Annotated in this window: 55 protein-coding genes and 2 pseudogenes (2 of these 57 running past the window's edge); 32 read left to right on the plus strand and 25 right to left on the minus strand. The window is 62.8% G+C overall.

What is annotated here, in order from left to right; genetic code table 11:
* The 4 genes from thiE to CLU92_RS23640 form a co-directional block, all read left to right on the plus strand.
* Positions 1-120: the final stretch of a thiamine phosphate synthase gene (gene thiE / locus CLU92_RS23625; RefSeq protein ID WP_101483839.1), read on the plus strand. The gene continues 504 nt to the left of window position 1, outside the view; only the last 120 of its 624 coding nucleotides appear in the window; its start codon lies beyond the left edge, outside the window; the stop codon is at positions 118-120.
* Between the two features lie 77 nt (positions 121-197).
* The gene (locus CLU92_RS23630) at positions 198-830 is read left to right on the plus strand and encodes an ANTAR domain-containing response regulator (protein WP_096233822.1); all 633 of its coding nucleotides are present in this window, start codon (positions 198-200) and stop codon (positions 828-830) included.
* Between the two features lie 100 nt (positions 831-930).
* Positions 931-2,037 carry an S-(hydroxymethyl)glutathione dehydrogenase/class III alcohol dehydrogenase gene (locus CLU92_RS23635; protein ID WP_101483840.1) on the plus strand — a complete coding sequence of 369 codons (1,107 nt, stop codon included), beginning with the start codon at positions 931-933 and terminating at the stop codon, positions 2,035-2,037.
* Between the two features lie 187 nt (positions 2,038-2,224).
* A complete protein-coding gene (locus tag CLU92_RS23640) occupies positions 2,225-3,079 on the plus strand; it encodes a hypothetical protein (protein WP_101483841.1) in 855 nt (284 codons plus the stop codon).
* Positions 3,080-3,092: 13 nt separating this feature from the next.
* Here CLU92_RS23640 and CLU92_RS23645 read toward each other — a convergent pair whose 3' ends face one another.
* On the minus strand, positions 3,093-3,617 hold the full coding sequence (locus tag CLU92_RS23645) for a GNAT family N-acetyltransferase (protein ID WP_101483842.1): 525 nt from the start codon (positions 3,615-3,617) through the stop codon (positions 3,093-3,095).
* Positions 3,614-3,892: a hypothetical protein gene (locus CLU92_RS23650; protein WP_101483843.1), complete on the minus strand. Its 279-nt coding sequence runs from the start codon at positions 3,890-3,892 to the stop codon at positions 3,614-3,616. The genes CLU92_RS23645 and CLU92_RS23650 overlap by 4 nt, the downstream gene beginning before the upstream one ends.
* A gap of 109 nt (positions 3,893-4,001) precedes the next feature.
* Here CLU92_RS23650 and CLU92_RS23655 point away from each other — a divergent pair, with 109 nt between their 5' ends.
* Entirely contained in the window at positions 4,002-6,311 is a 2,310-nt protein-coding gene (locus CLU92_RS23655) for a UvrD-helicase domain-containing protein (RefSeq protein WP_101483844.1), read from the plus strand.
* A gap of 114 nt (positions 6,312-6,425) precedes the next feature.
* Here CLU92_RS23655 and CLU92_RS23660 read toward each other — a convergent pair whose 3' ends face one another.
* The 3 genes from CLU92_RS23660 to CLU92_RS23670 form a co-directional block, all read right to left on the minus strand.
* Positions 6,426-7,217, minus strand: coding sequence for a BPSS1780 family membrane protein (locus CLU92_RS23660; protein WP_101483845.1), 792 nt, complete (start codon positions 7,215-7,217; stop codon positions 6,426-6,428).
* A gap of 2 nt (positions 7,218-7,219) precedes the next feature.
* Entirely contained in the window at positions 7,220-8,176 is a 957-nt protein-coding gene (locus tag CLU92_RS23665) for a homoserine kinase (RefSeq protein ID WP_101483846.1), read from the minus strand.
* An 83-nt stretch (positions 8,177-8,259) separates the two neighbouring features.
* Positions 8,260-8,655: a hypothetical protein gene (locus CLU92_RS23670; RefSeq protein ID WP_101483847.1), complete on the minus strand. Its 396-nt coding sequence runs from the start codon at positions 8,653-8,655 to the stop codon at positions 8,260-8,262.
* A 300-nt stretch (positions 8,656-8,955) separates the two neighbouring features.
* Between CLU92_RS23670 and polA the strand changes: the two genes are divergently transcribed.
* Positions 8,956-11,715, plus strand: a complete 2,760-nt coding sequence (polA, locus tag CLU92_RS23675) for a DNA polymerase I (protein ID WP_101483848.1) — start codon at positions 8,956-8,958, stop codon at positions 11,713-11,715.
* 134 nt (positions 11,716-11,849) lie between these two features.
* Positions 11,850-12,734 carry a dienelactone hydrolase family protein gene (locus CLU92_RS23680; protein WP_101483849.1) on the plus strand — a complete coding sequence of 295 codons (885 nt, stop codon included), beginning with the start codon at positions 11,850-11,852 and terminating at the stop codon, positions 12,732-12,734.
* Positions 12,735-12,888: 154 nt separating this feature from the next.
* Here CLU92_RS23680 and CLU92_RS27900 read toward each other — a convergent pair whose 3' ends face one another.
* Positions 12,889-13,089 (minus strand): hypothetical protein, encoded by a 201-nt coding sequence (locus tag CLU92_RS27900; protein ID WP_166674637.1) that lies wholly within the window; start codon positions 13,087-13,089, stop codon positions 12,889-12,891.
* Between CLU92_RS27900 and CLU92_RS23685 the strand changes: the two genes are divergently transcribed.
* Both CLU92_RS23685 and CLU92_RS23690 read left to right on the plus strand, forming a co-directional pair.
* On the plus strand, positions 13,001-13,759 hold the full coding sequence (locus tag CLU92_RS23685) for a ZIP family metal transporter (RefSeq protein ID WP_101483850.1): 759 nt from the start codon (positions 13,001-13,003) through the stop codon (positions 13,757-13,759). The genes CLU92_RS27900 and CLU92_RS23685 overlap by 89 nt on opposite strands.
* Positions 13,760-14,035: 276 nt before the next feature.
* Positions 14,036-15,772 (plus strand): ABC-F family ATP-binding cassette domain-containing protein, encoded by a 1,737-nt coding sequence (locus tag CLU92_RS23690; protein ID WP_101483851.1) that lies wholly within the window; start codon positions 14,036-14,038, stop codon positions 15,770-15,772.
* 43 nt (positions 15,773-15,815) lie between these two features.
* On the opposite strand, the gene CLU92_RS23695 is transcribed toward CLU92_RS23690, so the two are convergent.
* Positions 15,816-16,667 (minus strand): sulfurtransferase, encoded by an 852-nt coding sequence (locus CLU92_RS23695; RefSeq protein ID WP_101483852.1) that lies wholly within the window; start codon positions 16,665-16,667, stop codon positions 15,816-15,818.
* A 494-nt stretch (positions 16,668-17,161) separates the two neighbouring features.
* Between CLU92_RS23695 and CLU92_RS28510 the strand changes: the two are divergent.
* Positions 17,162-17,257, plus strand: a pseudogene (locus tag CLU92_RS28510) (hypothetical protein); the annotation flags it as partial.
* Here the strand turns inward: CLU92_RS28510 and CLU92_RS28515 are convergent.
* Positions 17,212-17,604: pseudogene (locus CLU92_RS28515) on the minus strand (EamA family transporter); the annotation flags it as partial. The pseudogenes CLU92_RS28510 and CLU92_RS28515 overlap by 46 nt on opposite strands.
* A 55-nt stretch (positions 17,605-17,659) precedes the next feature.
* Positions 17,660-18,760, minus strand: coding sequence for an aromatic ring-hydroxylating dioxygenase subunit alpha (locus CLU92_RS23705; protein WP_101483854.1), 1,101 nt, complete (start codon positions 18,758-18,760; stop codon positions 17,660-17,662).
* A 405-nt stretch (positions 18,761-19,165) separates the two neighbouring features.
* On the opposite strand from CLU92_RS23705, the gene CLU92_RS23710 reads away from it, so the two are divergent.
* From CLU92_RS23710 to CLU92_RS23745, 8 genes are all read left to right on the plus strand, one after another.
* On the plus strand, positions 19,166-19,417 hold the full coding sequence (locus CLU92_RS23710; RefSeq protein WP_010394784.1) for an exodeoxyribonuclease VII small subunit: 252 nt from the start codon (positions 19,166-19,168) through the stop codon (positions 19,415-19,417).
* Entirely contained in the window at positions 19,414-20,325 is a 912-nt protein-coding gene (locus tag CLU92_RS23715; RefSeq protein ID WP_243857858.1) for a polyprenyl synthetase family protein, read from the plus strand. The genes CLU92_RS23710 and CLU92_RS23715 overlap by 4 nt, the downstream gene beginning before the upstream one ends.
* Positions 20,326-22,194 (plus strand): 1-deoxy-D-xylulose-5-phosphate synthase, encoded by a 1,869-nt coding sequence (gene dxs, locus CLU92_RS23720; RefSeq protein WP_101483855.1) that lies wholly within the window; start codon positions 20,326-20,328, stop codon positions 22,192-22,194.
* A 191-nt stretch (positions 22,195-22,385) separates the two neighbouring features.
* Positions 22,386-24,467, plus strand: a complete 2,082-nt coding sequence (locus tag CLU92_RS23725; protein WP_101484858.1) for an FUSC family protein — start codon at positions 22,386-22,388, stop codon at positions 24,465-24,467.
* Positions 24,468-24,554: 87 nt separating this feature from the next.
* Entirely contained in the window at positions 24,555-25,694 is a 1,140-nt protein-coding gene (locus tag CLU92_RS23730) for a cytochrome-c peroxidase (protein ID WP_218973473.1), read from the plus strand.
* Between the two features lie 309 nt (positions 25,695-26,003).
* The gene (locus tag CLU92_RS23735; RefSeq protein WP_101483856.1) at positions 26,004-26,381 is read left to right on the plus strand and encodes a glutaredoxin family protein; all 378 of its coding nucleotides are present in this window, start codon (positions 26,004-26,006) and stop codon (positions 26,379-26,381) included.
* A gap of 31 nt (positions 26,382-26,412) precedes the next feature.
* Entirely contained in the window at positions 26,413-26,604 is a 192-nt protein-coding gene (locus CLU92_RS23740) for a hypothetical protein (RefSeq protein ID WP_101483857.1), read from the plus strand.
* 91 nt (positions 26,605-26,695) lie between these two features.
* Positions 26,696-26,896 carry a hypothetical protein gene (locus tag CLU92_RS23745; protein ID WP_101483858.1) on the plus strand — a complete coding sequence of 67 codons (201 nt, stop codon included), beginning with the start codon at positions 26,696-26,698 and terminating at the stop codon, positions 26,894-26,896.
* A 53-nt stretch (positions 26,897-26,949) separates the two neighbouring features.
* Here the strand turns inward: CLU92_RS23745 and CLU92_RS23750 are convergent, their stop codons facing one another.
* Positions 26,950-27,504 carry a cob(I)yrinic acid a,c-diamide adenosyltransferase gene (locus CLU92_RS23750; RefSeq protein ID WP_101484860.1) on the minus strand — a complete coding sequence of 185 codons (555 nt, stop codon included), beginning with the start codon at positions 27,502-27,504 and terminating at the stop codon, positions 26,950-26,952.
* A gap of 151 nt (positions 27,505-27,655) precedes the next feature.
* Between CLU92_RS23750 and CLU92_RS23755 the strand changes: the two genes are divergently transcribed.
* From CLU92_RS23755 to glcF, 3 genes are read left to right on the plus strand one after another with little or no spacing between them, the layout of a single operon-like run.
* A complete protein-coding gene (locus tag CLU92_RS23755) occupies positions 27,656-29,146 on the plus strand; it encodes an FAD-linked oxidase C-terminal domain-containing protein (protein ID WP_101483859.1) in 1,491 nt (496 codons plus the stop codon).
* Positions 29,147-29,161: 15 nt separating this feature from the next.
* Complete coding sequence (gene glcE, locus CLU92_RS23760; protein ID WP_101483860.1) at positions 29,162-30,232, plus strand: glycolate oxidase subunit GlcE; 1,071 nt, start codon at positions 29,162-29,164, stop codon at positions 30,230-30,232.
* 6 nt (positions 30,233-30,238) lie between these two features.
* A complete protein-coding gene (gene glcF / locus CLU92_RS23765; protein ID WP_101483861.1) occupies positions 30,239-31,462 on the plus strand; it encodes a glycolate oxidase subunit GlcF in 1,224 nt (407 codons plus the stop codon).
* Between the two features lie 57 nt (positions 31,463-31,519).
* Here glcF and CLU92_RS23770 read toward each other — a convergent pair whose 3' ends face one another.
* The 4 genes from CLU92_RS23770 to CLU92_RS23785 all read right to left on the minus strand — a co-directional run bounded on the left by CLU92_RS23770 (position 31,520) and on the right by CLU92_RS23785 (position 36,478).
* Positions 31,520-33,619 carry a bifunctional diguanylate cyclase/phosphodiesterase gene (locus tag CLU92_RS23770; RefSeq protein WP_101483862.1) on the minus strand — a complete coding sequence of 700 codons (2,100 nt, stop codon included), beginning with the start codon at positions 33,617-33,619 and terminating at the stop codon, positions 31,520-31,522.
* A 185-nt stretch (positions 33,620-33,804) separates the two neighbouring features.
* A complete protein-coding gene (locus tag CLU92_RS23775) occupies positions 33,805-34,290 on the minus strand; it encodes a glutathione peroxidase (protein ID WP_101483863.1) in 486 nt (161 codons plus the stop codon).
* Position 34,291: 1 nt separating this feature from the next.
* On the minus strand, positions 34,292-35,431 hold the full coding sequence (locus CLU92_RS23780) for a PilT/PilU family type 4a pilus ATPase (RefSeq protein ID WP_101483864.1): 1,140 nt from the start codon (positions 35,429-35,431) through the stop codon (positions 34,292-34,294).
* Between the two features lie 3 nt (positions 35,432-35,434).
* Positions 35,435-36,478 carry a type IV pilus twitching motility protein PilT gene (locus CLU92_RS23785; protein ID WP_101483865.1) on the minus strand — a complete coding sequence of 348 codons (1,044 nt, stop codon included), beginning with the start codon at positions 36,476-36,478 and terminating at the stop codon, positions 35,435-35,437.
* A gap of 70 nt (positions 36,479-36,548) precedes the next feature.
* Between CLU92_RS23785 and CLU92_RS23790 the strand changes: the two genes are divergently transcribed.
* Positions 36,549-37,253, plus strand: coding sequence for a YggS family pyridoxal phosphate-dependent enzyme (locus CLU92_RS23790; RefSeq protein WP_101483866.1), 705 nt, complete (start codon positions 36,549-36,551; stop codon positions 37,251-37,253).
* 18 nt (positions 37,254-37,271) lie between these two features.
* Complete coding sequence (gene proC / locus CLU92_RS23795; protein WP_101483867.1) at positions 37,272-38,102, plus strand: pyrroline-5-carboxylate reductase; 831 nt, start codon at positions 37,272-37,274, stop codon at positions 38,100-38,102.
* Between the two features lie 7 nt (positions 38,103-38,109).
* Here the strand turns inward: proC and CLU92_RS23800 are convergent, their stop codons facing one another.
* The 8 genes from CLU92_RS23800 to CLU92_RS23835 form a co-directional block, all read right to left on the minus strand.
* Positions 38,110-38,826 (minus strand): anti-sigma factor domain-containing protein, encoded by a 717-nt coding sequence (locus CLU92_RS23800; RefSeq protein ID WP_101483868.1) that lies wholly within the window; start codon positions 38,824-38,826, stop codon positions 38,110-38,112.
* Positions 38,823-39,398: a sigma-70 family RNA polymerase sigma factor gene (locus CLU92_RS23805; RefSeq protein ID WP_243857856.1), complete on the minus strand. Its 576-nt coding sequence runs from the start codon at positions 39,396-39,398 to the stop codon at positions 38,823-38,825. The genes CLU92_RS23800 and CLU92_RS23805 overlap by 4 nt, the downstream gene beginning before the upstream one ends.
* Before the next feature lie 74 nt (positions 39,399-39,472).
* On the minus strand, positions 39,473-40,030 hold the full coding sequence (locus CLU92_RS23810; RefSeq protein WP_101483869.1) for a DUF3455 domain-containing protein: 558 nt from the start codon (positions 40,028-40,030) through the stop codon (positions 39,473-39,475).
* Between the two features lie 91 nt (positions 40,031-40,121).
* Positions 40,122-40,472, minus strand: a complete 351-nt coding sequence (locus tag CLU92_RS23815; RefSeq protein WP_101483870.1) for a hypothetical protein — start codon at positions 40,470-40,472, stop codon at positions 40,122-40,124.
* Positions 40,469-40,855, minus strand: a complete 387-nt coding sequence (locus tag CLU92_RS23820; RefSeq protein ID WP_101483871.1) for a phage holin family protein — start codon at positions 40,853-40,855, stop codon at positions 40,469-40,471. Before CLU92_RS23820 ends, CLU92_RS23815 begins: the two co-directional genes overlap by 4 nt.
* A gap of 56 nt (positions 40,856-40,911) precedes the next feature.
* Positions 40,912-41,268 (minus strand): DUF883 family protein, encoded by a 357-nt coding sequence (locus CLU92_RS23825; RefSeq protein ID WP_046683402.1) that lies wholly within the window; start codon positions 41,266-41,268, stop codon positions 40,912-40,914.
* 107 nt (positions 41,269-41,375) lie between these two features.
* Positions 41,376-42,230 carry a 4-hydroxybenzoate octaprenyltransferase gene (gene ubiA / locus CLU92_RS23830; protein ID WP_101483872.1) on the minus strand — a complete coding sequence of 285 codons (855 nt, stop codon included), beginning with the start codon at positions 42,228-42,230 and terminating at the stop codon, positions 41,376-41,378.
* Positions 42,231-42,306: 76 nt separating this feature from the next.
* Positions 42,307-43,239, minus strand: coding sequence for a hydrogen peroxide-inducible genes activator (locus CLU92_RS23835; RefSeq protein ID WP_101483873.1), 933 nt, complete (start codon positions 43,237-43,239; stop codon positions 42,307-42,309).
* A 134-nt stretch (positions 43,240-43,373) separates the two neighbouring features.
* On the opposite strand from CLU92_RS23835, the gene CLU92_RS23840 reads away from it, so the two are divergent.
* The 8 genes from CLU92_RS23840 to CLU92_RS27905 all read left to right on the plus strand — a co-directional run bounded on the left by CLU92_RS23840 (position 43,374) and on the right by CLU92_RS27905 (position 53,470).
* Entirely contained in the window at positions 43,374-43,619 is a 246-nt protein-coding gene (locus CLU92_RS23840) for a DUF3717 domain-containing protein (RefSeq protein WP_101483874.1), read from the plus strand.
* A 29-nt stretch (positions 43,620-43,648) separates the two neighbouring features.
* Entirely contained in the window at positions 43,649-44,131 is a 483-nt protein-coding gene (gene rfaE2, locus CLU92_RS23845) for a D-glycero-beta-D-manno-heptose 1-phosphate adenylyltransferase (protein WP_101483875.1), read from the plus strand.
* A 124-nt stretch (positions 44,132-44,255) separates the two neighbouring features.
* Positions 44,256-45,740, plus strand: a complete 1,485-nt coding sequence (locus CLU92_RS23850) for a hypothetical protein (protein WP_143452639.1) — start codon at positions 44,256-44,258, stop codon at positions 45,738-45,740.
* The gene (locus CLU92_RS23855) at positions 45,737-47,206 is read left to right on the plus strand and encodes a hypothetical protein (RefSeq protein ID WP_101483877.1); all 1,470 of its coding nucleotides are present in this window, start codon (positions 45,737-45,739) and stop codon (positions 47,204-47,206) included. Before CLU92_RS23850 ends, CLU92_RS23855 begins: the two co-directional genes overlap by 4 nt.
* A 44-nt stretch (positions 47,207-47,250) precedes the next feature.
* Positions 47,251-47,706, plus strand: a complete 456-nt coding sequence (locus CLU92_RS23860; protein ID WP_101483878.1) for a hypothetical protein — start codon at positions 47,251-47,253, stop codon at positions 47,704-47,706.
* A 37-nt stretch (positions 47,707-47,743) separates the two neighbouring features.
* Positions 47,744-51,439, plus strand: coding sequence for a tubulin-like doman-containing protein (locus CLU92_RS23865; RefSeq protein WP_101483879.1), 3,696 nt, complete (start codon positions 47,744-47,746; stop codon positions 51,437-51,439).
* 339 nt (positions 51,440-51,778) lie between these two features.
* Positions 51,779-52,708 (plus strand): hypothetical protein, encoded by a 930-nt coding sequence (locus tag CLU92_RS23870; protein ID WP_101483880.1) that lies wholly within the window; start codon positions 51,779-51,781, stop codon positions 52,706-52,708.
* A gap of 15 nt (positions 52,709-52,723) precedes the next feature.
* On the plus strand, positions 52,724-53,470 hold the full coding sequence (locus CLU92_RS27905; protein WP_180338578.1) for a hypothetical protein: 747 nt from the start codon (positions 52,724-52,726) through the stop codon (positions 53,468-53,470).
* Here the strand turns inward: CLU92_RS27905 and trmL are convergent.
* Positions 53,467-53,937: a tRNA (uridine(34)/cytosine(34)/5-carboxymethylaminomethyluridine(34)-2'-O)-methyltransferase TrmL gene (gene trmL / locus CLU92_RS23885; RefSeq protein WP_101483882.1), complete on the minus strand. Its 471-nt coding sequence runs from the start codon at positions 53,935-53,937 to the stop codon at positions 53,467-53,469. The genes CLU92_RS27905 and trmL overlap by 4 nt on opposite strands.
* Before the next feature lie 36 nt (positions 53,938-53,973).
* Positions 53,974-54,729, minus strand: a complete 756-nt coding sequence (locus tag CLU92_RS23890) for a ComF family protein (protein ID WP_101483883.1) — start codon at positions 54,727-54,729, stop codon at positions 53,974-53,976.
* 57 nt (positions 54,730-54,786) lie between these two features.
* On the opposite strand from CLU92_RS23890, the gene CLU92_RS23895 reads away from it, so the two are divergent.
* Positions 54,787-55,710 (plus strand): methyltransferase domain-containing protein, encoded by a 924-nt coding sequence (locus CLU92_RS23895; RefSeq protein WP_257561600.1) that lies wholly within the window; start codon positions 54,787-54,789, stop codon positions 55,708-55,710.
* A gap of 159 nt (positions 55,711-55,869) precedes the next feature.
* Here the strand turns inward: CLU92_RS23895 and CLU92_RS27560 are convergent, their stop codons facing one another.
* Positions 55,870-55,978 carry the final stretch of a hypothetical protein gene (locus CLU92_RS27560; RefSeq protein WP_133988629.1) on the minus strand. The gene runs 119 nt beyond the window's last position, so only the last 109 of its 228 coding nucleotides appear in the window; the start codon falls outside the window, past its right edge; its stop codon occupies positions 55,870-55,872.

The following is a 55,978-nucleotide window of genomic DNA, read 5'->3' on the forward strand; positions in this document are numbered from 1 at the left end:
CCGCTGGCAGCGCGCGGCGCCGACATGGTGGCGGCCATCAGCAGCGTATTTGGCAAGGCAGGCCAGGCGCACGATGTGAATATTGCAGTGCAGCAATTCAACCAATTGTTTGCGGCGTGAGCATGGGCATGGGGGCTGATTTGGGGGAATAATCGGCATATAATAAGAGCATCTTCATTACCGAGGTTCCTTTACCCATGAGTCAGCCAGCCGCCGCGAAACGCCTAATCCTGATCGTTGACGATGACCAACTCCTGTTGGAATTCCTCGGCGAAATCCTGCGCCATGCCGGCTATGAGACGGCCCTGGCCAATTCGGCCGAAGTGGCGCTGCAAATGGTCGCCCAGCGCGAGCCGGACCTGGCCTTGCTCGACATCCATATGCCGGGCATGTCGGGCCTGGAACTGGCCAAGCGCCTGCATGGCGAGACGGGCGTGCCATTCATGTTCCTGTCCGGCAGCGGCGACAGCGAATCGGGCAAGCAGGCGGCCGCCTACGGCGCCGTCGGCTACGTGGTGAAACCCGTCGATGAAGGCCGCTTGATGCCCGCCTTCGAAGCGGGCCTGGCGCGCGCCGATGAAATCCGCCAGCTCCGGCGCACCGAGCTGAACCTGAACGCGGCCCTGGCCGCCGGCCGCGAAACCAGCCTGGCCGTCGGCTTGCTGATGGGCAAGTTCCAGACGGACCGCAACACGGCTTTCGAGGTGCTGCGCGACCACGCCCGCTCCAGCCGCCGCAAGATCAATGAAATCGCCAGCCAGCTGCTGCTGGCCGAAGAAACCCTGAACGGCTTGCATGGCGCCTTCCTCAACAGGGCGAAAACCAAGTAAGCGTTGCACCGGCGCCGGCGTGGCACGTCGGCGCCTGCCTTGTTATGATGTGACGATATGGCGCGCTGGCGCGCCTGGTTCAACCATAGACAGGACATACATGAAAACCAAAGCAGCGATTGCATGGAAGGCGGGCGCGCCTTTGACCATCGAAGAAGTCGACCTGGCGGGCCCGCGCGAGGGCGAGGTACTGGTCGAAATCAAGGCCACGGGCATTTGCCACACCGATTACTACACCCTGTCGGGCGCCGATCCGGAAGGCATTTTCCCATCCATTCTCGGTCATGAAGGCGCCGGCATCGTCGTCGATGTGGGGCCGGGCGTGAAAAGCCTGAAAAAGGATGACCATGTCATCCCCCTGTACACGCCGGAATGCCGTCAGTGCAAATTCTGCCTGTCGCAAAAAACCAATCTGTGCCAGTCGATCCGCTCGACCCAGGGCCGCGGCCTGATGCCGGACGCGACGTCGCGCTTTTCCATCGACGGCAAACCCATCTTCCACTACATGGGCACGTCCACCTTCTCGAACTACATCGTCGTGCCGGAAATTGCGCTGGCGAAGATCCGCGAAGACGCGCCTTTCGATAAAGTCTGCTACATCGGTTGCGGCGTCACGACGGGCGTGGGCGCCGTGCTGTTTACGGCCAAGGTCGAGGCAGGCGCCAACGTGGTCGTGTTCGGCCTGGGCGGCATCGGCTTGAACGTGATTCAGGCAGCCAAGATGGTGGGCGCAGACAAGATCATCGGCGTGGATATCAACCCGGCGCGCCAGGCCATCGCGCGCAAGTTCGGCATGACGCATTTCGTCAACGCCAACGAAGTGGAAAACGTGGTCGACGCCATCGTGCAGCTGACGGACGGCGGCGCCGACTACAGTTTTGAGTGTATCGGCAACACCACCACCATGCGCCAGTCGCTCGAGTGCTGCCACAAGGGCTGGGGCCAGTCCATCATCATCGGCGTCGCCGCGGCCGGCCAGGAAATTTCCACGCGTCCGTTCCAGCTGGTGACGGGACGCGTGTGGAAAGGTTCCGCCTTCGGTGGCGCGCGCGGCCGCACGGACGTGCCGAAGATCGTCGACTGGTATATGGAAGGCAAGCTCAATATCGATGATTTGATCACGCACCGGTTGAAACTGGACGATATCAACCAGGGTTTCGACTTGATGAAGAGCGGCGAATCGATCCGCTCCGTCGTGTTGTACTGATAAACATACGCCGTACCACGGCGTTTTTGCGGAGGCTGCGGCCTCCGTTTTTTTCGTCCGTGGTTTGCCATTCATCGCGCAAGCCTGCCGTCCAGGCCAGCCTTTGTGCAGCCTGTCGCACCGCGCTGGAGACGTGATTCATCCGCCGTTAAAGTCAACGCTCCACTACTTTTGCGACGAAGCAGCCATGTCCACTTCCTATCGTTTGATCCTCAGGCTGGCCGGTATCGTGCTTGGCGGCAGTGCACTGGCCGTGCAGCCGCCCGAGCCGCCCGCGCCACCGGCCGCCCCGGCTGCACCCAGCAAGAAAATCACTATCTCCATGGACAGCGGCGATGGCTATGCGCTCGTCGACAGCAGCGAGGATAGCGTCACCATGGCAGGCAGCGATGTCGATGGCCAGCAGATTAAACAGCTGCAGCGTTCGCTCAAGGGGCATTTCCTGTGGTTCCGTGACCAGGGCAAGGGCTATGTGACGCAGGATGCCGCGCTGTTGGCCCGCGTCCGCGACGCCTGGAAGCCATCGCAGCAGCTGGGCTTGCAGATGAGCGGTCTGGGCAAGCAGATGAGCGAGCACGGCAAGGCGATGGGCGAACTGGGCAGCAAGATGGGCGTTCATGGCGCTGCGCAGGCGAATGGCGGTACGCGCGATGCGCAGCAGCTGCAAACGCTGGGCCGCCAGCAGCAGGAACTGGGCCGCAAGATGGGCGAGGCGGCGCGCCGCCAGGCGCAAGCGACCACGGAGACAGCGCGCCGTGCGGCAGGGCGCGAGGTGGAACGCCTGCAGCAGCAGATGGAGGATGCGCAGGATGCCATGGAAGAGGTCAACGATCGCATTGTCGCCACGCAAGAGCGCGAAGCGGCCAAGGTGGATGCGCTGTCGCGCCAGATGGATCAGCGCGGCAAGCCGATGGAAACCCTGGGCAAGCAAATGGAAGCGCTGGGACGCCAGCAGGAAAAGGCATCAAAAGCAGCCGACAAGACCACGCGCCAGGTGATCGCCCAGGCGCTCAGCGAAGGCAAGGCAAAGCTGGTGCGCTGAATGGTGTGCTGAATCAGCGGGCCAGCGGCTTGCGCATCAGGCAGCGCAGCGCCGGATCGTGCCCGTCCTGCGCTTCGCGCGCCAGCTTGAGCGCGTGGCCCGCGCCCAGCGCTACGGCATCGATTTCGCTGAAACCGTGACGCGCATAGTAGGGCGCGTTCCAAGGCAGATGGCGGTAGGTGCTCAGTGTCAGGCTGGCGCAGCCCTGCGCCCGGGCGTGGGCCGCCGCCGCGTCAAGCAGGCGCGCGCCCAGTCCCTGCCGTTGATGCGGCAGGGCAACGGACAATTCCACGATGAATATCTGGCCGTCAAGCGGCTGGGCTGCCAGGAAACCGGCGGGCCTGTCCTGCCCATCGGCAGCCACCCACACGCCGCCATGCTGCTGCAGCGCCTGCAAGGTGCGCAGTGGCAAGGGTTCACCGTGCGCCAGCCACGCCAAGTCCGCCCCGGCCTGCGCAAACAGGGTGGCGGCACTGCGCTCGACCTGGGCCAGCAGGGGCAAGTCGACCTGGCTGGCCGCACGGATGGCGTAGCTCACGGCGTCTGCCAGGTGGCGGCAACGGCGCGGTATTGCGCCGGCAGCTGCTCCCTGGCCTCGTCCACGCTGGCATACACCTCATCCTGCACCGTTTCCCAGCGCGCATCGCAGCAGAAGCGGTAGGCGCACGCCTCGTCACCGTAGCGGCACACGGCCAGGCCGTGAATGGGGATGGGGGCTGCGCCAGCATGCTCATCGGTGACATGGCCGAAGGGCAGGTCGGACCAGGCCCAGGCCAGTACGCGGGCGCCGTCGAGGTGAGTGGGTGGTGTCATGGGATACGGGCTGCTGTGTCGGGACGCCGATTGTAGCGCGCACATGGAAAACTGGCGCGACCGCTGGACAAATGCACAGTATTTTTAGCCATGCCGGTATAATCACGGCATGCAAAATCTTCTTCATAACCTCAATCCCGAACAATTGGCTGCCGTCACCTTGCCGGCCCAGCATGCGTTGATCCTGGCTGGCGCCGGTTCGGGCAAGACCCGCGTGCTGACCACCCGCATCGCGTGGCTGATCCAGACTCAGCAGGTATCGCCGCCCGGCATCCTGGCCGTGACCTTTACGAACAAGGCCGCCAAGGAAATGCTCACGCGCCTGTCAGCCATGTTGCCGATCAACACGCGCGGCATGTGGATCGGCACCTTCCACGGCCTGTGCAACCGCTTGCTGCGCACGCACTACCGCGATGCCGCCTTGCCGCAGACCTTCCAGATCCTCGATTCGCAGGATCAATTGTCGGTGATCAAGCGCTTGTTGAAGGCGAACAACATCGATGATGAGAAATTCCCGCCGAAGACGGTGATGTATTTCATCAACAACGCCAAGGATCAGGGCTTGCGCGCCACGGACGTGGAAGCGTACGACGCGCACGAGCGCAAGATGGTCGAGCTGTACCAGCTGTATGACGACCAGTGCCAGCGTGAAGGCGTGGTCGATTTTGCCGAATTGCTGCTGCGCACGTACGAATTGCTCAGCCGCAACCAGCCGCTGCGTGAACACTATCAGGCGCGCTTCCGCCACATCCTCGTGGACGAGTTCCAGGATACGAACAATCTGCAATACAACTGGCTCAAGTTGCTGGCCGGCCACGGCAGCCGCGATGGCGGCGCCCTGTTTGCCGTCGGTGACGATGACCAGAGCATCTACGCGTTTCGCGGCGCCAACGTGGGCAATATGAGCGCCTTCGAGCACGAATTCCAGGTCAAGAACTTGATCAAGCTGGAGCAGAACTACCGCTCGCATGGCCACATCCTCGACAGCGCTAACGTGCTGATCGCGAACAATAGCAAGCGCCTGGGCAAGAATCTGCGCACGGACGCGGGCCATGGCGAGCAGGTGCGCGTGTACGAAGCCAGTTCCGACTTGCAGGAAGCGCAGTGGATCATCGAAGAGGCGAAAAGCCTGATCGCCGATGGTGCCTCGCGCAGCGAAATCGCTATTCTCTACCGCTCGAACGCGCAGTCGCGCGTGATCGAACATGCGCTGTTTTCAGCCAGTATTCCGTACCACGTGTATGGCGGCCAGCGCTATTTCCAGCGCGCCGAGGTCAAGCACGCGATTGCTTATTTGCAATTGATGGACAATCCGCACAATGACTCCGCTTTCTTGCGCGTGGTCAATTTCCCTACGCGGGGCATCGGCATGCGCTCGATCGAGCAATTGCAGGCCGCGTCGGAACAGTACGGCATCTCGCTGTATGCGTCCGTGCCCTACGTGGCGGGCAAGGCGGGCAGCGTGCTGGCCGGTTTCGTCAAGCTGATCGAGGGCGTACGTTTCGAAACGCAGCAATTGTCCTTGCCCGAAATGGTGCGCGTGGTGCTGGAAGCGAGTACTTTGCTGCAGCATTATCAGAATGAAAAGGAAGGCGCCGACCGCATCGAAAACCTGGAGCAGATGGTCAGCGCGGCCAGCCAGTTCGTTTCCGAAGAAGGTTTCGGCCAGGCAGCACCGGCCCATCTGGGGCCAGCCGCCCAGGCGCAGGCGGGCGCGCCCGTCGTCAACCAGGATGGCATCGAAATTCTGGATGCCGATGCGCCGCTGCCGGCCGTGATGTCGCCGCTCTCCGCTTTCCTGTCGCACGCGTCGCTGGAAGCGGGCGATAACCAGGCGCAGGCGGGCCAGGATGCGCTGCAGATGATGACGGTGCACTCGGCCAAGGGCCTGGAATTCGACAACGTGTTCATTACCGGCCTGGAAGAGGGCCTGTTCCCGCACGAAAGCAGCTCGAAGGAAGAGAACGGCGTGGAAGAAGAACGCCGCCTGATGTACGTGGCGATCACGCGCGCGCGCAAGCGGCTGTATATGAGCTTTTCGCAGACGCGCATGCTGCACGGCCAGACGCGCTATAACATGAAGTCGCGCTTCTTCGATGAATTGCCGGAAGAAGCGCTGAAATGGCTGTCGCCCAAGGTACAGGCGAACTGGTTCGGTAACCGCAAGTCGGCCTGGGACGAGGCGCCGCGCGTTGCCAGCCTGGGTTCGGACAATGCGATTGCGCAAAAGATCGCGCAAAAAGCCACGGGTGGCGGCTGGCGCATCGGCGAATCGGTGGCGCACGCCAAGTTCGGCGAAGGCGTGATCGTCAATATCGAAGGCGGCGGCGGCAATGCGCGCGCGCAGATCAACTTCGGCCAGCATGGCATGAAGGTGCTGGACCTGGGGATTGCGAAACTGGAACGGCTGGGACGGTGATCTGGCAGGGTGCGTAGGTCGGATTAGCGTAGCGTAATCCGACACCATTGTTGGCCTCGCAGCGTCGGATTACGCGGCGTGCCGCCGCTAATCCGACCTACGCCTGACCGGCGATCACTCGCCGGTCTTGTCCAGCGACACCGTCTTGCTCTCATCGACGGGCACGCCGAAGATCTGGCGGTAGGCGGCGTAGAACGAGCAATGCATGATGATGGTGAGTAGCATCGACAGCGGCATCATCAGTTGCATCATCAGCGGCGTGCGGCCAAAGATGACGGCCAGCAACTGGCTGGTGACGACGCTGATGGCGAACCAGGTGGAAGCGAAGACGATGAAGGCCGACAGCGAACGCCAGACGGCGAAAAAGCTGAAGAACAGCGCCTTGCCCAAACCGGTTTTTCTCCAGTAGATCAGCGGCGCGGCAAAGCAGAAGGCCATGGCGGCCGGCACATACAGCACGATGGCCAGCAGGATGCCCAGGCCCAGGCGAGATTCGGGGATGGCGGTGCGCGCCGCTTCTTCCGTCAGTTGTCCCGTGACCAGTTGCCACAGCAAACCGTCGTCCACCAGAGTCGAGGCGCCTATGGCCGCGATGGCCATCAGGATGTACAGCACGCCCAGGCCCAACAGGGAAGGAAACGCCGGCTTGCGGAAGCCCGAGATCAACAGGCTGGGCAAGACGCGCTTGCCCTGGTCGATATTCAGGCAGCCTTGCACGAAGGCCACGGAAAACACGGGGACGAGGATGACGGGCAGCAATTGGCCGAGCAGGGGCACGATGCTGACGGCCAGCATGCAGAACATATAGCCGAGAAACAGCATCGACATGCCGCCAGGTTGCTTGCGAAACAGGGCGAAGCCTTGTTTCACCCATTGCCAACCTGTACTTGCAGGTAATTTTTCCATGTTTAAAACAGTTCCGGAGCAGGTGTGGCGATACGTTCGCGCAGAATGCGTTCGAAATGCGCCGGATCGTGCGGGGTCAGCATTTCCGCTTCGCGCGGCTGGTAATAATCGTACAGGCGCGACAGCCAGAAGCGCAGCGCGGCGGCGCGCAGCATTGCTTGCCATGCCGTCTGTTCTTCGTGCGTGAACGGGCGCACGGCCCGGTAGGCGTCGAGCAGGGCGCGCACGCGCACCGTGTCGAGTACGCCCGTGGCCAGGTCCACGCACCAGTCGTTGACGGTGACGGCCACATCGAACAGCCAGGTGTCGCAGCCGGCAAAGTAAAAGTCGAAAAAGCCCGTCAGTTGCTCGCCGTCAAACATGACATTGTTGCGGAACAAGTCGGCATGCACGGGGCCGCGCGGGATGGCTTTATACGTAGCGCAGGCAGCGAAGGCGTCCTGGAAATGGATTTCCGCGCGCAGCAAATGCGCCTTGGCATCGTCGAGGTGGTGCAAGACCAGCGGCGTGGTGGTGTTCCACCAGTCCAGGCCGCGCAGATTTGGCTGCTGCAGGGGGAAGTCCTGCCCCGCCAGGTGCATCTTCGCCAGCATGGCGCCGACAGCCGCGCAATGCACGGCTTGCGGCGCCATCTGCGAGCTGCCGTCGAGTTTGCTGACGATGGCGGCCGGCTTGCCCTGCAGGGCCGTCACCAGTTCGCCATCGGCATTGGCGATCGGTGCGGGCACCAGCACGCCCCGGTTCGCCAAATGGCGCATCAGTTGCAGATAGAACGGCAATTGCTCGAAGCTGAGGTTTTCAAAGATCGTCAGCACGTACTCTCCGCGCTCCGTGCTCAGGAAGAAATTGCTGTTTTCGATGCCGGACGCGATGCCCTTGAGCGCCAGAGGTTTGCCGAGTGGAAACTGCGTGAGCCACGGGCCGATATCGTCCAGGTGTAGCGCGGTAAAAACTGCCATGGGAAAGAGAGGAATGGTCTAAAAGGTCAAAAAAAGCCGGCTGTCCCGCAGGTGGCCGGGACAGGGCAGAGGAGAGTGGCTGCTTACTTCGCTGTTGCGGGCGGTGCTGGCGCGTCCGCTGCCTCTTCATCGCGTTGTTTCTGTTTCTTCTTGCCCAGGTCGAATTCCAGCACTTTCCATTGCGGGCCGCGCAGGGCGTTGCCGTTGGCCTGGTCGGCGCCGGCGGCCGGCTTCATGTAATAGGTGCTGCCGCCCGTCGTCACTTTCACTTCGGACGTCACGCCGGCTTCGCGTTTTTCGGTAATCTGCTGCTTGGCGGGGGCCGGCGCCACGGTGATGGGCGCTTCGCCCATTTCCTCGATACGCTCGAGCTTTGGCGGCGCTTCGCTCGGTTTGGCCGGCGTCTGGGCGCTGGCGATGGCCGAACATGCCAGCAGGGGCAGGGCGAGGAATGTCCAGAGTGTCGAGGTACGCATCATGATGGGTTCGCTTCCATGTGTGGGACTGCAGCGCGTGCAGTGCTGTATTGCCGTCAATTTATCTATAGGGCATTGTAACAAACTGGTAGGCAATGCTGCTTAACACGGCTGATTAAATGCGCGGAAATAGGCCCTGGCCGCCGTGCAGGCGGCCAGGCGGGGGCTTCGCCATGGCAAACGGCGCAAAATCGGGGGCCGCGTCCCCGGTGGCGCGGACCTAAACTCTGCGATAATTGTGCGATATTCCGCCCGCCGCTGTTTCTTCCCTGCTGGCGCGGCTCACCTTATTTTATTGGCATTATGCAAAACACCCTGCTGTTAGTCGACGGTTCCAGTTACCTTTATCGCGCCTTCCATGCGCTGCCAGACTTGCGCAGCCCGGACGGCTATCCCACGGGCGCCATGCACGGCATGGTCAATATGCTGCGCCGCCTGCGCGCCGATTACCCGGCCGCCTATATCGCCTGCGTGTTCGATGCCAAGGGTAAAACTTTCCGCGATGACATGTATCCGGAGTACAAGGCCACGCGCGCCTCGATGCCGGACGACCTGCGCCTGCAGATCGAACCCATCCACGAAGCCGTGCGCGCCATGGGCTGGCCTATCTTGATGGTCGACGGCGTGGAAGCCGATGACGTGATCGGCACCCTGGCCGTGCAGGCTGCGGCAGCGGGCATGAACGTGGTGGTCTCCACTGGCGACAAGGACCTGGCGCAGCTGGTCAACAGCCAGGTGACCCTGATCAATACCATGAGCAATGAAAAGCTCGATGAAGCGGCCGTGCTGGCCAAGTTCGGCGTGCCGCCGAACCGCATCATCGATTATCTGTCGCTGATTGGCGATACGGTGGACAACGTGCCGGGCGTATCGAAATGCGGCCCGAAAACGGCCGTCAAATGGCTGACCTTGTACGACAGCCTGGAAGGTGTGATGGAAAACGCGGCCAAGGTGGGCGGCGCCGTGGGTGAACACCTGCGCACGGCCCTGCCCTGGCTGCCGCAGGCGCGCGCCTTGATCACCGTCAAGACGGATTGCGATTTGTCCGGCCACATGACGACGATCGCCGACTCGCTGGTGGCGAAACACGAAGACAAGGAAGCGCTGCTGGCCTTCTTCAACCGCTACGGCTTCAAGGCCCTGCTGCGCGAACTGGGAGCCACGCCGCCGCCGATGTCACCAGTCGGTGCGCCAGTTGCGGCCGGTGCTGCCGCCAATACCACGGGCGACATGTTTGCCGACGCCGCGCCAACGGTGGAAGCCGTGTATGAAACCGTGCTGACGGACGAGCAGCTCGATAAATGGCTGGCCCTGATCGACGCGGCGCCCCTGACGGCCGTGGACACGGAAACCACCTCGCTGGAACCGATGACGGCGCAAATGGTTGGCATTTCCCTGTCCGTTGCCGAGCACGCCGCCTGCTACATCCCGCTCGCCCACGACTATGCGGGCGCGCCCGAGCAATTAACGCGTGAACACGTGCTGGCGAAACTGCGTCCATGGCTGGAAGATGCGAACAAGCCCAAGCTGGGCCAGAATCTGAAGTATGACAGCCACATCTTCGCCAACCATGGCGTGATTCTGCGCGGCATCGCCCACGATACCCTGCTGGAATCGTATGTGTTCGAATCGCACAAGAAGCACGACATGGACAGCCTTGCCCTGCGCCACCTGAATTACACGACGATTCCGTTCGAAGACGTGTGCGGCAAGGGCGCCAAGCAGATCACCTTCAATCAGGTTGAGGTAGGGCAGGCGGCCAAGTATGCGGCCGAGGACTCCGATGTGACTTTGCGTTTGCACAATGCCATGTGGGGCAATGTGGCGAACGATGACAAGCTGACTTTCATCTATGAAAAGATCGAGATGCCGACGGCCGTGGTCTTGCAAAAGATCGAGCGCAACGGTGTGCTGATCGATGACGCATTGCTCAACATCCAGTCGGCCGAACTGGCCGTGAAAATCCTCGAACTGGAAAAGAAGGCGTATGAACTGGCCGAGCAGCCGTTTAACCTGGGCTCGCCCAAGCAGATCGGTGAAATCTTCTTCGAGAAGCTGAAGTTGCCAGTGGTCAAGAAGACGCCGACGGGCGCGCCATCGACCGATGAAGAAGTGCTGCAAAAGTTGGCCGAGGATTATCCGCTGCCGAAGGTGCTGCTGGAATACCGCGGCATGGCCAAGCTGAAATCGACCTACACGGACAAATTGCCGAAGATGATCAACGTCACCACGGGCAGGGTGCACACGAACTACGCGCAAGCCGTGGCCGTGACGGGGCGCCTGGCGTCGAACGACCCGAACTTGCAGAATATTCCCATCCGCAGCGCGGAAGGCCGCCGCATCCGCGAAGCCTTTATCGCGCCGCCCGGCAGCCACATCGTTTCGGCCGACTATTCGCAGATCGAATTGCGCATCATGGCGCACATTTCGGGCGACGAAGCCATGCTGCGTGCGTTTGCCGACGGCATCGATATTCACCGGGCCACGGCCGCCGAAATCTTTGGCGTGCCGGCTGCGGAAGTGCAGAGCGAACAGCGCCGCTATGCGAAAGTCATCAACTTCGGTTTGATCTACGGCATGAGCGCGTTTGGCCTGGCCGGTAACCTGGGCGTGGACCGCACGGCCGCGCAAAGCTATATCGACCGCTACTTTGCGCGTTTTTCTGGCGTGAAACAGTATATGGAAGACACGCGCCAGCAAGCCAAGGCGCGCGGCTACGTGGAAACGGTGTTTGGTCGCCGTTTATGGCTGCCGGAAATCAATTCGCCGAACGGTCCGCGCCGCCAGGGTGCGGAACGGGCGGCGATCAACGCGCCTATGCAGGGCACGGCCGCCGACCTGATCAAGCTGGCCATGATCGCCGTGCAAGGCTGGCTGGAGACGGACAATTTGCAGACGAAGATGATCATGCAGGTGCACGATGAACTGGTGCTGGAAGTGCCGGACGCCGAGCTCGAATTGGTCAAGCGCAAGCTGCCTGAGCTGATGGCCGGCGTGGCCGAGCTGAAAGTGCCGCTGACGGCCGAGGTAGGAGTAGGCAAGAACTGGGACGAAGCGCACTGATGCGGTGTCGCCTTACGCGGGGCATGCCCCGCTAAGCCGACCTACATGTTTAACATTAGCAATGACCGTAGGTCGGCTTAGCGCGCAGCGCGTAAGCCGACATTTTTTGTCAACACACCTTTCAGGAGAAACGCATGAGCAACATGATCACCGATTGTGAAAGTTTGCTGGGCCAGAGCAGCTTGTCCGGGCCGGACGGCCGGCGTGGTTTCCTGAAGGTGGCGCTGGGGACCGGTTTTGCCGTGGCCGTGCTGCCCGTGGCGGCGCAAAACGTCATCAAGACGGATTCCGCCGGACTCGTTACGGGCACCATGTCGGTGATGGTCGATGGCCAGGCCGTGCCCGTATATGCGGCGCAGCCTGAGGGCAAGACGGGCTTGCCCGTGGTCCTGGTCATTTCGGAAATCTTTGGCGTGCATGAACATATTGCCGACATGGCGCGCCGCTTCGCCAAACAGGGTTATCTGGCGCTGGCGCCCGATTTGTTCGTGCGCCAGGGCGATCCTACCAAGGTCAGCAGTATTCCGGAACTCATGAAAGGCATCATTGCCAAGACGCCGGACGCGCAAGTGATGGCGGATCTCGATGCTGTTGTTGCGTGGGCGAAACAGAATGGCGGCGACACCAGCCGCCTGGGCATCACGGGCTTTTGCTGGGGTGGGCGCATCACCTGGCTGTACGCGGCGCACAATCCGGCCGTCAAGGCAGGCGTGGCCTGGTATGGCCGTCTGGTGGGCGAACCGACTCCCTTGCAGCCAAGCAACCCCATCGATTTCGCCGCCACCTTGAAGGTCCCCGTGCTGGGCTTGTATGGCGGCAAGGATACGGGCATTCCGCAGGAATCGATCGCCAAGATGAAAGACGCGCTGGCCAAGGGCGGCAACAAGTCGGAATTTGTCGTCTACCCAGATGCGGGCCACGCCTTCAATGCCGATTACCGCCCCAGCTATGTGGCGGCCGATGCAAAAGACGGCTATGTCCGTTGTTTAGCCTGGTTTAAAAAGCATGGCGTTGCCTGAGGTTGCAAGCTGAACGGCGCTAAAAGTGCCTGATTGGCACATTTTTTCCATCCCTTGACGCGAAAGGCGCACCGGGCTGTAAAATGCCCGGTGCGCGTCAATGCAGTACAATTGCATCTTCATCGCGCTACGCTGCCGCCAAACGCGCAAAAAATTAAATAATAGATAACAACGCATTCATCAGGCCAGACGCCAGCATCGCGGGCGCCAGTGACCCGGCGCCATTTTGAGGTAAGAAAATCATCGATCCCGTCCTTATATCCATTTTGCTCGCGACCACGATCGCGGGCGTCTTCAGCATTACTGCGGCGGCGATCTTTTCGTTTGCATTCCTGTCCAAGGTGGTCGAGCGCATGGTCAGCTTGTCCGTCGGCATCATGCTGTCGACGTCTCTGCTGCACGCCTTGCCCGAAGCGTTCGAGTCGCAGGCGGATCCGCGCAGCCTGTTCGCCACCCTGCTGGCGGGCTTGCTGGCCTTTTTCATGCTGGAAAAGTTCGCCATCCTGCGCCATTCGCACCACCATGAAGGCGATGGCCACCACCATGCGCACGGCCACGACAAGCACGAGGCGGGCAAGTCCGGCTGGATGATCCTGGTCGGCGATGGGATGCACAACTTCACGGACGGCATTTTGATCGCCGCCGCTTTCCTGGCCGACCCGAAGCTTGGCCTGGTCACTGGCCTGGCCATCATCGCGCATGAAATCCCGCAGGAAATCGGCGACTTCATCGTGCTGCTCAATGCGGGTTTCTCGCGCCTGCGCGCCTACGTCTTCAATCTGCTGTGCAGCCTGATGGCGGTGGCGGGTGGCTTGCTTGGCTATTTCACCCTGGACCGCGCCAGCAACCTGATTCCTTATGTGCTCGTGTTCGCCTCGTCCGGCTTCATCTATATTGCCTTGTCCGACCTGATGCCGCAGATGCAGCGCCGCGCCACCTTGCGCGAAACCATCCCGCAAGTGCTGCTCATCGCGCTGGGCGTGTGTATCGTGCTGTTCCTCACGCACAAGCGCCACGGCGGTTGAGGCGCCGTTCTACCGGCGCAGTGTCACCTATGCTATATTGCCTTTTTGATTAACTTGAACAGAAAGGAGGAAAATATAATGGAAGAAAACCTGTTGCTCGCCTTGTGGCGCGCACGCTCTTTAAGCGCATTTGCCAGCTCTTGCCCACGTTCTATCGCGCTGCGATAACCTGGCCAGAGCAAAGTTACCCTCCTACACGAGTCCTTTCCTGGTACTCCGTTGTCGTTAGCGCTCCTGTTAACGCGGATGCTTGCATCCCGAACAAAGACAAGAGCCATGACTACCCTTATCTCGACACAAGCTTTACAGCTGGATACCCACGACGGTTTCCTGTTCAACGAACTCGCCTTTACCTTGCGCCAGGGCGACCGCATCGGCCTGATCGGCCACAATGGTTGCGGCAAATCCACCTTGCTGGGCTTGCTCAGCGGCGCGCGGGAAGCGACTGCAGGCACCATCCATGTCGCCCGTGCCTGCCGCTTGCAGCACGTGGAGCAGCACTTGCCGGCCGAACTTGCCAGCCTGAGCCTGTACGACGCCTTGCTGGCGCCCGTGCTGGAGCAGCCCGAGCTGCATTGGCGGGTCGACAGCCTGCTGGCCGAACTGGGTTTCGACCCTGATACGGCGCAAGTGCCCGTGCATGCGCTATCCGGCGGCCAGCACACGCGGCTGCTGCTGGGGCGCGCCCTGCTGCAGGAACCGAATGTGCTGCTGCTGGACGAGCCGAGCAATCACCTGGACTTGCCGTCGCTGCTGTGGCTGGAGCAATTCCTGCTGACATGGCGCGGCGCCTTCATCCTCGTCTCGCACGACCAGCGCCTGCTCGACAACGTGGCCACGCGCAGCTGGATCTTGCGCGATAGCCGCCTGTACGACTTCGACTTGCCGTGCGGCCCCGCGCTGGCGGCGCTGGCCGAAGCCGATCTTGCCGCTGCCGCCCGGCATGCGGCCGAGCAGAAGGAAATCGACCGCCTGTCTGCCAGCAGCGCCCGCCTGGCCCTGTGGGGCCGCACCTATGACAATGAAGATCTGGCGCGCAAGGCCAAGACCATGCAGCGGCGCATCGACAAGTTGAAGGATGCGCAATCGTTCGTCAGCGATGGTGCGCCCTGGCTTTTGCGCTTGCGCGGCAAGGCGCTGGCGGCCGACCAGCTGCTGGCGCTCGATGGACTGGACGTGCGCGCCGTAGCTGCCTCGCCGCTGCTGTTCCACGTTGATCAGCTGTGGCTGAAACCGGGCGACCGCATCGCCTTGCTGGGTGCCAACGGCAGCGGCAAGTCGTCCTTGCTGCGCCTGTGCTGGCAAGCGATCCAGGCGCAGGACGAACGGGCCGACTTGCGTTATCACAAGGCGGCGAACATCGGCTATTACGACCAGTCGCTCAGGCAACTGGCCGATACGGCTGACTTGTCCGACGCCTTGTACCCGTTTGCCGTGCAAAACGAGGCCGCACGCAGCCAGGTGGCGCGCAAGCAAGCCTTGATTGCGGCCGGTTTTCCGTATGCGCGCCATGGACAGACAGTGGCGACCCTGAGTGGCGGCGAGCGGGCGCGGCTGTTGTTCCTGGGGCTGTCCCTGGCCAGTTATCACTTGCTGCTGCTCGACGAACCGAGCAACCACCTGGACATGCAGGGCAAGGCGGAACTGGGCCAAGCCCTGCGCGGCTTTGAAGGGGGCTGCCTGCTGGTGTCGCACGACCGCGACCTGATCGAGACAGCGTGCAACCGTTTTTGGGTGGTGGCCGCTGGCCAGCTGGAAGAGTGGCCCGATGCCGCCAGCGCGTATGCACGGCTGAGTGCGGAAGATGGGCAGGCGCTGACACCGGCTCCGCGCGTGGAGAATGCGTCTGCGGTACTGACGGACATCGACGTGCAGCTGGAGCGTTTGTGCGAACTGGAGCAATTGCTGGCCGAGGACCTGGCCCGCAAGGCGCGCCACCAGAAGCCGGCCAGCCAGCAGGCATGGCTGGCGGAACTGGAGCGCTTGAATCAGTCGCTGGGGATAAGCTCGTAGTTATCCACCGGGCATGAAAAAGCGGACCGTGGTCCGCTTTTTTTTAGTTGCCCGTTGCCACGGGTCGTGCCGGATCGGCGCACCATTCGCTCCACGAGCCCGGGTACAGGGCCGCGCCAGGCAAACCGGCCACTTCCAGTGCCAGCAAGTTGTGGCAAGCCGTCACGCCGGAGCCACACTGCATGACGGCCGTTTGCGGTGAGGCTATCAAGGCGCTGAAGTCGCGCTGCAGTTCATCGGCGCTTTTAAAACGGCCATCGGCCTGCAAGTTATCCTTGAAGAAACGGTTTTTTGCGCCGGGGATGTGGCCGCCCACGGGGTCGATGGTTTCGTTTTCTCCGCGATAACGGTCGGGGGCGCGCGCATCGATGACGTTCAAGGCCTGGGTTTCCAGGTTGGCGATGAGCTCTTGCACGCTGACCGTGCGCGTCAGGCTGGGTTTTTCCGTGAGCTTGCCCGCCGCACGGGGCGCCACGGGCGTGACCAGGGGCAAGCCTTGCGCTTGCCAGGCGGCAAGGCCGCCGTCGAGCACGGCGACGGCCGGATGGCCGAGCCAGCGCAGCAGCCACCACAAACGGGCGGCGAACATGCCGCCCTGGCCATCATAGGCGACCACTTGCGTGTCGTCATTGATGCCCCAGCCGCGCAAGGTGGCCAGCAGGGCGTTGCGGTCGGGCAAGGGATGCCGGCCCGTAAAGTCCACACCCCGCGCCGTCTTGGGGGCGGACAGGGCCGTGTCGATGTCGGCGAACTGTGCATTCTGGATGTGGCCGGCGGCAAAGGCATCGCTGCCGGCTGTCGGCTTGAGCAAGTCGTGGCGGCAATCGAGAATGACCCAGTCGCTGTCATTCAGGTGGCTGGCCAGTTCGTTGGCCTGGATCAGGGTGGTGTACATCAGGAACGCTCCTTTACACTTCGCTGGCGATGGGATCCGTGCGCGCGATGGCGGCGCCACGGGCCGTGTTGCGGGTATTGTAATAGGTCGCGGCAATCCCGGAAGCGAGAATGATGCCGATGCCGGCCCAGCCGTGCCAGTCGAACAGGTCGCCAAAGATCACCACGCCCCAGAAGCTGGAAAAAACGATGCCCGTGTATTGCAAATTAGCAACAACGAGGGTCTTGCCCAAGCGATAAGCGCGCGTCATGGCCATCTGCGCCATGGTGGCGCACAGGCCGATGGCGGCCAGCAAGCCGATGCCGTAGCCGCTCGTGTGCGCGTGCCAGACGACGGGGCCGCCGCCGGCGCTGGCCACGTGGCCGATCACGCCGGCGAGGAAATTGACGACCGAGAAATAAAACACGACGCGGTATTCGGGTTCGCCCAGCAAGCCCAGCTTGCGCACTTGCAAGTAGGCGAGCGCAGACAGCATGCCGGAAATCAAGGCCGTGATGGCGCCAGCCAACTGGTCCGTCTCGAACACAGGTTGCAGCAGCAGGGTCACGCCGACAAAGCTCATGGCAATCGCCGCTACCAGCGGCCACTCGACTTGTTGCGTCGCTTTCCACCAGCCGCCCGCCAGCAGGATCACGGCGATCCAGATGGGCGCCATGTAATTGAGCGTCATGGCCGTGGCCAGCGGCAGGATGGCGATGGCATAAAACCACAGCCACAGGGCGATCACACCCACCACGCCGCGCCACAGATGCTGGCCCGGCATCGTGGTTTTAAAGCTGCCGCCCTGGTACAAAATCGTGCAGCTCATGACGATCATGCCGATGATGCCGCGGTACATGACGATTTCGGAGGTCGAATACATATCCGACGCCAGCTTGACGCACACGCCCATGATGGCAAACATGAAACTGGCGAATAACATCCATAGAGATTGCATGAGTAATCCTGGTGATGAAAATGAAAAAGGCCGCGCAATGCGGCCCTTGAGGGAATTACAGTTCGATATTGTTGCGGTACCACTCGTGGAAGTGCTGCATGCCGTCTTCCATGGGCGACTGGTAAGGCCCCACTTCGTTTTCGCCGCGCGCCATCAGGGCCTTGCGGCCGGCGTCCATGCGCAGGGCGATTTCATCGTCCTCGACGCAGGTTTCCATGTAGGCAGCCCGTTCCGCTTCGACGAAGTCGCGCTCGAACAGCACGATTTCTTCCGGGTAATAGAACTCCACCACATTGCGCGTTTTTTGCGGGCCGTCCGGCCACAGGGTCGAGACGATCAGCACGTGCGGATACCATTCGACCATGATGTTCGGATACAGGGTCAGCCAGATGGCGCCATACGGTGGCACTTCGCCACCACGGAATTGCAGCACCTGCTCCTGCCATTTTTTATAGGCGGGCGAACCGGCTTGCTGCAGGCCGCGGTGCACGCCTACCGTCTGCACGCTGTAATCCTTGCCGAATTCCCAGCGCAGGTCGTCGCAGCTGACAAAGCTGCCCAGGCCCGGGTGGAACGGTTCCACGTGATAATCCTCGAGGTAGACTTCGATGAAAGTCTTCCAGTTGTAATCGCACTCGTGGATTTCCACGTGGTCGAACATATAGCCGGAAAAATCGAGGTCTTTCGAGACGGATAAATCTTTCAATTTTTCCATCACGTTGTAGCCATTTTGCTCGAATAACAAGCCATTCCAGCTTTGCAGCGGCGTTTTCGACAGGTTCAGGCACGGCGTCTCGGGGAAATGCGGCGCGCCGATCAATTCACCCTTGAGGTCGTAAGTCCAGCGGTGCAGCGGACAGACGATATGGTTCGCATTGCCGCGGCCATTGAACATCAGCGCCTGCCGGTGGCGGCACACATTGGACAGCACTTCGATGCCATTGGCGTTGCGCACGAGCATGCGCCCTTCGTTCTCAGACGCCAGGGTCGCAAAATCGCCGGTTTCCGGCACCATCAGTGCATGCCCGACATAGCGCGGGCCGGCTTGGAACAATTGCTGCATTTCACGCTGCAACAGCGTTTCGTCAAAATAGACGTGGACCGGAAGTTGCGCGTTTGAACGCGCCAGCTTGGCGTGAGTAGCCAGATCGGACATCCCAACCCCCCATAAATGTACAACGGTCAGCAGTGCCCCAGGCCATTCCCTGGGCAACCGCTACAGAGAGAAAGAATCCGCAAAGACCTGAATTCAAATTTGTTGAAACGGTATTTCGGACAGAACCGGCGATTATAGCGCGTATCGGCCTCGGCATTGCCAAACCCCCCCGGTAAATACGCTATTAATGAGAAACATTGTCATTTACCGTCTCATTTCCAGCGAATAGGGGCGATTGCGCTAGAATTCACTGCCAAGCTGGTAACGTCTTCCCCGTTGAGCACGCCGATTGCGCTTTAGTTTTCACTTAATAGTGTGGTTTGTTCTAAAATAACGCTTCTATGCTGGCCGGGAGTCCCCGGCGTCTCCCTACATACCCCTCGTGCCACGAAGAGATCTGAGTCTATGTCGAAGAAATTAACTGCCGCTGCCGCAGCGCCGGCCTCGTTTGAAGAGGCAATGGCGGAACTGGCGCAGCTGGTAACGCAAATGGAAGCGGGCCAGTTGCCGCTGGAAGCATCGGTCGCGGCGTATCAGCGCGGCTCGGAACTGGTCAAGTATTGCGCGACCCAGCTCGATAGCGTCGAAGCGCAGGTGAAAGTACTGGAAGGCGACATGTTGAAACCGTTCGTGGATGCCGGCGAGGCCGCACTATGATGGCCAGCGTACAACAGGACGGCGTGACTTTCGGCGACTGGATGCAAAGCACCCAGTCCGGCGTGGAAGGCAGGCTCGACCAATTCCTGCCTTCGGCCGATACCGTGCCGCACAAACTGCATGCGGCCATGCGCTATGCGCTACTGGGCGGTGGCAAGCGCGTGCGTCCGCTGCTGGTGATGGCGGCCGGTGAACTGTTTGACGCCGATCAAGATACCCTGGCGCGCGCTGCTTGTGCGCTGGAAATGATTCATGTGTATTCGCTGGTGCACGACGACATGCCTTGCATGGATGACGATGCCTTGCGCCGTGGCAAGCCCACCGTGCACATCGCCTATGATGAAGCGACGGCCCTGCTGGTGGGCGACGCGCTGCAATCGCAGGCGTTCATGCTGCTGGCAGACGGCGCGGCGATTCCTCCGGCGCGGCAAATGGCCATGATCAAGCTGCTGGCGCACGCCTCCGGTTCCTTTGGCATGTGCGGCGGCCAGGCGATCGACCTCGACAGCGTCGGCCAGGCCTTGACCTTGCCGCAGCTGGAACAGATGCATCAACTGAAAACGGGTGCCTTGCTGCGTGCGGCCGTGATGCTTGGCGCGCTGGCAGGCAAGGACTTGACGCCAGACGAGATGACGGCGCTGAACGCGTATGCGCGCGCCGTGGGACTGGCGTTCCAGGTGGTCGACGACGTGCTCGACGCGACGGCCGATTCGGCCACACTGGGCAAGACGGCGGGCAAGGATGCGGCGGCCAACAAGCCGACCTACGTATCGATTCTGGGGCTGGAGCCATCGAGAGCCCTGGCAGAACAATTGCGGTGCGACGCCCATGCGGCGCTGGCGCCATTCGGGGACAAGGCACGCCGTTTGCGCGAGCTGGCGGACCTGGTCGTGCAGCGGAAGGCATAAATGAAACTGTTAGAAACCATCAATGAACCAGCGCAAGTGCGCAAGCTGGCCCGCTCGCAACTGGTGCCGCTGGCCCAGGAATTGCGCAGCTTCCTGCTCGACTCCGTTTCCAAGACGGGCGGCCATCTGTCGTCCAACCTGGGCACGGTCGAGCTGACTGTCGCGCTGCACTACGTCTTCAACACGCCGCACGACCGCATCGTCTGGGACGTGGGCCACCAGACCTATTCGCACAAGATCCTCACGGGCCGGCGCGAGCGCATGCATACCCTGCGCCAGAAAGACGGCATTTCCGGCTTCCCGAAGCGCGACGAGAGCGAATACGACACCTTCGGCACGGCGCACTCGTCAACGTCCATTTCCGCGGCGCTGGGCATGGCGCAGGCCGCCAAGATCAAGGGCGACCCGCTGCACGCGATCGCCGTGATCGGCGACGGTTCGATGACGGCCGGCATGGCCTTCGAGGCGATGAACAATGCCGGCGTGCAGGAAGACGTCAACCTGCTGGTGATCTTGAACGACAACGATATGTCGATCTCGCCGCCCGTGGGCGCGCTGAACCGCCACCTGGCGCGTTTGATGTCGGGCCAGTTCTATGCGGCGGCTAAAAATGTCGGCAAGTCCGTCTTGCCCGGCCCCGTGCTGGAACTGGCGAAGCGCTTCGAAGAACACGCCAAGGGCATGGTCGTGCCCGCCACCATGTTCGAGGAATTCGGTTTTAACTATATCGGTCCCATCGATGGTCACGACCTCGATTCGCTGATCCCGACCTTGCAAAATATCAAGCAATTGAAGGGGCCGCAATTCCTGCACGTGGTCACCAAGAAGGGGCAGGGCTACAAGCTGGCCGAGGCGGAGCCTATCCTGTATCACGGCACGGGCAAGTTCAACCCGGCCGAAGGCATCAAGCCAGCCACGGCGCCGGCCAAGATGACGTACACGGAAGTGTTCGGCAACTGGCTGTGCGACATGGCTGCGCACGACAAGCGCCTGGTGGGCATCACGCCGGCCATGCGCGAAGGCTCGGGCATGGTCAAGTTCGAACAGCAATTCCCCAACCGCTACTTTGACGTGGGCATTGCCGAGCAGCATTCGGTCACCTTCGCCGCTGGTCTGGCTTGCGAAGGCTTGAAGCCCGTCGTGGCCATTTATTCGACTTTCCTGCAGCGCGCCTACGATCAGCTGATCCACGACGTGGCGCTGCAAAACCTGGACGTGACGTTCGCGCTGGACCGCGCCGGCCTGGTGGGTGCCGACGGCGCCACGCACGCTGGCAACTACGACATGGCGTTCTTGCGCTGCATTCCGAACATGGTCGTCATGGCCGCGTCCGATGAAAACGAGTGCCGGCAAATGCTCACCACGGGCTACCACTATCCGGGGCCGGCCGCGATCCGCTATCCGCGCGGCGCCGGTGCCGGCGCGGCCATCGTGCCGGAACTGACGAGCATTGAGATTGGCAAGGGCGAGCTCAAGCGCCACGGCAAGCGCATCGCCATCCTGGCTTTCGGTTCCATGGTGGCACCTGGCGTGGCGGCGGGCGAGAAGCTCGACGCGACGGTCGCCAACATGCGCTTCGTCAAGCCGCTCGACGTGGCGCTGGTGAAACAGCTTGCCGCTGAGCACGATTATCTGGTGACGGTGGAAGAGGGCTGCATCATGGGCGGCGCCGGTTCGGCCGTGGCGGAAGCGCTGGCGGCCGAAGGCATCGTCAAGCCGATTTTGATGCTGGGCTTGCCGGACGTCTTCATAGACCATGGCGACCCCGTGCAGCTGCTGAAAAGCGTGGGCCTCGATGCCACCGGTATCGCCGCCTCGATCGAGCAGCGCTTTGGCGGCAGCCAGCCGCGCCTGTCCGCCGTCAGCTAAGTTGGCTTGCATACGGAAAAGCGACACTGCGGTGCCGCTTTTTTTTCGTCCAGCGGGATTTTACGCTGCACTGCAACATTATTCACCCGGGAATGCTACGATGACGCTTTGATACTCTTTCAAAGTCAAACTTGCATTTCAGGAAACTTCACCGCCGTTCACGCGCACTGGCCGGCCGCTGGCTGACGGGCATGCACGCCTTTACCGACAAGCTGGTACAACGCCGTCCCCTGTGGATGATCACCCTGGCCATCGACGAAACGAATCTGTCCGAAGGATTGCGGGCGGCTTGCGCCTCGAGCGCCATGTTGCTCTTGGGCCTGCTGTTCGACCACCCCGATTTTTCCTGGGCCGCCATCGGCGCCTTCTGGACTTGCCTGGCCGATGCGGCCGGAACGCGGCGCATGCGCTTCGTCTCGATGGTGGGCTTCGGCCTGCTGTCGACGGTGGCCGGCGGCCTGACGGCGCTGGCGGCCGGCCATGGCGTGGCGGCCGCCGCCGTTGCTGTGCTGCTGTTTTCCTGGGCCGGCGCACTGGCGCGCATCTGGGGCGCGGCCACGGCGCAAGTGGCCATCCTGGCGGCCACGGCCTGCGTCGTGATGGTCACGCATCCGCTGGCATCGATGACGCAGACTGCGCCTTTCCTGGGCCTCTACATGTTTGGCTGCCTGTTTGCCACCGTGCTCAGTTTTACGGTCTGGCGCATCCACCCGTTTAGCCCGGCCCGGCGCGCGATACGCGCCGCGTACTCGCGCCTTGCCGGTATTGCGCGCGACAATGCGCGCTTCCTGGCGCAAGGTCCGGCATTGCCGGACGCGGCCGCGCATGGCGCCAGCTACCGTTCGCAGGCGCGCGCTGCGCTGGAAGCGGCGCGGGTGGCGCTGGCCGCCGTGCCGCCCGCGCGTGCGGGCCGCAGCGCCCTGTACGACAACCTGCTGCTGGCGCTCAGCGACGCCGAGCGCATCTTCGCCTATCTGATCGCTGTCACGCATACGTGCGAGCGCGATCAGCAGCGTCTGCGCCAGGACCCGCGCGCGCGGCGCAGCCTGGAAGTGATGGCCGTGCTGTTGCGCCGCCTGGGGCAAGCCGTGCAGCGCCAACCGGAAGCACCGCCTCTGGAGTTGCAGCGCCGCCTGGCTGGCTGCGGACGGCGCCTGGAAGCGGCGCTTGGCGCCTTGCTGCCCTTGCGCCTGAACGTGGACTTCATGGAACTGGGCTTGCCGCGCGCCGCGCAGCTGCCGTGGCGCGAGGCGGCTTTCCTGGCGCTGGGGCAGGCGTGGCAGACGGCAAAAGTCAACGCCACGCCGCAGTCGCTGAGCTGGCGCCATGCGGCGCGCGTGTCGCTGGCGACGACGGCAGGTTTCCTGCTGGTCGAGGCCTTGCATATTCCATTCGGTTACTGGGCGACCATGGCCACCTTGCTGATCTTGCAGCCATCCGTATCGACCACCTGGCCGCGCGGCATCGAGCGGGTCGCTGGCAGCGTGCTGGGCGCCGTGCTGGCCGTGCTGATCGGCCTCGCCGTGCACACCCCGCTGGCGATCTCGCTGGTGGTGTTTCCCCTGATCGTCGCCACCATGGCCTTGCGCCGCGTCAGCTACAGCCTGCACGTGCTGTTCATGACGCCGGCTTTCGTGCTGGTGGCCGACTATGCGGCGCCCGCCAGCGAGATGGTGTATGCCGCGAGCCGCCTGGGCAACAATGTGCTCGGTTGCATGCTGGCCCTGCTGGCCACGTTTTTCCTGTGGCCGGACCGCGAGGCGGACGACCTGGACCAGCGCCTGGCGAAAGCCGTGTCGGCCAACCTGAAATACCTGCTGGCCGTGCTGGCGGCGGGCGGACGCTGGGATAGCGCCATCGCGCGCCTGCGCCGCGAGGCGGGGCTGGCCAGCAATAACGCGGAGCAGGTGCTGCAGCGCCTGCGCATCGAACGCCGCCTGGACCGCAGCAGCGGCGTAGGCCTGGCGGCACTGCGCACCTTGCCGCTGCTGCGCCGCGTGGCGGGCAGCACGGCGCGCATCAGTTTGAGTCCCCAGGCCGAGCCGGCGCCGCCCCAGCTGCAGCAGTGGATTGCCGCCGTCAGCGGGGAAATCGATGCGCTGCTGCGCGGCGAATCGGGCACGCCTTCCCCCGCGCCCTGCGCCAGCGACGGCTTGACAGCCCTGCAAGCCGACGCCGTGGCTCAGGTGCAGCTGCTGCGTGGCTTGCTGCGCGAGCATATGCAGGCGCAAGCGCAGGGGAAGCCGGAAAAATTGACGCAGGTCGCCGAATAGACTACGGCTGTCCGGTTTCGCTTTGTCGCTGCCAGGCTTGATGGTTATCATTTGTCGATGCCAGCGTATAAAACAGGAATGAGCGACGTGGATAGATTGACAGCGGGGAAGACATGCCGGGTGGCCGCTGCCGTGCTGGCCATGGCCGTGGGATTGCCGGCAGGCGGCAATGTCGCGGCGCGCGAGGACCCAGCTGTCGTTTGCGCCAGCGCAAGCGGCTGGGACATGGCCTGTTTGCGCCAGGTCTATGTCCAGCCCATCGCCAACTGGCCTGGTCCTCAGTTACCCGCTGGCGTGGCGGCTGCGGAAATGGCGCCCGTCTCCGCCATTCCCGTGGTCCCCCTGGCGCCGGCCATCGTGGCGCTGGGGCAGCGCTTGTTCAATGATCCCCGTTTGTCGCGCTCGAATGCGGTGGCCTGCATTAGCTGTCACAGTCCAGCCTACAGTTTCGCCGACAGCAAGCGAGTTTCCGTGGGGCACGAAGGGCGCCTGGGCCAGCGTAATGTGCCGGGCTTGCTGGGCGTGGGCCAGATCACGCCGCTGTTCTGGGATGGCCGCGCCAGTAGCCTGGAAGAGCAGGCGCTGGGACCTTTGCAGCATCCGGATGAAATGGCGGCCGTGGCTGCGCAATTGCCCGCCAAGCTGGCTGCGCTGGACGACTACGCGGCGCAATTCGATGTGGCCTTCGGTCAGGGCGCGGGCGTGACGCTGCCGCGCATGTTGACGGCGCTGGCCGATTACCAGCGCACCCTGCTGCCGCCCGTCACGCGCTTCGATACTTTCCTGGAAGGCGAACGCACGGCCTTGACCGATCGCGAACTGCTGGGCCTGCACCTGTTTCGCACCAAGGCGCGCTGCATGACGTGCCACAGCGGCGCCTTGCTGACGGACCAGCAATTCCACAACCTGGGACTGAGCAATTACGGCAGCCGCAAGTATGAAGATCTGGGGCGCTACCTGGTGACGGGCAAGAATGAGGATGTGGGCAAGTTCCGCACACCGGGCCTGCGCGGCGTGGCGCAATCGGGGCCGTGGATGCACAATGGCGCATTCGCGCAGATGGTGGGCATGCTGAATATGTACAACGCGGGCATGTCGCGCCCCGAGCCGCAAAACGCGCAGCAGGCGGCCGATCCGAAGTTTCCCGTCACATCGACACTGCTGCAGCCATTGCAGCTGACGTCGGAAGAAATCATTGCGCTGAAGAGCTTTCTGGAAGCCCTGTAGCCGCTCGGCCGGTTGCGCCCGCAACCGGCCTTTTCCTGCCTGCGGCGCCATATTGTATAGACGTTTGGCACGCCGTAATCTCTCCAAATGCCACATTCCACAGGCTTCGCCGATATATTTTATAAAATAGAAATTTATCTATAGGAAATGTTGACTCTAAAATAAGTGCGGTCTATAGTCGATTTTGTAGCAAGCTTATTCGGTATGCGCAGCAGCCGGACACGGGTTGTGGACAGGACGGTGCCTTTGTTGGCCGTGATTTTTTTTCAACCATAGTAGATGTCGTCGCAGACAAGGGAAGCGCTCACGATGCAGAAAAAACTGAAAACCACTGCGCTGTACCTGGTGATCCTGGCCGCCGGCCTGGGCAGCGGTTATGGTCTGTCCTTGCTGCCTGGTCTATTCAAATCGACTTACACGGAAGGTAATTACGCCGCGTATTTCCCGAATGCCCAGGCGAAGGTGGTGTTGTACGGCACGGACTGGTGCGGCTATTGCGCCAAGACCCGTGCGTATTTCAAGGAAAACAAGATCGAATTCGTCGATCTCGATATCGAGAAATCCCCGGCAGCAAAAAAAGCCCATGAGGAACTCGGCGGCGGCGGCGTGCCCGTGGTGCTGATCGGCAACCGCAAGATCCAGGGTTTCAATACGGGTGCGCTGGAAGCGGCGCTGAAGAAAATCTGACGTTACAGTTTTTTAACTTGAAAGGCTCGCCATGTTCAAAAAGATTGCCGTTTTCCTGTTTGCCGCCGGCGCCGCGCTGTCCTTCAGTGCCCAGGCATTTGGCCCGGACTGCACCTTTGTCTGCGATCGCAACCTGCTCGATTGCGTGGAATTCGGCCAGCCGGCCTGCATCGAAAACTATCAGGCTTGCCAGAAGGAATGCCTGCGCCCACCGCGTCAGTGACGCGCGGATGCACTACCAGCTGATGGATGGCGCGTAAGAGACGGCGCGCCATGGATGTCTGTGATCGTCTGTCAATTCAACAGGAGTACTTATGTTCAAAAAACTGGGTTTCTTTTTGTTTGCCATGGGCGTCAGCGCCTCGTACGCGATGGCCGGCGGCGGCGAGGCGGAATGTTATACGCAATGCGATGAGGGGCTGGAGCAGTGCATGATCAACCGGCCGACGTCGTCCGGCGCCTGCACCAAGATTCATCGCATGTGCTATCAACGCTGCGACCAGGTAAATCAATAAGCACGGCGCGCGGCGAGGCCTGTTCTTGCAGGCCTGGCCGCGCCTATTTTGTCTCAGCCCCGCGTGCGGTCATGCCGCCACAGTACATCGCTGCCGCCGGCAAATCGGTTCAGCACGCGCGACAGCACGAACAGCAGGTCCGACAGGCGGTTCACGTACTGGCGCGGATGTTCATGAAGGGTTTCCGCATTGGCCAGCGTGACGATGCTGCGCTCGGCGCGGCGGCATACGGTGCGGCACACATGCGCCAGCGAGGCGGCGCGCGAACCGGCCGGCAGGATGAATTCACTCAAGGCCGGCAAGTCCGCATTGTATTTCGCCAGTAAATCATCGAGGCGCAGCACGTGCTCTTCCTTGATCAGCTGATAGCCCGGGATGCAGATTTCGCCACCCAGGTCGAACAGATCGTGCTGGATGGCCACCAGCTCCTCGCGCAAGGCGTCGGGCATGGCTTCGCACAGCAGCAAGCCGATATTTGAATTGAGTTCGTCCACGTCACCCATGGCGTGGATGCGCGCGCTGTCCTTGCTGGTGCGGCTGCCGTCGCCCAGGCCGGTGCTGCCATTGTCGCCCGTGCGCGTGGCGATTTTCGAAAGTCGGTTACCCATGATGCCGATCCTGTCAAAGAAGAATGGGGGCAGCATACGACACTGCGCGCCGCCTGGCTGCGGATTTGGCTGCAAATCGGACAAAAAATGCGCTGCACGCCACTTTTGTGCTTACAATCGTTGCACGCCCATGCCTTTTTGCCCCCATCTTATGCTCAATGCTGCCCCTGAATCCGGATTGACCGCTGCGCGCCAGCAAGCCGTCGTTGCGGCCCTGCTGGCCGTGCTGCCTGCCCGCTGCGTGCTGTCCGACGCCGAAGATACGCGCCCGTATGAATGCGACGGCCTGGCCGCCTATCGCCAGTTGCCGATGGTGGTCACCCTGCCGGATACGGAAGAGCAGGTCATCGCCATCCTCGGCGTCTGCCGGGAACTGAAGGTGCCGATCGTGCCGCGCGGCGCCGGCACGGGCTTGTCGGGCGGCGCCTTGCCCATCGCCGATGGCGTGGTGCTGTCGACGGCGCGCCTGAACCGCATCGTGCGCCTGGATGCCTACGCGCGCACGGCCGTGGTCCAGCCGGGCGTGCGCAATCTGGCCATTTCCGAAGCGGCCGCGCCCTACGCGCTGTACTACGCACCCGATCCGTCCTCGCAGATCGCCTGCAGCATCGGCGGCAACGTAGCGGAAAATTCGGGCGGTGTGCATTGCCTCAAATACGGCTTGACCGTGCACAATGTGCTGCGCGTGCGCGTTGTTACCATCGCTGGCGATGTGCTGGAACTGGGCGGCGAATGCCTGGACTCGCCCGGCCTCGACCTGCTGGCCGTCTTCATCGGCTCCGAAGGCATGCTGGGCATCGTCACGGAAGTGACGGTCAAGCTGATACCGAAACCGGCTACGGCGCGTGTCATCATGGCCTCGTTCGGCGACGTCGTCACGGGTGGCAATGCCGTGGCCAACGTGATCGCCGCCGGCATCATCCCGGCCGGGCTGGAAATGATGGACCAGACGTCCTCGCGCATGGTCGAACCGTTCGTCAAGGCCGGCTACGACACCGACGCGGCGGCCATTTTGCTGTGCGAAGCTGATGGCACGCACGAGGAAGTGGAAGAGGAAATCGCCCGCATGACGGCCGTGCTGGAAGGGGCGGGCGCCATCGCCATCGCCGTCTCACAGTCGGAAGCGGAGCGCATGAAGTTCTGGTCCGGCCGCAAGAATGCCTTTCCCGCCGCTGGTCGCATCTCGCCCGACTACTACTGCATGGACGGCACCATCCCGAGAAAAAAACTGGCGGAAGTCCTGACGGGCATCGCCGGCATGGAAACGACACATGGCTTGCGCTGCGCGAATGTGTTCCACGCGGGAGATGGCAATTTGCACCCCCTGATCCTGTTCGACGCCAACAAGCCCGGTGAATTCGAGCGCGCCGAGGCGTTTGGCGCGGACATCCTGGCTCTGTGCGTGGCCGTCGGCGGCACCATCACGGGCGAGCATGGCGTGGGCATGGAAAAGATCAATTCCATGTGCGTGCAGTTTACGCGCGCCGAACTCGATGCCTTCTTTGCCGTCAAGCGCGCGTTTGATCCCCACACCTTGCTGAACCCGGACAAGGCGATCCCCACCTTGAACCGCTGCGCCGAATTCGGCAAGATGCATGTGACCGCAGGACGCCTGCCGTTCGCCAACCTGCCCCGTTTTTAACCGCCGGAGACTCCCTTGCAAGCAATCGTGGAACAATTCAGGCAGACCATCCTGGCCGCCAGCGCAGCGGGCAGTCCCGTGCGCCTGCGCGGCGGCGGTACGAAAGACTGGTATGGCCAGCAATTCGACGGCGAGGTGCTCGATACGCGCGCGTATGCGGGCATCATCGACTATGAACCAACGGAGCTGGTGATCACGGCCCGCTGCGGCACGCCGCTGGCGGAGATCGAGGCGGCGCTGGCCGCGCGCAACCAGATGCTGGCCTTCGAACCACCGCATTTCGGCTCGCAAGCCACGGTGGGCGGCGTCGTCGCCAGCGCGCTGTCCGGGCCGCGCCGCGCCAGTGCGGGCGCTTTACGTGATTTTGTGCTGGGTGCCGTGCTGATGGATGGCCATGGCGAACGCCTGGCGTTTGGCGGGCAGGTGATGAAAAACGTGGCTGGCTACGATGTCTCGCGCCTGCTGGCCGGCTCGCTGGGGACCTTGGGCCTGATCCTGGAAGTGTCGCTGAAGGTGCTGCCCTTGCCCTTGCGCGAAGCGACGTTTCGTCTGGCGTGCGCTGAAATCGCCGCCTTGCGCCTGCTCAATGAATGGGCGGGCAAGCCGCTGCCGATATCGGCCAGCTGCTGGCACGACGGCGTGCTGACGGTACGCCTGTCCGGCGCCGAAGCGGCCGTGTCGGCGGCGCTGCGCACGCTGGACGGCGAACTGCTGGCAGCCGATGACGCGGCCGCCTTCTGGCTGGACGTGCGCGAACAGACGCATGCTTTCTTTGCGGGCGCGGGCAGCCTGTGGCGCTTGTCTCTGCCGCCGCACGCCAGTGCCGTGATTTTAAAGGGGCGCCAGCTGATCGAGTGGGGCGGGGCACAGCGCTGGCTGAAGCTCGACGGCGACGCCGATGCCGATAGCGCCCGGCACATTCGCCAGGCGGTGGCTGCGCTTGGGGGCCACGCCACCCTGTTCCGCGGCGGCGACAAGGCGGTGGGCGTGTTCCACCCGCTGGCGCCTGCCGTTGCCACCATCCACCAGCGCCTGCGGCAGGCTTTCGACCCTGCCGGCATCTTCAACCCGCACAGAATGTATTGAGCGCGCATGCAAACCAATCTCGCTGATTTCATCAAGAACACGCCGGCAGGCGACGAAGCCGAAGCCATCTTGCGCGCCTGCGTGCATTGCGGTTTTTGCACGGCCACCTGCCCCACCTACCAGTTGCTGGGCGATGAACTCGATGGCCCGCGCGGACGCATTTACCTGATCAAGCAAGTGCTCGAAGGCGCGCCCGTCACCGCCAAGACGCAGATGCACCTGGACCGCTGTCTGACCTGCCGCAACTGCGAGTCGACCTGTCCCTCGGGTGTGCAGTACGGGCGCCTGGTCGATATCGGCCGCAATGTCGTCGAGCAGCGCGTGCAGCGCCCCTTGCGCGAACGGGCCTTGCGCTTCGCCCTGAAGGAAGCCTTGCCACGCCGCTGGCTGTTTACGCCCGTGTACAAGGCGGGGCAGGCACTGCGGCCCTTGCTCTCCAAAAGTTTGCAGGACAAATTGCGCCCGGGCGCCGCCGCCGGCGCATGGCCCACGCGCCAGCACGCGCGCAGCATGCTGCTGCTCGACGGCTGCGTGCAGCCGGCCATGTCGCCGAACATCAACGCGGCTACGGCGCGCGTGTTTGATGCCCTGGGCGTGCAGCTGATCGTGGCGCCGAAGGCGGGCTGCTGCGGCGCGCTGCGCCATCACCTGAATGACCAGGAAGCCGCGCTGGATGACATGCGCCGCAATATCGACGCCTGGTGGCCGTATGTGGACAGCGCAGAAGCCATCGTCATGACGGCATCCGGCTGCGGGGCCACGGTCAAGGAATATGGACATCTGCTGGCGCACGATGCCCACTATGCGGAGAAGGCGCGGCGCATCGCCGCACTGACGCGCGATTTGTCCGAGATCATGCCGGCGTTTGAAACGGAGCTGGTGGACCTGCTGAAAGGGCGCATCGGCAAGCGAGTGGCGTATCACCCGCCCTGCACCCTGCAGCACGGCCAGCAGGTACGCGGCAAGGTGGAGCAGGTGCTGCGCGCCGTCGGCGTCGATGTGCGCCTGTGCGCCGACAGCCATTTGTGCTGCGGTTCGGCGGGCACGTATTCGATTCTGCAACCGGCACTGTCGCAGCAGCTGCGCGACAACAAGGTGGCGAACCTGGAAGCGTGCGAGCCGGACATGATCGTGTCGGCCAATATCGGCTGCCTGAGTCACCTGCAGTCTGGCACCGAGACGCCCGTGCGGCACTGGATCGAGCTGATCGACGCGGCCTTGAACCCCTAAGAGCCTATCCCGGTAGGGAGCGCCAGCAGGAGATGTATTCATCTGCTGGAATCAGCTCTACATAGGCACTTCGCTGTACTGCGCGATGCGCCATTGCGGGGCTGGGACGAAATTGTTCGCCCATTCCACCACGGCGTCGGCCGGCATGGGGCGGGCGATGCCGTAGCCTTGCGCCAGGTCGCAGCCCAGCTGGATCAGGCGCGCGCCATGCTCGACGCTTTCCACGCCTTCGGCGATCACCGTCAAGCTGAATGACCGGGCCAGGCCGATGACGGCGCGCACCAGGTGCAGGTCGTCGCGGTCGTTAAGCATATTGCGCACGAAGCTCTGGTCGATCTTGACGATGTTTGCCGGCAGGCGCTTCAAGTAGGACATCGATGAATAGCCGGTGCCGAAATCGTCGAGGGCAAAGGTGATGCCCAGCGCCTGGCAGGCGCGGATGATGCGACGCACGTCCTGGATGTCGTGCAGGGCAGAAGATTCGAGGATTTCCAGTTCCAGCATGCTGGCGCACACGCTGGGAAATTCGCCGAGGATGGTTTCGAGGCGCGAGACAAAGTCGGGTTGCTGGAAGTGGCGCGCCGCGATATTCACGCTGACTACCCAATGCTTGCCGCAAGCCGCCCAGCGATGCGTCTGCCACAGGGCCTGGCGCAGCACCCATTCGCCGATGTCGATGATCAAATCCGTCTGCTCCACCAGCGGCAGGAATTGCGCGGGCGCCAGCAGGCCGCGACGCGCATGCTGCCAGCGCAGCAATGCTTCCATGCCCACCACCGTGCCGGCGCGCATGTTCACCTTGGGTTGGTAGTGCAGCCGCAGTTCGCCGTTGATCAGGGCCTGGCGCACTTCCGTGCGCTGGTTGTGCTGGGTACGCACTTCTTCATCGAGATTGGTGTCGAAGAAGTGGTACTGGTTGCGCCCCGTCAATTTCGCCTGGTAGACGGCGTGGTCGGCGTGGCGCAGCAGGCTTTCCGTATTCAAGTCCTTGCCCGCATAGACGGCGATGCCGACGCTGGCCGTCATGTGCAGCGCCTGCTGGTCGCACTGGTAGGGGTGGCTCAGTTCCTGCATCAATTGCGTGACGTTCTGTTCGATGCTGGCGATGTTGGCCTGGCCGCACAGCAGCATGACGAATTCATCGCCGCCCAGGCGCGCCGCGTAGTGGACCTGGCCCGTAAAACTGTGCAGGCGGGCAGCCACCTGCTTGAGAATTTCATCGCCCGCTTCGGCGCCGTGGCGGTCGTTGATGGCCTGGAAGTGGTCGAGGTCGAACAGGCAGACGGCCAGCAGGCGCTGGCGTTCGCGCGCCAGGAACAGTTCCTGTTCGAAGCGGGCGGCCAGCGCGGCACGGTTGGGTAAACCCGTCAGTACATCATTGTAGTTTTGCCACGACAGTTTTTGCAGCGCCTGCTGCATGTGCATGGTTTCGTTCAGCTGTTCGCCCAGCTGGCGCTGGCTGGTCTTCAGTGACGTCAACAGCTCTTCGACATCGCCCGCCATGCTGTTGAACGAGTCCGACACGGCTCGCGCTTCGGGCGTGGCGCCGACTGCCAGGCGCACGGCGAAATTGCCTTCGCGGAAGCGATCGGTCGCTTGCACGAGCCGCGCCAGCAGCCGGCGGTGCGACGCCAGGATCAAGCCCAGCAGGAGGAAGACCAGGGCGATATTGATGGTGCTGAGGACGGCCTGTTCGCGCACCCGGTGCCATACCTGCTCCAGAGGCAGTGCGGGCGTGTAGTGCAGGGCGAGGATGCCGTCGCCGCCGTCCGGCAGCGCCACCGTCAGGCGGCTGCGGATGGGCGTGATGCCAGCCAGGCGCGCGAACCAGGCGGGCACGCTGTCGGCCAGCGGTTTGTCGGCCAGCACTTCGACATGCCCGCCAGCTGTATCCCAGTGCGCGGAAGCGAGGCTGCGGTTCAGCGGCAGGGCGCTGCGCAGCACCTGCCGCACCTTGTCGTGCATCGCGTGACTGTTCGTGTGCACGGTCAGCGGCAGCACGCTATTGGCCAGGAACAGGTCGAGTTGGCGGGCATCGCTCTGATAGCGCGCGTTGGCCAGCGCGCTTTCCGTACCGAGCAGGGCGTGATAGCGGACAGCGCAAACGGCGAGTATCAGGAAGAAAATAGGAATGAATAGGCGGGAATAAATGCCCATCCGCATCCATGAAGATATTATTTTCCCAAAGACTGGCATCGTTTTTTGATCGATATCTGCGAATAATTATGTCAACATTATCACCGAAATTTGCTATTGGAAACACAATATTGATATCAAGCATGAAATAAATGCAGATTGATTGATTTCAGCATTTATTGTTATAAATTAAAGGCATCGCATTGCTATTCCTGTAGCAATTGCCGAATATCGTCCGCCAGGCCGGCCGGTTTGCTGGCCGTCGCGTAGCGGCGAAATACGCTGCCATCCTTGCGCACCAAAAACTTGGTGAAGTTCCATTTGATCGATTGCGTGCCCAGTATGCCGGGCGCCGCCTGTTTCAATTGCGCAAACAGGGGATGGGCATGCGGGCCATTCACATCAACCTTGGCAAACAGGGGAAAGGTGACGCCGAAATTTTTTTCGCAAAAGGCTTTGATATCTTCGCGCGAACCCGGTTCCTGCTGGCGGAATTGATTGCAGGGAAAGCCCAGCACGACCAGGCCCTGCTCATGGAATTCGCGGTACAGCGCTTCCAGGCCCTGGTATTGGGGCGTGAAACCGCAGGCGCTGGCCGTGTTGACGATCAGCAGCACCTTGCCTCGGTATTGCGCCAGATCGACGGGCGTGCCGTCCAGCGCCTCGGCCTGGAAATCGTGGATGCTGCTCATGTCAGATGAGTCCCAGTGTGGTGGCGTTCGCCGACGGCGCCGCTGCCGGTGCCATTGTGCCCTTCAGTTTGATCGCCAGGCGCAGGTCGTTGACGGAGTCCGCATTGCGCAGCGCATCTTCATGGCTGATGGCGCCCGCTTCGTGCAGGTCGAACAGGGCCTGGTCAAAGGTCTGCATGCCATGCTCGCGCGATTTTTTCATCAATTCCTTGATCTCGTGCACCTGGCCCTTGAAGATCAGCTCGCTCATCAGCGGCGAATTGAGCAGGATTTCCAGCGCCGCCTTGCGCCCGCCGCCTTCCTTGTTGGGGATCAATCGCTGCGAAATCATGCCCTTCAAATTAAGCGACAAGTCCATCAACAGCTGCTGGCGCCGCTCTTCGGGGAAGAAATTGATGATGCGGTCTAGTGCCTGGTTGGCGTTGTTCGCGTGCAAGGTCGCCAGGCACAGATGGCCCGTCTCGGCAAACGCGATGGCGTGGTCCATGGTGTCGCGGTCGCGGATTTCCCCGATCTGTATCACGTCGGGCGCCTGGCGCAGGGTGTTTTTCAGGGCCGTGGCCCAGTCGTCCGTATCGACGCCCACTTCGCGCTGGGTGACGATGCAGTTGCCGTGCGGATGGATGAATTCCACGGGATCTTCGATGGTGATAATGTGGCCGTGGCTGTGGGCGTTGCGGTGGCCCACCATCGCCGCCAGGGTGGTCGACTTGCCGCAGCCCGTGGCGCCCACCATGATGACGAGGCCCCGCTTGCTCATCACGATGTCTTGCAGGATGGCGGGCAAGCCCAGCGCGTCCAGGGAGGGGATGGCGGTATTGATCAATCGCAAGACCATGCCTGCCTGGCCCATCTGCACGAAGGCGGACACGCGGAAACGCCCCAGGCCTTCCGGGCTGATGGCGAAATTGGCTTCGCGGCTGGACTCGAACTCGGCGGCCTGGCGCGCATTCATGACGGCGCGCACGTAGCCTGCCGCCTGCTGCGCGGCGAGCGCGCCGCCGGCCAGCGGCGTCAGCTTGCCATCGAGCTTGATGGCGGCAGGAAAGCCTGCCGTGATGAACAGGTCCGAGCCGCCCCGTGCGCGCATCTGCGCCAGCAGCGCGTGCATGGCTTCATAGTGTTCGTGCGTCGTTTGCATGGCTTATCCGGGGAAGTTTTCAGGCGACTTGGCGGCCGCGCGGGCCGCTTCTGCGGAAATCGTGCCGCGCCGCACCAGGTCGGTGAGACATTGGTCCAGCGTCTGCATGCCCACGTTGCTGCCCGTCTGGATGGCCGAATACATCTGCGCCACTTTCGCTTCGCGGATCAGGTTGCGCACGGCCGGCGTGGCCAGCATGATTTCATGCGCGGCTACGCGGCCGTTGCCGTCCTTGGTTTTCAGCAAGTTTTGCGAAATGACGGCTTGCAAGGATTCTGACAACATGGCGCGCACCATCTCCTTTTCCTCGGCGGGGAAGACGTCGATGATGCGGTCGATCGATTTTGCCGCCGACGAGGTGTGCAGGGTGCCGAACACCAGGTGGCCCGTCTCGGCCGCCGTCAGCGCCAGGCGGATGGTTTCCAGGTCGCGCAATTCGCCCACCAAAATCACGTCCGGGTCCTCGCGCAGGGCCGAACGCAGCGCGCTGCTGAACGAATGCGTGTGCGAGCCCACCTCGCGCTGGTTGATCAGGCATTTTTTCGGTTCATGCACGAATTCGATCGGGTCTTCGATGGTGAGAATATGGTGGTTCAGGCGTTCGTTGACGTGGTTCACCATGGCCGCCAAGGTGGTCGACTTGCCGGAACCCGTCGGGCCCGTCACCAGCACGAGGCCGCGCGGGCGCATGGCCAGCTCGCCGAAGATGCGTGGGGCGTTGAGTTCGTCCAGGGTCAGCACTTTCGACGGAATCGTGCGCAGCACGGCCGAAGCACCCCGTTCCTGGTTGTAGGCGTTGACGCGGAAGCGGGCCAGGCCAGGAATCTCGAACGAGAAATCGCATTCCAGCGCTTCTTCATAGACCTTGCGCTGGCTGTCGTTCATGATGTCGTAGATCATGCTGTGCACTTCCTTGTGCTCGAGCGGGGCCACGTTCAGGCGGCGCACGTCGCCATGGACCCGTATCATCGGCGGCAGGCCGGAAGACAGGTGCAAGTCGGAAGCCTTCTTGCTGACGGAGAAAGCGAGTAATTCGGAGATGTCCATTTATAATCCCTGTGCCTGCATTGATGGGCTGGCGCACTGTGCCGCCGCCCCTATACACTAGAAAATGATTATGTCCACAATCGAACAGAACTTGCAAGCCGTGCGCGACAGTATTGCGCAGGCCGCCTCTGACGCGCAGCGCGCGCCGACCGACGTGACCCTGCTGGCAGTCTCGAAGACCTTTGGCGCGGACGCCGTGCTGGCAGCGATGCGCGCGGGCCAGGCGGCGTTTGGCGAAAACTATTTGCAGGAAGCGCTCGACAAGATCGCCGCCGTCAAGCTTGCGCTGCCGCAAGGCGCACCCGTCTGGCACTTCATCGGCCCCATCCAGAGCAACAAGACGCGCCCCATCGCCGAACATTTCGACTGGGTGCACACGGTGGAACGGGAAAAGATCGCCGCGCGCCTGTCCGAACAGCGCCCGGCCGGCTTGCCGGACCTGAATATCTGTCTGCAAGTCAATATCAGCGGCGAGGCCAGCAAGAGCGGTGTGACGCCAGCGGAATTGCCAGCGCTGGCGCGCGCAGTGGCGCAGCTGCCCCGCTTGCGCCTGCGCGGCCTGATGGCGATTCCCGAGCCGGAAACGGATGTCGCCCTCCAGCGCCGGGCCTTTGCGCAATTGCGTGCGCTGTACGAACAATTGAAGGCTGAAGGGCTGGCGCTCGATACCCTGTCCATGGGCATGTCGGCCGACATGCGCGCCGCCGTGCTGGAAGGCGCCACCATCGTGCGCGTGGGCAGTGCCATCTTCGGTTCCCGTAATTACTCTCACTGATTGAATGAAAGCATCGCCATGACGACAGAATTGAATATCGCATTTGTGGGCGGCGGCAATATGGCTGCGGCTCTGATCGCCGGCCTGGCCGGCAAGTTGACCTTGGGCGGCAACATCCACGTGATCGACCCGCACGCGCCAGCGCTGGAAAAATTGCAGGCCCAATTCGGCGTCACGACGGCGATGCTTGCGGACGAAGCGCTGCGCGCCGTGGACGTGATCGTGCTGGCAGTCAAACCGCAAAGCATGCGCGAAGTGGCGGCGCAGTTGCTGCCCTTCCTCGACGGGGAACGGGCGCCATTGATCCTGTCGATCGCCGCCGGCATTCGCGCGCAAGACCTGTCGCGCTGGCTCGGTGATTACCCCGCCATCGTGCGCTGCATGCCGAACACGCCGGCCCTGATCGGCATGGGCATCACGGGCATGGTGGCCAGCAGCGGCGTCAGCGAGGAACAGAAAAAGACGGCGGACGCCATCCTGCGCGCCGTCGGCCAGACCGTCTGGCTCGACGACGAGGCGAAGATCGACCCTGTGACGGCCGTGTCCGGCAGCGGCCCCGCTTACGTGTTTTACTTTATCGAAGCGATGCAGCAGGCGGCCGCAGAACTGGGCTTGACGCCGGAGCAGGGCACGCAGCTGGCGATTGCCACCTTTACGGGCGCCGCGCAGCTGGCGGCGAACTCCAGCGAACCCGTGTCGCTGCTGCGCGAGCGCGTTACCTCGAAAGGGGGCACCACGTATGCAGCGCTGACCAGCATGGAAGAGAGCGGCGTCAAGGCGGCCATCGTCAAGGGCATCAAGGCGGCCGCGCAGCGGGGGCGCGAGATGGGGGACGAGCTGGGCAAATAAGTTCGGCTTACATCACCTTGACGGCGCGGCCGATGTATAAAATCGGCCCCGTCGGTCGGCCCGTGGGCGAACCCGTAGCCGGTTCCAGCGTGATTTCAAACAGTTGCTCCGGCTGCAGCGGCGGCAGCTTATCCAACGTCAGCTTGAGGCTTTGCCCTGGCTTGACCAGACCCAGCGAGACAGGCGCGCCCCAATCCTTGCCCTTGGTCCAGAATTGCATGGCTTTTTGCTGCGGCACGCTAGTCGGGCCCAGCGGGATCAGGCTCAGGTCGCGGTTCTTGCCGCCGCGTCCGCCCGCCTGCACGATCCAGCCCGGCGATTTATCCTGCGGCGCCACCAGCACCACCAGGTAGCCGGGCCCGCTTGGCGCTTGCAGCTGCACCGTGACCAGCACGGCCAGCGTTGCCGTGGCCACCAGGCCGCCGCCGGCCAGCACGCGCCAGAAAGCCAGGCTGTTCCACCACGCTTGCCAGCCGCCCGCCTGCTGCACGGTTTTCGGCGTGAACAGGCTGGCGCTGATGCGTGGCCACAGTTGCGCAGAGGGCGCTGCGGGCGGCGCCAGCGTGGTCAATGGAAGCAGACGCTGTTCCCACGCAGCAACCGCGTCGCGCAGCGCTGGCTCGCGCGGCAAGCGCTGTTCCACTTCCGCGCGCTCGGCCAGTTCCAGGGTACCCAGCACGTATTGGCTGGCCAGCCTTTGCAATTCCTCGTCGCTATTCATCATCCCATGCACTCCCGCAAGGCGGCCAGGCCACGCTTGACCCAAGCCTTGACGGTGCCCAGCGGCGCTTGCAGGCGCTGCGCGATTTCGCTATGGGAACAGCCATCCACGTAGGCGTACAGAATGCTATTGCGTTTGGATTCGTCCAGGTGACCGAGGCAATCGTGCAGCTTGCCCATGTCCGCCTGAAGGGCGTAGGCGTCGCCGGCATCATGGCCTTGTCGTTCGTGCAGCAGGGTTTCCACGGTATCCTCGTCGGCCGATACTTCATGGGCGCGGGCGCGCGCCACGTTCAGCGCCTGATGCCGCACCACCACATAGATCCAGCCCTTGCCGCTGCCGCGCGTGGCGTCGAAACTGCCGGCGCGGCGCCAGATGTTCAGGAAGGCGTCGTGCAGCACGTCTTCGGCCAGTGCCCGCTGGCGCACGATGCGCAGGGCCACGCCCAGCAAATAGCGGCTTTCTTGCTGGTACAGGCCGTGCAAGGCCTGCTGTTCGCCCCTGGCGCAGGCGCGCAGGGCGGCATCGTAATCGAACGGGGTGGCTAGCGTTGGCAAGGTGGGCGCAATCGTCAAGAGTTAACGGTTAGCAAGTTTTCAGTGCCGAGTATAGGCCAGAAACGGGCTTGCCAACCATCGTTTTCACTGATTTATGCGGCTTTCCAGAAGATATAGTCAGCCTGGTAGGGCACCCATTGCTTGACGCCAACGGTGTCCATGCCGCACGGCGCTGCCGGGGCCACGCCGCCGCTGGTGGCCACACGCTGGATGTAGCTGACGCCCTGCATGGCGCCGCTGCCCGTGGCCGGATTGGCTTTCACCAGCTGATAGGGGATATTGCCCGCGCCGGCGGGCGCCACGGCCACTTGCGTCGCCGTCACTTTCGAACCGTCCAGGTTGGCCCAAGTCGCAGGCGGACCGACATACGTGCCCACTTGCATGCCGCTGCGGTCGTTCAGGGCCGCATCCGGGCCCACGAAGACCCATTCATGGCCCGTCATGTCTTTTTTTACCTTGCATTCGTAGGCGATCTTGCCCACGCCTACTGTCTGCATGGCGACTTGGTGGCCATCGGGTACTTTAACGGCGTTCGGTAATTGTTCCTGCGAATAGCGTGCGCTCATGGGGGCGCAGGCGCTCAGCAGCAGGGCGGCGCTCAGCAGAGTGAGGGGGGGAACGGCGTGGCGTGGTGCAGTGTGGGCAAGCATGGCGAACTCCTGGTAGTTGGCTCAACCGGCTGGTTGATACCATGACTACCCATGGGCCTGTCATTTGGATGCAGCCAGGTAAAAGTATTTTTCAGGGCGGAGGCGGCGCCTGCTTGCCGACGCGGTGCAACAGGGTGCGGATCAGGGGCAGGGCAGCGTTCGCATGCTTGAGCAGCGAGGCGCCGGCCAGCAGCACCGGCACGAAACGCCGCGGGCGTACCAGCAGCAGGCCCAGCGCGGCGCCGCCCAGCATCAGGGGAATCTTGAAACGCGTCGCCAGGGTGTGGCGCAGATTGCCGCCTGTCAATGGTTCCAGCAACTGGCGCGTCTGCACGCCCAGGGCCAGACGCTGCAGCGTGCATTCGGCCAGCAGCGCGTCGCGCCGCTGCGCCAGGCTGGCGGCCGTGTGAACATGCGATAGTTTGGTGGGATGCGTGGTCATGGCCGCTCCGATTCCCGGCGCGCCAGCAGTTGCAGCTCGTCCAGGTCTTTGTTCAGTTCTGAAAGTGTGAAGGACAGCAGTTTCGGCTTGCTGCGGAAGCTGGCGCGCACGCCCAGCAGGGTGGCGAGGGCGGCAGTGATGAAGACGGCGGCCGTGATGGCGATGGCGGCGATGCGATGCGTGTCCCAGAATACGACGATGACGAGGAAGACCAGCAGCACCAGGCCGACAAACAGGCACAGCAGTGCCAGCATGGCCAGCGCCAGATAGGACAGGAAGCGCAGCGACTCTTCTTCCATTTCCACGGCCGCCAGGGCCAGACGGGTCTGGACGATGGCGGCGAGGGTCGCTGCGACTTGGGCGACATGGTGCACGATAGCCATATGCTGCCTTTCGCGTCAGGAGACGGCCTAGGCCGTCGGTACGGCGTCGTTACTGTTTAGCGGCGTGACGAGGAGAGCAGCAGGCCGAACAGCACGCCCACGACGGCGCCCGCGCCCACGGCTTTCCATGGATTGTCCTGCACGTATTCATCGGTGGCCTTGGCCGCCTTCTTGGTACGTTCGAGCAAGTCTTCTTCCAGCTTGATCAAGTCTTTCTTGGCCGTTTCCAGGGTGGCGATGAACTTGTCCTTGACGGCTTTGACATTCTCGCCCGTCTGATCCTTGGCGCCATCGAGCCAGCCTTCCGCTTCATTGATGACGGTTTTCAGGTCGCCGACCAGTTTGTCGCGGGCCTTGTCGGCGTCGGCGAGGATGCTGTCGCTGCTGGATTTTCCGGTATGTATCGAGCTCATTTATTACCTCATGGAAGTGAAACTGCACAGTGAAATACCAGTGTAGGCAGCAGCGGACAGGCTAGTCTTGCGCCGCCTCAAGGGTTGCCGCGGCGCAAGATCATTGATTAACGGAAAGCAAAGTCCAGCACCACGCCCGCAAACACCGCTGCTCCTAGCCAGTTATTATGCCGGAACGCCGCAAAACACGGCATACGCTCGCGTGCGCGGATCAGGGTGTAGTGGTAAACGGCGCAGCCGGCCGCCACCAGCAAGCCTGCCACATACCAGTAGCGCAAGCCCAGGTGCCAGCCGCAGACCAGCCACAGCAGCAGGAAAGCGGCATAGCACAGCATGATGATGGCCACGTCGTAGCGGCCAAAGGTGATGGCCGAGGTCTTGATGCCGATTTTTAAGTCGTCGTCGCGGTCGACCATCGCGTATTCCGTATCGTAGGCCACGGCCCAGAAGACATTACCCAGCAGCAGCAGCCAGGCGACGACGGGCACGCTATCCGTGATGGCGGCAAAGCCCATGGGGATGCCGAAGCCGAAGGCGATACCCAGGTAGGCTTGCGGAATCGCAAAGAAGCGCTTGAAGTAGGGGTAGGTGCCGGCGATGATGACGGCGGCCACCGACAGCTGCCTGGTCAGCGCATTCAAGGGCAGGATCAGGCAAAAGGCCAGCACGCTCAGTACGCCGGCAACAGCCAGCGCTTCCTTGCCGCTGATCCGCCCGCTGGTGATGGGACGGTCCACCGTACGCTTGACGAATTTGTCGATATCCTGATCGGCGTAGTCGTTGATGGCGCAGCCAGCCGAGCGCATCAGGAAAGTGCCGAGGGTGAAGATGAGCAGCAGCCGCCAGTCCGGCACGCCCTGCTGCGCCAGCCATAGCGCACACAGGGTAGGCCATAACAGCAATACGGTACCGATAGGCTTGTCCAGCCGTATCAGGCGGAAATACAGCGCCAGCTTGTTCATGGAAGACTCGATCTTGTTGAAGAGAAAGATCGATTATCGCAAAATAGTGCGTGGTCTACTATTTGACGCCGCCGACCTACTCCTCGCAGAGTGGTGTGATGCCGGGCAAGTCGCAGCTGGCGATGGCTGCGCAGAGGGCGTCGATGGCGGCCTTGCGCGTAAAACTCTTGCGCCAGAGCATCACCACCCTGCGTGATGGCACGGGGGCGGCGAATGGCCGGTATTCGAGCATGCCCTCGGTGGTGTGCATATTTGACACGGAGGCGCGCGGCAAGACCGTCAGGCCGATGCCGCTGGCCACCATGTGACGGATGGTTTCCAGGGAGGAACCTTCAAACGTGCGCTGCATGCCGTTGCCGGGCGAGGAAAAGCGTGCCATTTCGGGGCACACTTCCAGCACTTGGTCGCGGAAGCAATGGCCATTGCCCAGCAGGAGCATGGTTTCCGATTTCAAATCTTGCGCGGCGATTTTTTCACGCGCTGTCCACGGATGTTGGCGCGGCATGGCCACGACGAACGGTTCATCATACAGTTCCTGCATGGACATGCCGTGGTCGGGCAGCGGCAGGGCCATGATGGCCACGTCCAGTTCGCCCTGGCGCAGCAATTCGAGCAGGCGAACCGTGAAGTTTTCCTGCAAAATCAAAGGCATCTGCGGCACCTGGTCTATCATGGCCTTGACCAGGGGCGGCAGCAGGTAGGGGCCGATCGTATAGATCACGCCCAGGCGCAGGGGGCCGGCCAGCGGGTCCTTGTTTTGCTTGGCGAGTTCCTTGATGGCGGCCGTCTGTTCCAGCACACGCTCGGCTTGCGCAATGATCTGCGCGCCCAGGGGCGTGACCGAGATTTCCGCGCCGCCCCGTTCGAACAGGACCACACCCAATTCGTCTTCGAGTTTCTTGATCGCCACTGACAGGGTGGGCTGGGCAACGAAGCAGGCTTCGGCAGCATGCCCGAAGTGCTTCGCTCGCGCGACTGCAACGATATATTTCAGTTCAGTCAGTGTCATAGTTCGATTGAAACACAGGAAGTGCTTACTTGCAATGAATGAAAGGTGGCGCAAACGTGAAACTGTGGCGCCGATGGCGTATTGTAGCGGATCGCCCCCTATAATGCGGGACCAGGCAGCGAAGGGAGAGGGCGATGGAACTGCAGATGCAGGCGCTGGAAGCGGCAATCAACTACTGGCGTGCCAGGCAACCGGCGCGCGGCAATGAATATGCGCTGTCGCCGCCCGTCAGCCGCCTGGCCAGCGTGTATGCGCTGATGATTTACTACCGGCAAGATCACATCGCCGAAGAGGGCCTGGAACCGGCCATCCTGGCCTTGATCGATGCCTGGCGCCACGATGGCGGCGGCATGCAAGGCGATAGCCACGCCGGGTCGTGACCACATATATAACCCAACAAGAGATATCCATGCCTGATTTTGAAAACAAACTGTGCGGCCGTGACGAACTGCGCGCCCGCGCCGCGGCCCTGCCGAAACCGGTGGTGGTGACGAATGGCGTGTTTGACATTCTGCACCGCGGCCACGTGACCTATCTGGCGCAGGCGCGCGCGCTGGGCGCCTCGCTGGTGGTGGCCGTGAACACGGATGCCTCGGTGAAACGCCTGGGCAAGGGCGACGACCGTCCGTTGAACAGCTGCGAAGACCGCATGGCCGTGCTGGCCGCGCTGGAAGCGGTGAGCCTGGTGGTGCCGTTCTCGGAAGACAGCGCCCTGGAAGTGGTGCAGGAGATCGAGCCGGAAATCTATGCCAAGGGTGGCGACTACGATATGGCGGCCATTCCTGAAGGCAAGGCCGTGCTGGCGTATGGCGGCGAGGCCGTGGCCATCGATTTCGCACACGATCGCTCGACCACGAAGCTGTTGACGAAAGTGCGGACGCAGCAGGGCTGAGGAACGCCGTCAATGTTTCCATACAGATAAAAAGACGTTACTATGAGAACTGCCAGGGCTGCGACCTCGTTGCGTCAGCCCCAGCACACGTTACACCATATGCATTGCTTGTCATAGAAAATACATGGATCTTAAAACTTCTGGGGATTGGGGCGTGCCCTCTGGCGTCTGGTTCGTCGATGACGATGGCGCGTGGACCATGCAGCGCAGCGCGGACGGCCAGAACGTCTCGCCTTTGCTGAGCCCTGCCGATATCGGCCTGCTGATGCACGCGCGGCGCCTGCCCGCTGCCGCCGGCGCGCCCGTGCGGCAGTTTCCGCCTGAATTCTCGTTCGACCCCGCCACCGGCACGGCCTTGCAGGTGCCGCCCGACACGGCCGTCACGCCGCCCTGGGTGCCGCCCTACGGTGCGCATCCCGTCAGCGAGGTGCCACCGGCTGGCGCGGCCGGCTTGCGCCAGGCCAGCGTGCCCCTGAAACTGGCCGACCAGCGCGCGCGCGAAGAGCATGCGCAGGCCGACGCCTCGCTGCCCATGCCGCCGCCGGGCGAGTATGAATTTTTTTCCGCCCAGTTTGGCACCAGCGCTGCCGCGCTGCTGGCACTGGACCCGCGCAAGGCGGTCTTGCACGCCTGGCTGCCCGCCTCGAAACGCTGGCTGGCGCTGGACCCCGCGTATGGCGGCTTGCTGGCTGAATCGGACCTGGCCAACGGCGCCTGGCGCGCCGAGCTGGTGCCGGAATTTAACAGCGTGCTGGTCTTGCCGACGAGTCACGGCCTCGCTTGCCTCCGTCCCGACGTGCCTTCGCTGAGCTACGTGGTCGAGCATGTGGGCGGCGCGCCTTGCGCGGCCGCGCCCGTCTGGTTCCAGAACCGCCTGTGGGCGCCGCTGCGCGACGACGATGGCCGCATCCGCTTCGTCAACCTTGACGCAACGCAAAAGTCGGGCAGCGACGTGCTGCTCGACGGCGTCGTGGACCTGGGCGCCGTCAGCGCGCCCGTGGCTTATAACCGCATGGCTGTGTGGCCCTGCGCCAACGGCCAGCTGCGGCTGCAACTGCAGCCGGACGGCAACGTGGCCGCTTCGTTTACGCTCTGGCCCGAAGGACTGGTGCCGCACTTCGAATTCGGCAGCCCCTACCTGTCGCGCGATGGTGGCCTGTGGCAACTGTGCTTTGAAAGCCGCCGCGGCACCTATGTGTATGTGAAACTGGGTGTCCAGGTCGAGAAGGCCGACGCGCTGGCGCCGCGCCTGTGCTCGGGCAGCTTCAATTACCGCTTCGCCACCAAGCTGAAGACGGCGCCGTGGGAAGAGCCGGAACACGGCGACGATGGCGGCAAGAACCAGGCTGTCATGCCGCTGCTCGAATCGGGCGGGGGCAACAGCGTCTTCGGTGTCAAGTTCGCCACCAGCGCCGGTCTGTCCAGCGTGCTGCGCTCGAATGAACGCCTGGCAGCCCAGCTGGTGCAGGACGATGAATTGCGTGAAACCGTGTTTCATACCTTTGCCGTCAGCGAGCCGTGGCGCGTACGCCTGTTTATCCATGAACGCACGCTGTGGGGGTACCACCCGCTGCTGTCGCGCATCGATGGCTGGACCTTGCAGGCATGAAGGCGCGCGTCCTGATCGCGGCCTGTGCCGCTTTGCTCAGTGCAGCCGGCGTGCAGGCCGCGGGCATCCAGCAAGCGTTTCTGGTGCAAAACTCGGGCTGGATGGAGCCGTTCTACACGGACGAGCATTCGCAATTGAAGGCATTGGTGGGCGCCGTGGCGCAGGCAGCCACGAACCCGTCCGATAAAGTCTATACCTTGGCCTTCAGCCAGAGCAGCGGCGCGCACGTGTCGCCGTCGCTGCTGGGGCAGGGCCAGGGCGGCGCCGGCGTGGCGGGCCAGCTGGCCAGCCTGGGCCTGGCGCGCAAGGGCAATGGCGGCGCACTGGCTGACACGGATTTCCAGGAAGCCGTCACAAAAACCATCACGGGGCCGTTCCAGTCCGCCTCCGGCATCGTGTGGATCTTTACCAATAACAAGAACAGCCCGAACAACGATAGCCAGACGGCCGAGCGCAACCGCGACTTTTACCGCTTGCTGCATTTGGAACCATCGATCACCAAGACCTTGGTGTTTCCGCTGCGCATGCCCGTGCAGGGCAAGCTGTACAGTGCCAAGGGATTGATGGTGTATGCGCTGGCGTATGGCCAGCCGGCGTCCGAGGCTTTGACCCGCATCCTGGCTGAAGGGCGACTGTCGCAAGTGCTGACGCGTCCGCCCGCGCGATTAAAACCGGTGGACCAGGATGCCGTGCGCATCGTGCCCCAGTCCGTCAAGAACAGCGCCAATGTGCATGCCAGCCTGGGCCGCGACGGGCGCACCATCGTGCTCGACGTCGATGCGGCGAGCCTGGTGCCGCAAGTGGTGCTGCAGGCGTCCCTGCAAAACATGTTTTTCCCGTACGTCATCGATAGCGCCAAAGTGCACGCCAGTCTGGCGGGCCAGAATGCGCCCCTGCACGTTGCGCCCGATCAAATCCGCCAGCTGCAGCCGGGCGCCAGCCAGGCCGTGCAGGTGCAATTTTCCTTGCCGATGGCGCAGATTCCCTCGCCGTGGTCGGCGCAGGCGATCGCCGCCATGGGCAAGCAAGTGATGCTGCCCATGCAGGCGCAAGTGAGCTTGTCGGAACAGAGGCTGGCGCTGGCGCCCAGTTTTGGCAAGGATTTGCAGGAACTCTTCCCCGGCGACCCGATCTCAAGCATGTTTACGCCGCCCGACAGCGTGCGTGCCTCGCAGGCGACGATTCCCCTGCTGGTGCGCATCCAGTATCCGCTGCTGCCCGTGCTGGTGATACTGGGCGGCGTGCTGGCCCTCGTGCTGGGCTTGCTGGCGCTGGGCCTGGTCGGCACGCGCGCCACGCGCTACAAGGTGATGGTAGACGGCCTGCAGCGGCAAGTGTTAATAAAACCATTTAAAAGCGTGCAGATCCGCGATGATAACGGCCGCGACATCGGCGAACTCAGGCGTGGACTGGGCAAGCCGGCCGTCGTGCGCGTGGCGGACGGCCATACCCTGAGCCTGGCCTGAACAACGAATCCTTAAAAATTACTCCCATTCAACAGAGGCATACCATGGCGCAAGATACTCCAAAAGACAACACAGGCTTTACTTTGCCGGTCCCGGTAACGGCCCCGGCGTCCGTGCCGCCCGCCGCCGACGCCTCTGCCGCCAGCGCTGCCAGCGGCACCACGGCCACCACCGAAGCTGCACCCGCATTGGATCCTGCCAGCACGACCGATACCTCGTCGCGCGACACCCTGGTCGGCGGCGTGGTGCTGTTGCTGCTGTTCATCGCCTTTTTCTTTGCCAAGAATGCCTATGCGAATGGTTTGGTGGCCAAGCGCGTTCCGCCGAACAAGGCCAATGCTTCAGGCTGGTGGCTGTTCATCTTCCTGGCCAGCCTGGCCACGGGCGTGGTGCTGGCCGCCGTGAACGCGCATAAATTCCTCGCGCCACTATTCATGGGACCGCTGGTGCTGGTGGGCCTGGTCGCGTTACTGTTGACCTTTACATCGAGCCGCCGCTAAGCCGCACGCCGTCGTACGCATCATCGAAGGAATCACCATGGCAGAGAACCTGAACCAAACCATCACCGGCGGCGCCAGCGAGCGCAAGCAGGACAAGATCATCGAGCTGCGCCCGACCCTGTTCATCGGCATCGGCGGCACGGGCATGCAGGTGCTGATGCGCGTGCGCCGGCGCATCCTCAACACCCTGTGGGGCGGCGCGGGCAACCGCACGCGCATCGAGGGCTTGGCGGACTTTCCCATCGCGCAATTCATCCATTTCGACCTGGACAATGGTGCCGTGATCGAAAGCGGCGAATCGCAGGCCAAGGACTTGCAGTTCGACCAGGTGAAGTTCACCGATGACGACAAGGTGGTCGAAGCGTTCGACATGGACAAGTACAGCCGTGATGAAGATTCCTTGGAAAAATATCCACACATCAAGGAATGGCTGCCGCTGACGCCGCAGCGCATCCGCGAATTGCGTTTCGACATGAGCAGCGGTGCGGGCCAGATCCGCGCCGTCTCGCGCCTGTATTTCTTCGACAAGTATGCGAAGATCCGCGACAAGATCCGCTTGAAATTGAAAGCCCTGAAGGCGGGCCTGTCGCACGAGCGCCAGCTGGCCGAGCTGGGCTTGCGCATGGAAACGAACCGTTTCCGCATCGTCATCGTCGGTTCCGTGGCGGGCGGCACGGGTTCCGGTTCCTTTTTGGACATGGGCTTGCTGGCGCGCTGGCTGGCGCGCAGCGAAGTGGGCGCTGCCGACGTCGAGCTGATGCTGTTCTTGCCGACCGGCTACACCAAGGCCAACAAGGACCGGGTCGAGGCCAACGGCTATGCGGCGCTGATGGAGCTGGAATCGGCGATGATGGGCAACAAGGGCTATGTGGGTCGCTGGGATGCGTATGACCGGCCGGAACTGTCGCGCGAGCCGTACAGCGAGGTTTATCTCATCGATTCGGGTAATCTTGCCCAGCAGCACACCAAGGATGTCAGCGACGTCTACCACATGGTGGCCGACTCGCTGTTCGAGGATTTCGCCTCGGCCGACTTCGCGCGCGCCAAGCGCTCGATCGCCGTCAACCAGGCGCAGCACAAGAATTCCCTGTACAACGCGCCCGTGCCGCAAGACCGCTTCGGCGACATGCGCCTGTATTTCTCAAAGCGTTTTTCCTCATTCGGCATGGCCGTGCTCGATACGCGCCAGGAAGCGGCGCGTGATGAGCGGGCCCATCGCTGGGCCGGCGCCATGCTGCAGGCGTTCTTTGGCGTGGGCGGCACGGATGCGGGCGCCAACCGCGCCACCGATACGCAGCGCGATAATTTCCTCGCCGCCAATATGTTCCTGAAAGGAACGCCATTCAGCGATTTCCCCGAGTTTTCCGACAAGAGCATCGAACTGAAGCGCTCCAGCGGCGACTTCATCGATTTTCGCGTCGTCGACGAATTGCTGGAAGACCGCCACGGCCACTTGCTGGCCGGCGTGGAAAACAGGGTCAATACGCGCATCAACGATATCCGCACGGGTTTCGACCGCAGCGAATGGCCGGCGCAAGTGCGCGACGCCATGAAACACCTGGAACGCGACGCCGTGCGCGACCAGGATTCCACTGCAGACACGACGGAAGACCGCATCAGCAAGCGCCGCCGCGAAGTGCTCGAGGACGTCAAGAAAGTCGTGCGCGACCAGCTGTATGGCTATCTTGATAATAAAGAGTTCGGCGGCCTGGAGTACGTGCTGTCGCTGGTGGAACAGATCAAGGACCGTATCGAGGCGCCGGGCAGCGGCTTGACGGCGCAGATCGGCGCGAATGCCGAGCGCTACCGCGAAATCAAGGAAGCCGTGCGTTCGCGCGAATACGAGCGCCTGCTGAACAACCTGGAGCAGACGCGCAGCACCTTCGGTTTCCTCAGCAATGGCGAAAAGCAGGCTGGCGTGGTGATGGACCATTTGCGCACGGAAATGGCGAATGCCCTGAAATTCCATTTGCGCGCCAAGGCGGCGGACGAGTCCGTCATCCTGCTGGGCGAACTGTCGCGCTGGCTGGGCAACCGCGTGGGCGTCGATGCGCAAGGCCGCGCGCAGTGGAATGGCCTGGTGGGCGAGCTGCAATCGGGCCGCGAAGGCGTGCTGGCCATGCTGGCGGAATTGAAAACGGCCAATACCATCCTGCAAAAGGACCTGGACAAGGAACATGCGACCCTGATCGTCATTCCCGTTACGGAAAAAGACATAGCACTGCCGTCGGCGGCCACCTTGCGCCAGTGGGCCGATGAAGCGTTCAAGGACATGGGCGGCTCGAAAGCGCTGTTCCCCATGTTGGGCGAACCGGCGCAACGGGGCTTGATCCTGGCCAAGGTCACGCGCATGGCCGAAAACATGATCGCCACGGCGGGCCTGGCCGAAGGGGTGACGAGCACGCCCGACCCCTTGTTCGAGGCATTGGAACAGATGGATGTGTCCGAGCGCCTGGACCGCTTCCGCAAGTTGCTGGCCTGCTCCATGCCATGGATCGACGCCAATATGGCGGGCGATTTCACGGTCGTGTCGGACCAGTTCAAGTGCGTGATCGGCGTGGCCAACGCGGCCGCCTTCAAGGCGAAGTTCGGCGCCGAGCTCGAATCGTGCGTGCCGACCCAGGTGGGTATCACGGTGAGCCAGCTAGAAATTGTCGAGACGGGCATACGCGGGCGCGCCGTCTGCTATTGCGAACTGGCCGGCGTGCCGATGACGGTGCTGCGGGGCCTGGAAGGCTGGCGCACCAGCTACCGCAAGGAGGGCGACAACGACAAGGCGCCGACGCACACCCATATTGACCCAACGCAATTCACGCACCCTATCGCACCGAACACGGACGAAATGAAGCGCCTGGCGGAAGATTTCGGCGAATTCCTGCAAGCGATCATGCTGGGCATACTGACGCGCCACACGGGCCGCGTCGTGCCGCCGGGCCAATACCAGTTTGCGGTCGAACCGGGCGACTTGCGCCGCATCGGCAATGAACGGGCCATCCGCCAGAACGGCATGCCCGCTTCATACGAGAAAAATATCGCCCTGCGCATCGAAGAAAAATTGGCTGCGCTTGACGCCGTGCAGACGGCGGCCCTGGCGGCGCTGGCAAAATATTATGAACGGGGCGTGTATGCGCCCAGGCTGGTGGCGCAGGCCGATGGCTCGCAACTGCCGTATATCGGCTTTGGCAGCGCCATTTCCGCCGAAGTGGGCGCGCGCCTGCGCGAGTCGGCGCGCCGCAAGGGCATGACCAGCGATGAGCTCGACCGCACGGTGCAAGACTTGCTGGGCCGTCTGAAGGAGTGGGCGAATGTCATCGGCGACTCTGACAGCGATGCCTACGATTGGGAAGTGCGCGAGCCGGAAGCGGATGGCCAGCCCCGTTTGAAATATGCGATCAAGGGGGAAATGCTGGAAGCGGGGCGCCTGGAGCAATTGCTGCGCCCTGCAGCCGCCGCCGCCCCCGTGGCAGCCGCGTTCGGCATGGCGCCGCCACCGCTGGGCGGCATGCCGCCGCCCTTGGTGGAATACCAGTATTTCCTGGGCATCAACGGCCAGCAGCAGGGACCGTTCACGGCCCAGCAGATCGTGCAGTACGTGCAGGCGGGACAAGTCGTACCGGCCACCACCAAGGTATGGCGCGCCGGCTTGCCGGCCTGGGCCGACCTGGCCCAGTTCCCCGAGCTGGCACTCCTGTTCCTCAGCGCGCCGCCACCGTTGATGCCGCCGCCCCTGTGAACGCTGGAATGACGCTGGAATGAAGGATTAGTTTTGGATATCTGCAACAAATGTAAAACGGGCCTGTGGACCGCTGTCAGTCATTGCCCGTACTGCGGACAGGCGCAGGCTGGCACGGCCCGGCCAGCTGGGGCCGTGCCGCCACCGCGGCCTGTGCCCCCGCCTCTGCCAGCTTCACCGCCTGTGGCGCCCAAGCCGCCGCCCGTGCCGGTAGCCCCGGCGCCTGCGCCGAAAGCGCCGCCGCAACCGGCTTCCGCGCAGGCGCGAGCCATGCCAAAGCCCGTACCTGTGCCTATGCTTCCACCGGCGCCTCCACCTGCGCCAGCCCCGGCAACACCAGTGCTGCCGTTACCGCCGCGCAAGTGGCTGCGCTGGCTGGGCGGAGCCGCCGTGCTGGCGGCCGTCATCGTCTACATGAATGGCAAGCCGGGTGGCAAGAACGATGCAGCCTGCAATGACGCCATCGATAGCGGCCTCAAGTTGGTAGCGAATGGCAGCCTGGACGGTGCCCGCCAGAAGCTGGCGACGGCGAAAAATGTGTGTGCGGGCAAGTCCAGCGCCAAGGCGGACGATTTGCAGGCGGCGATCGGCAAGGCGGGCGCCGCATCGGGCAGTTGCCAGCGGGGCGTGCGCGCCATCGAACGCAATATTGACGGCCATCAATTGCAAAGCGCCGCCAGGGGCATCGCCGCGCTCGACGTTGATTGTGCGGGCGCATCCAGCGTGGCATCCTTGCGCAAGCAGCTGGCGCGCCAGCAGGCGGCAGCCGCATCGGTGCTGGTGGGGGTGCGCCAGGCGCTCGATGCCAAGGATGCGGCAGCGGCAAGGAATAGCATCGCCCGGCTGGAAGCGATCGACCGCGAAGCGGTGGAGTTGCCGCAGTTGAAGGCCGACGTGCAAGCGCTGTTGGCAGCCGCGGCGCCTGCACCCGCGCCCGTTTCTGCACCGGCACCGCTGGAAACGGCGCCGGCCCGCATCGTGCCAACGGAACCGGCGCCCGTGCGCGCGGTCGAACGTTCAGCGGTGGCTGAACGCCGTCCGCTGGACACGTCGCCCGTCGATAGCGGCGCGGCCATGCGCAGCGAGATGGCGCAATCGTTCCTGCGCGACGCCGAACGCTCTTTGCTGGAAGGCAAGTTTGATGCGGCCAAGACCTATCTGGAAAGCGCGCGTCGCGTCGATCCCGGCAATGCGCGCATTGACAACCTGTCGCGCCGCATCCGCGAGCGCGAACGGCAAGTGCTGCAGACGGAAACAACGATCAATTAGTTATCAGGGGGCACCATGCTGAATCACACCACCTTGCGCGCGGTCGCTGCGCTGACCATCGCGGCCATGCTGGCCGGCTGCGCCACGGCGACCATGCAACCGAACGGCGTGCGCCAGGACGGTTCCTATACGCAAAGTGGCGCCCAGGCGGCAACAGATGAGGACCCGTGCAGCGTGGGCACGTCGGCTGCGGCCGGCGCGGCCGTGGGGGCGCTGCTGGGCGCGCTGGCGGGCGGCAAGAATGGCGCGCTGAAGGGCGCGGCCATCGGCGGCGGCCTGGCGGCGGCCGGTTGCCTGGCCATCAACGTCAATTCGCGCCAGACCAAGACGGCGGCGCAGGCGGACCGCGACTACATCCGCGCGCGCGGCGCGCTGCCGCGCGAGCCGCAAGTGGTGTCGTACACGCCGCAGCTGAGCGCATCGACCGTCAAGCGGGGCCAGCCGTTCAAGGTCACAAGCGTGGTGGAGCTGGTCAACGGCAGCGCGCAGAGCGTCAATGACGTGCGCGAAGAACTGGTGGTGCTCGACCCGCAAGGCCAGCCATTCAAGTCCGGCTCGAAAGCCCTGGCCAGCAGCAACAAGTCGGGCGGACGTTTTGAAAACTCCTTCGAGCTGACCTTGCCGGCCGGCGTGTCGCAGGGCGTGTATGGCGTCAAGACGAATCTGTACGTGAACGGCAAGCTGGCCGCCACGCGCGACTTGCGCACGCAGCTGGTGATGCTGGACGCGGACGGTGCCGCAGCGCAACTGGCGCAGCGTTAAGCTCCACCACTGTAGCCATGTTGGCGCCAGGCCTCGTAGACCACGACGGCCACCGTATTCGACAAATTCAAACTGCGGTTATCGGGTCGCATGGGCAGGCGGATGCGTTGCTCTGCCGGAAAGCTGTCGCGCAGGGCCGGATCCAGGCCTTTTGTTTCCGAACCGAACACGAATACGTCGCCCGGCAGGAAGGCCACGTCGCCGAACGGGCGCGAACCGCGCGTGGTCATGGCGAACATGCGGGCCGGGTCGGGCTGGGTGTCAGCCAGGAACGCTGCCCAGTTCTTGTGCACCTTCATCTTGGCGTAGTCGTGGTAATCGAGGCCGGCGCGCTTCATCTTGGCGTCGTCGAGCGGAAAGCCCAGCGGTTCGACCAGGTGCAGCTGCGCGCCCGTGTTGGCGCACAGGCGGATGACGTTGCCCGTGTTGGGCGGGATTTCAGGTTCTACCAAAACAACGTGAAACAAAATGCTCTCCTTGGGTCTATCTCTCATATAGTTCATTCAATGCGGCGGCGTGCGCGCCACGACCAGGATGCTGACCTTCGCCGCCCCCGCGCGCTTGCAGGCGGTGGCCAGGGCGTTGACGGTATGGCCGCTGCTCATCACGTCGTCGACGATGCCGACATGGCATCCTTGCAATAACGCCCCGTGTTCGGGCGCGATGGCGAAGGCATGCGCCAGGTTGGCTTGCCGTTCCTGTGGCGCCACGCTGCTTTGCGCCCTGGTGTCGCGTACGCGCAGCGCCAGGCGGGGCTGCAAATGTACGTCCAGCAGGCGCGCCAGCGGGCGGGCAATTTCCAGCGCCTGGTTGTATCCCCGTTCGGCCAGCCTGGCCGGTCCCAGTGGTATGGGGCACAGCAATTGCGGCGCGTCCCAATCTGCTTGTTGCTGAATGGCAACATGCAGCAGTTGCGCAAACAGGGGCGCCAGCGCCAGGCGCGCGCCGAATTTCAGCTGCAACAGCAACTGGTCGACAGGCGCCGCATAATCAAACGCCGTGATCGTGGTGTCATATGCGGGCCTTTGGCGCAAACAGCGTCCGCACAGCAGAGCCACATCAATGTCTGCGAGCGGATTGGCGCATTGGCGGCAGCGGTGGCGCAGCAGCCCCAGGTATTGTGCGCGGCAGGGCAGGCACAGCACTTCCGGGCAGCCGATGCCGCACAGCGCGCACTGGGCCGGCAGCACCGTGGCGCCCAGCCAACGGTGCAGCGCCTGCCAGGCGGCATCAAGCCGGGGCCGGATGGCGGTCCGCATCGCGATGGCGTCGTTCCATGTACACTGCCGACATTATCTCACCTCCCCCGATTCAACATGCCAGTTCCCACCAGTCCGCCCAAAATGAGTGCGCCCATCGATGCGGTGCAAGTACGCGATTTCTTTTCCCGTCCGGCGCGCAGCGCACCGTCGGACTTCCTGCGCCGCGAAGTATCAAAGCGCATGCACGAGCGCCTGGAGCTGGTGAAAATCACGCCGCATCGCGTGCTCGATGCTGGCTGCGGCCCCGGTGCGGACCTGGCGCAGCTGCAAAAGGATTATCCCGCCGCGCAGATTATTGGTCTCGATGCAGCGCAAGCGATGATGCAGGCGGCGCGCGCACCCGCGTCGAAACTGGCCGGCCTGAACCAGTTCCTCAGCAAGTTGCTGCCGGCCAAGGCGGGCGTGGATCTGCTGTGCGGCGACCTGGGCGACCTGCCGCTGGCGCAGGGCAGCATCGACCTCGTGTGGTCGAACCTCGCGCTGCACTGGCATGCCCAGCCCGACCGCGTGTTCGCCGAATGGCGGCGCGCGCTGCGTCTCGATGGCTTGCTGATGTTTTCCTGCTTCGGTCCCGACACCTTCCGCGAAGTGCGTGACGCTTTTGCCGAGGCGGACCTGTTTCCGCACGCCTTGCCCTTTGTCGACATGCACGACTTTGGCGACATGCTGGTTGAGACGGGTTTTTCCACGCCCGTGCTGGACATGGAAATCATCACCGTCACTTACGATACGGCGGCAAAACTGCTGGCGGACGTGCGTGCCTTTGGCGGCAACCCGCTCACCACGCGCCGGCGCGGCCTGATGGGCAAGGCTGCCTGGCAGCGCATGCTGGCCGCGCTGGAAAAGATGCGTCGTCCCGACGGCAAGCTGGGCCTGAGTTTCGAGGTGATCTATGGCCACGCCTTCCGTCCCGCACCGCGCGTGACGCGCAATGGCGAGGCGATCATCCGCTTTGATTTACCCAGAAAACCTCGATAAAAGGGGAAAGAAACCGATACTTGGTCGGCATCCGTGCGTCAATGCTGCAGTAACCGTTGCAAAGCGCGCGGCGGCCGGGAGAAGGGCGCGCACAAAGCGGATTATTGCTTGATGGATTCAAGTTTACTTGATTATAATCGTTGATTGTTTGTCAGCTTGTTAAGTAGAAAAAACAAGGGCTGCATACAAAATAAAAAAAACAAAGCAAGACTTATTCGAAGTTACTGCATTAGTATAGTAACCATCTTCCACGCGAGGCCATTTCAAG

It is taken from the genome of Janthinobacterium sp. 61 (genome assembly GCF_002846335.1).
Classification (GTDB): Bacteria; Pseudomonadota; Gammaproteobacteria; order Burkholderiales; family Burkholderiaceae_D; genus Janthinobacterium.

What these genes read in the sequence shown, in the direction of transcription:
- CLU92_RS23705 (WP_101483854.1), bottom strand. Translation starts at nt 18,760, where the DNA reads ATGTCCGATCTGGCTACTCACGCCAAGCTGGCGCGTTCAAACGCGCAA.
- CLU92_RS23635 (WP_101483840.1), top strand. Translation starts at nt 931, where the DNA reads ATGAAAACCAAAGCAGCGATTGCATGGAAGGCGGGCGCGCCTTTGACC.
- CLU92_RS23690 (WP_101483851.1), top strand. Translation starts at nt 14,036, where the DNA reads ATGACTACCCTTATCTCGACACAAGCTTTACAGCTGGATACCCACGAC.
- CLU92_RS27900 (WP_166674637.1), bottom strand. Translation starts at nt 13,089, where the DNA reads ATGCGCTCGACCACCTTGGACAGGAATGCAAACGAAAAGATCGCCGCC.
- CLU92_RS23840 (WP_101483874.1), top strand. Translation starts at nt 43,374, where the DNA reads ATGGAACTGCAGATGCAGGCGCTGGAAGCGGCAATCAACTACTGGCGT.
- CLU92_RS23770 (WP_101483862.1), bottom strand. Translation starts at nt 33,619, where the DNA reads ATGGGCATTTATTCCCGCCTATTCATTCCTATTTTCTTCCTGATACTC.
- CLU92_RS23725 (WP_101484858.1), top strand. Translation starts at nt 22,386, where the DNA reads ATGCACGCCTTTACCGACAAGCTGGTACAACGCCGTCCCCTGTGGATG.
- CLU92_RS23670 (WP_101483847.1), bottom strand. Translation starts at nt 8,655, where the DNA reads ATGATGCGTACCTCGACACTCTGGACATTCCTCGCCCTGCCCCTGCTG.
- CLU92_RS23665 (WP_101483846.1), bottom strand. Translation starts at nt 8,176, where the DNA reads ATGGCAGTTTTTACCGCGCTACACCTGGACGATATCGGCCCGTGGCTC.
- CLU92_RS27905 (WP_180338578.1), top strand. Translation starts at nt 52,724, where the DNA reads ATGCTGAATCACACCACCTTGCGCGCGGTCGCTGCGCTGACCATCGCG.
- CLU92_RS23785 (WP_101483865.1), bottom strand. Translation starts at nt 36,478, where the DNA reads ATGGACATCTCCGAATTACTCGCTTTCTCCGTCAGCAAGAAGGCTTCC.
- CLU92_RS23790 (WP_101483866.1), top strand. Translation starts at nt 36,549, where the DNA reads ATGTCCACAATCGAACAGAACTTGCAAGCCGTGCGCGACAGTATTGCG.
- CLU92_RS23735 (WP_101483856.1), top strand. Translation starts at nt 26,004, where the DNA reads ATGCAGAAAAAACTGAAAACCACTGCGCTGTACCTGGTGATCCTGGCC.
- CLU92_RS23865 (WP_101483879.1), top strand. Translation starts at nt 47,744, where the DNA reads ATGGCAGAGAACCTGAACCAAACCATCACCGGCGGCGCCAGCGAGCGC.
- CLU92_RS23680 (WP_101483849.1), top strand. Translation starts at nt 11,850, where the DNA reads ATGAGCAACATGATCACCGATTGTGAAAGTTTGCTGGGCCAGAGCAGC.
- CLU92_RS23755 (WP_101483859.1), top strand. Translation starts at nt 27,656, where the DNA reads ATGCTCAATGCTGCCCCTGAATCCGGATTGACCGCTGCGCGCCAGCAA.
- CLU92_RS23640 (WP_101483841.1), top strand. Translation starts at nt 2,225, where the DNA reads ATGTCCACTTCCTATCGTTTGATCCTCAGGCTGGCCGGTATCGTGCTT.
- polA (WP_101483848.1), top strand. Translation starts at nt 8,956, where the DNA reads ATGCAAAACACCCTGCTGTTAGTCGACGGTTCCAGTTACCTTTATCGC.
- CLU92_RS23800 (WP_101483868.1), bottom strand. Translation starts at nt 38,826, where the DNA reads ATGATGAATAGCGACGAGGAATTGCAAAGGCTGGCCAGCCAATACGTG.
- CLU92_RS23815 (WP_101483870.1), bottom strand. Translation starts at nt 40,472, where the DNA reads ATGACCACGCATCCCACCAAACTATCGCATGTTCACACGGCCGCCAGC.
- CLU92_RS23660 (WP_101483845.1), bottom strand. Translation starts at nt 7,217, where the DNA reads ATGGAAAAATTACCTGCAAGTACAGGTTGGCAATGGGTGAAACAAGGC.
- CLU92_RS23740 (WP_101483857.1), top strand. Translation starts at nt 26,413, where the DNA reads ATGTTCAAAAAGATTGCCGTTTTCCTGTTTGCCGCCGGCGCCGCGCTG.
- CLU92_RS23630 (WP_096233822.1), top strand. Translation starts at nt 198, where the DNA reads ATGAGTCAGCCAGCCGCCGCGAAACGCCTAATCCTGATCGTTGACGAT.
- CLU92_RS23860 (WP_101483878.1), top strand. Translation starts at nt 47,251, where the DNA reads ATGGCGCAAGATACTCCAAAAGACAACACAGGCTTTACTTTGCCGGTC.
- glcF (WP_101483861.1), top strand. Translation starts at nt 30,239, where the DNA reads ATGCAAACCAATCTCGCTGATTTCATCAAGAACACGCCGGCAGGCGAC.
- CLU92_RS23810 (WP_101483869.1), bottom strand. Translation starts at nt 40,030, where the DNA reads ATGCTTGCCCACACTGCACCACGCCACGCCGTTCCCCCCCTCACTCTG.
- CLU92_RS23890 (WP_101483883.1), bottom strand. Translation starts at nt 54,729, where the DNA reads ATGCGGACCGCCATCCGGCCCCGGCTTGATGCCGCCTGGCAGGCGCTG.
- CLU92_RS23745 (WP_101483858.1), top strand. Translation starts at nt 26,696, where the DNA reads ATGTTCAAAAAACTGGGTTTCTTTTTGTTTGCCATGGGCGTCAGCGCC.
- rfaE2 (WP_101483875.1), top strand. Translation starts at nt 43,649, where the DNA reads ATGCCTGATTTTGAAAACAAACTGTGCGGCCGTGACGAACTGCGCGCC.
- CLU92_RS23655 (WP_101483844.1), top strand. Translation starts at nt 4,002, where the DNA reads ATGCAAAATCTTCTTCATAACCTCAATCCCGAACAATTGGCTGCCGTC.
- CLU92_RS23850 (WP_143452639.1), top strand. Translation starts at nt 44,256, where the DNA reads ATGGATCTTAAAACTTCTGGGGATTGGGGCGTGCCCTCTGGCGTCTGG.
- CLU92_RS23855 (WP_101483877.1), top strand. Translation starts at nt 45,737, where the DNA reads ATGAAGGCGCGCGTCCTGATCGCGGCCTGTGCCGCTTTGCTCAGTGCA.
- CLU92_RS23780 (WP_101483864.1), bottom strand. Translation starts at nt 35,431, where the DNA reads ATGCAAACGACGCACGAACACTATGAAGCCATGCACGCGCTGCTGGCG.
- CLU92_RS23775 (WP_101483863.1), bottom strand. Translation starts at nt 34,290, where the DNA reads ATGAGCAGCATCCACGATTTCCAGGCCGAGGCGCTGGACGGCACGCCC.
- CLU92_RS23715 (WP_243857858.1), top strand. Translation starts at nt 19,414, where the DNA reads ATGATGGCCAGCGTACAACAGGACGGCGTGACTTTCGGCGACTGGATG.
- CLU92_RS23695 (WP_101483852.1), bottom strand. Translation starts at nt 16,667, where the DNA reads ATGTACACCACCCTGATCCAGGCCAACGAACTGGCCAGCCACCTGAAT.
- CLU92_RS23895 (WP_257561600.1), top strand. Translation starts at nt 54,787, where the DNA reads ATGCCAGTTCCCACCAGTCCGCCCAAAATGAGTGCGCCCATCGATGCG.
- CLU92_RS23820 (WP_101483871.1), bottom strand. Translation starts at nt 40,855, where the DNA reads ATGGCTATCGTGCACCATGTCGCCCAAGTCGCAGCGACCCTCGCCGCC.
- CLU92_RS23835 (WP_101483873.1), bottom strand. Translation starts at nt 43,239, where the DNA reads ATGACACTGACTGAACTGAAATATATCGTTGCAGTCGCGCGAGCGAAG.
- CLU92_RS23710 (WP_010394784.1), top strand. Translation starts at nt 19,166, where the DNA reads ATGTCGAAGAAATTAACTGCCGCTGCCGCAGCGCCGGCCTCGTTTGAA.
- CLU92_RS23650 (WP_101483843.1), bottom strand. Translation starts at nt 3,892, where the DNA reads ATGACACCACCCACTCACCTCGACGGCGCCCGCGTACTGGCCTGGGCC.
- CLU92_RS23825 (WP_046683402.1), bottom strand. Translation starts at nt 41,268, where the DNA reads ATGAGCTCGATACATACCGGAAAATCCAGCAGCGACAGCATCCTCGCC.
- dxs (WP_101483855.1), top strand. Translation starts at nt 20,326, where the DNA reads ATGAAACTGTTAGAAACCATCAATGAACCAGCGCAAGTGCGCAAGCTG.
- CLU92_RS23750 (WP_101484860.1), bottom strand. Translation starts at nt 27,504, where the DNA reads ATGGGTAACCGACTTTCGAAAATCGCCACGCGCACGGGCGACAATGGC.
- proC (WP_101483867.1), top strand. Translation starts at nt 37,272, where the DNA reads ATGACGACAGAATTGAATATCGCATTTGTGGGCGGCGGCAATATGGCT.
- ubiA (WP_101483872.1), bottom strand. Translation starts at nt 42,230, where the DNA reads ATGAACAAGCTGGCGCTGTATTTCCGCCTGATACGGCTGGACAAGCCT.